A 57522-nucleotide genomic window follows, 5' to 3' on the forward strand; every position below is an offset into this window, starting at 1 on the left:
ACGGACCGTCACCCGCAGCCGGACCTTGGTTCCGACCTCGACCGGCTTGACCACCTTGGTGCCGATCCGCGCCACGACCTTGTCGACCGCCGCCTGGGTCGGCGTCGGTGTGGACGTCGGTGTCGGGGTCGCGGGAGCGGGGGTGGCCGAGGCCTGGTTGGCGTCGACGACAACCTCGTCGTCGTAGGGCGTGAGGGTGACCGGCCCGCGTAGGCCGTAGTTCTGCAAGTCAGTGCCGTGCGCGGCGTTGTTCAGGTTGGATGCCACGACGATCTCGACTGTGTTGGGCCCGGGACGCAGCGCCCGACCGAGGTCGGCGGTCGTGTCCTGGAGGTCGAGGGGCACGTGTCGCCCGTTCACCAGGATCCGAGCTGCACCATGGACCTCCCCCAGGCCGAGGTAGGCGCCGTCCCAGCCGCTGGCCGGCACATCGACGGTGGTGACGTATCGGCCGATGCCCGAGGTCATGTCCAGGGAGCCGTCACCGCGGAGCGTGTTCCACCACGGGAGGAGGCCGTCCTCGGCCGCCGTCACATCGAATCTGCCCACGTTGACCTTTGCGATCGCTGCGGCGTCTCCGGGTGCTGACGGGTCAGGCTTCCATGACTCGAGTGCAAGGTTCCAGGAGTCGATGGAGCGTTTGGCGGATGCGGGCGCCAGCTCGACGGTCCGCGTGGCGCCACTCGCCAGCACGACGGTGACCGGACCGGTGTCCTTCGAGCGGACCGCGACGGCTCCGTCCTCGCTGACAACGACGTCGGCGCCGTTGCTGTCGACGACGTGGTCATCTGGCACCTGCTGGCCGAGTCCGTCCGCGGTCAGGGCCACGACTGCGACGGACTGGGCGGGTACGGTCGTGCTGAGGGTGATGCCCTTCGCCGTGTCGACATACTTCCCGATAGGCGTGATGCTCCCGTTCCACGGGTCGAGCGTGACGGGAACCCCGCTGCCGGTGAGCGTCCATTCGTCGGTGACGGCTTCGTCGCCGTCGTTGTAGATGAAGTAGTACGTCGCGTCGCCGCTGTGGCGTCGAACCGTCAGTGTCGGGCTTGAGCTTGCCTTGCTGGCAGCCGGCACGACGCCGAGGCGGGCCAGGGCGGCTGGCGCCGCTGCCTCGTCGGCGACTCGAGCCACGCGGGCGCTGGCGTCGTCTGCAAGGTCGACCAGCGCCTGTGTCGCACGCTGGACGGTGCGGTCCTTCGAACCGGAGGGGTCGTGACCGGGCGAACGGGCGGGCAGCCGGCCCACCAGGAGCACCGGAGCCCCGCGGCGAGCGAGCTCGACGATCTTGCGCATGGCCTGAGGGGACGCCGCGACCTGGTCGTTGAGCACCAGGGCCCGGTAGGCGGAGTGGTCGGGGAACCACGCGTCGCCGTCCCAGAGGCGCCGAGCGTCGGACTCCAGGTACGTCGGGCTCAGGAACTCGGTGGTGTAGCCGCTTCGCGCCAGCGGCCCGTTGGAGGTGATGCTCGGCGCCTCGGGCCCCAGGTAGGTGCCGCGACCGAAGACCTGGTTGTAGACGGCGAGGTCGTATCGCGGCGCACCTTGCCGCAGCACGAGGCTGAGCCGGCCGATTGCGTCGTTCATGTCGCGAACCGAGCCCGACCCCCACGCTGGCATGCGGGGACCCCAGGCCTCCGAGAAGGCGGCGCCCCCGGACTCCGGGCTCCATGCGTGGTAGCCGGGCCACTTCGCCGCTTGGGCGTCCGCGTAGTCGAAGCCGTGCCAAATCTGTTGGTTCACGCCTCCCGCGAAGCCCTGGAAGACCTGCGTGAGCGGCGACCCAACGCCGGCGAGCTCCGCTCGGTAGGGCTTCCCGCTGCGCGCACAGCACTCGTTGGAGACGATGTCGGCACCGGACATGTGGGCTCCGGAGGCGACGATCGAATAGGTGTTGATGTCGTCGTCGAAGCCCAGCGCCTCACCCTCGGGCACCGAGACCAGCGAGGAGGCGGCCGAGGTGTCGATGGGGAAGCTGCCGTAGAGCTGGAAGCGTCCGCCAAGCCCCTGCTGTCGCGCCCAAGCCTCGATGGGCGCCACGAAACGCTGGGTGAACAGGTCGCTCCACGTCTGCCGGTAGTCGGCGCGCACGCGGTCGACGTCGACGCCTTCGAAGGCGAACAGCTGCCCGGCATCGGACCCGGGCTTGGCCTGCTGGTCGGTGCCGGCGAGAGCGGGCAGCAGCAGGGTGAGGTCGTATCCGCGTCGGTCCTCCCACTCGTCGAGGAAGTCACCGGTCCACTTCGGGGTGAACTCCATCTCGAGGGAGTCCTCGAACAGCGTCTGCAGTCCCGCGCTGTTCTCGGCGATCGCTGCCCGAACCGCGGGCGTCATCACGGCCGCGTCCCAGTAGTCGATGAACGCGCGCGCCCCGCGAGTCGAGAGGTGGTCGACCGCGTAGTCGATGCCGACGAACGAGAACGGGCCACCGAACGGCGCGTCGTTCACCATCTGGTGGGCATAGACGACCCACGTGCCGTCGTCGCGCCAGGATCGGTCGTCGACCGTCCCATCAGCCGCGTCCGCGGTGAGGTCCACCACCGAGTCGGGGTCCAGCAGCCGGGGGCGCTCGGCGCACTCGACCGCGCACCGGTAGGCCAGCACAGCGACTGTCGTCTTGCGTGCGTTGGCTGCGACGCGCTCGGTGAGCGCGTGAGGGCGAGCCAGCGGCTCCTCGAGGATGAGGCCGGTGCCGGAGGGGGCGTCGGTGATCACGTCGCTCTTCGCGGCGTGCGCGTTTGCCACTGGCGTGATGCTGAAGCCGGTGCCGATGCCCTGCACGGTGGCGAAGGGCGCCTGCGCTCGGGCGGCGGGTGCGGCGAAGCGGATGCGGTTGGGGTTCCCGCCCACGCCCACCTCGGCGATGGTGACGGTCTCTGCCGTGGCGCCCGAGCCGATCACGGCTCGGTCGCCCGCCGCGAGCCCGTAGGTGAAGGTGAGGTCGACCTGGTCGTCTCCAGGGGAGATGGCACCCGTGGTGTTCTGGGTGAAGGCCAACGGCGCGCGCTCGACGCTCTTGACCTCGACGGTCTCCGCACCGGACCCGGAGCCGATGACGATGCGCTGGCCGATGTTGAACTGCGTCAAGTACTGGTTGTAGTCCGCGGCTTTGCCCGAGGACTGCGCGCTGACGAAGAGCCTGTCGTCACCCGGCTGCAAGGCAGTGAGCGACACGCCGCATCCCCACGACCCGTCGCCGACCTCGGCGACCGTCGCGATCTCTGCAAGCGCCCCGGCTCCGACGGTGACACGGTCGCCGGGACTGAACGCTCCGGTCGCCGCGGGCAGGACCTGCGTGTCGCCGGCTTCGGCCGCTGCGCACAGGGAGGTGGACGTGGACACCTCCGGGGTTGCCGGCACGCGTCCGTCGTAGGTTGCAGCCGGCGCAAGCATGGTGAACCCGGTGACGTAGCGCTTGCTGCTCGCGGGCGCGTTCAGACCCCCACGCGTCGGCACGCTGATGGCGTCGGAGCCCCGGCCGGACATGGTGGCGTCGATGAGGAAGTCGAGGTCCGCCGCGTCCTCATAGATGTGGCGCTGCCTGTCCAGCCAGAGGTCCGTGCCCCATCCCGTGGCGGCCAAGCCTTGACCAGTCTGATTTCCTGCACCCGGATTGGGGAACGAGGCGATCTCTGCGCCACCTGCGCCGGCGGCCTTCATCTGTCGCATCTCCGCTGACAGCTCCTGCTCAGAGGTCGCCGCCGCGGGAAGCCACCAGCGGTACTTCGGACGCGCCTCCGCGGGCGGGTCGCTGAAGAGAGCCGGGGTGAGTGCGGGCGTCTCGCTGCTGTCGAGGCCGGGTGTCGCGCCCGGCGTGGGTGCCGTCGAAGTTGCCGGGGACGGCGCAATGGTCGCGCTTGCGGCGACAGCCACGGTCAGCGCCATGACGACGTTGCGCGAGCAGGAGCGAGGGTTCATTGGGGCACGACCGATCCGGTTCGATGTTGAAAGGTTTCATCTGACGCCTGTCAGAAGTATGGACTCTGCATGTGACGAGCGCAACAGTGGCCCTCCGGTTCGAGACGCAGGCACGGGAGGCGGAGCAGTGGGCCTGCCACAATGTCGGCGTGCCTGGTGGATACCGGTTGCCTCACCAAGGGAGTGCCAAGGGCGACGATCGACGAGCTCGGTTGCTTGCCGCACTCGAGAACGTGCTGCGCGAGAACGGTGGGGATCTGGATCGTGTCCAGGTCTCGGACGTGGCGAGCCGCGCAGGCGTCTCGCGCTCGGCGTTCTACTTCTACTTCGACGACAAGGCGGAGGCCGCCGCAGACGCCTTCGACTGGTACGTCACGATCCGACCCGTGACAGCCGTGACCGAGGTGACGGACCCGCGAGCACGGATTGAAACGATGATCGCCAATCTCCTGGCGGACTGGCGCCCACACCAGCACCTGTTCAGGGCCGTGCTTCAGGCACGCCACACCTCGAAGGTCGTCCGGGACCGAACCGAAGCGGCGAGAGCGAGTTACACAGCCGTCGTCGCAGACTGGATCCGTCAGGAGCAGCACCGGGCGACAGGCAGCGCTGGTCCGGATGCGGAAGCGCTGGCTGTAGCGCTGAACGACATGAGCGAGCGAATGCTCGAACGGATGACCCTCGATCAGGCCAGTGACGCAACGGCCCTCGCGGCTGCCGTGACCGAGGTCTGGGTGCGGACGATCTACACGGCCTCATCTATCGGTTGAAGGGCTCCGCTGCTGCGCAGCACCTGCCAGCTCAGGTGCGGATGCACGACCTCCCTTCTACGCCTCCGGGCTGATGGCCTCCCGCTGTGACTGGGACGTCGGCCCGTCCTGTGCCGCTCTCAGCACGCGGCACCAACGACAGACGTCCATCGGTTGTGCCGGTATGTGGCTGACCACCGAAGCGTCGAGTACGCCGCGGCGCAGTTGTTCGACGAGTGCGCCTCGTTCCGGTGGGGCATCGTCAGGGCAGACAGGGCCTACGCGCTGGTGGATCTCTTCTGACCTGCCCAACAGTGAGCCGTCAGACGTTGAAGCGGAACTCCACCACGTCGCCGTCGGCCATGACGTAGTCCTTGCCCTCCATGCGGACCTTGCCGAGCTCGCGCGCCTTGAGCATGGACCCGGCGGCCATCAGGTCGTCGAAGGAGACGATCTCGGCCTTGATGAAGCCCTTCTGGAAGTCGGTGTGGATGACTCCGGCGGCCTCGGGGGCGGTGGCGCCCTTCCTGATCGTCCAGGCCCGGGTCTCCTTGGGGCCCGCCGTCAGGTAGGTCTGGAGGCCGAGGGTGTCGAACCCGACGCGGGCGAGCTGGTCGAGGCCGGGCTCGTCGATGCCCATCTCGGCGAGCATCTCGCGGGCCTCGTCCTCGTCGCCGAGCTCGACGAGCTCGGCCTCGAACTTGGCGTCGAGGAAGATCGCCTCGGCCGGCGCGACGATCTCACGCATCCGGGCCTTGAGGTCCTCGTCGGCGAGCTCGTCGGCGTCGCAGTTGAAGACGAAGATGAACGGCTTGGCCGTCAGCAGGGACAGCTCTCGCAGCAGCGAGACGTCGACGCCCGAGTCGATGACCCGGGTGCCGGACTCCAGCACCGACAGGGCCTCCTTGGCGGCGTCGACGGTGGCGGCGAGCGACTTGTTCCCGCGCGCCTCCTTCTCCAGCCGCGGAATCGCCTTCTCGACCGTCTGCAGGTCGGCGAGGATCAGCTCGGTGGAGATCGTCGAGATGTCGGACGCCGGGTCGACCTTCCCGTCGACGTGGGTGACGTCCTCGTCGCGGAAGACGCGGGTCACCTGGCAGATCGCGGCCGACTCACGGATGTGGGAGAGGAACTTGTTGCCCAGTCCCTCGCCCTGCGACGCCCCGGCGACGATGCCCGCGATGTCGACGAACTCGACCGTGGCCGGCAGCACCTTCGCCGAGGAGAACAGCTCGGCGAGCCGGGGCAGCCGCTCGTCCGGGACGCCGACGACACCGACGTTGGGCTCGATCGTGGCGAACGGGTAGTTCGCCGCGAGGACGTCGTTCTTGGTCAGGGCGTTGAAGAGGGTCGACTTGCCCGCGTTGGGGAGTCCGACGATGCCGATGGTGAGAGCCACGGGCGGGAAGTCTACGGCGGTGCGCACCACCGGCACGAAACGCGAGCCGGGCACGGCAGAGGGCCCGGCCGAGCGGCCGGGCCCTCCCTCCTGCGGGACGTCTGAGTGCCGTCAGGAGCCGTAGACCGATCGCACCCCCGCGCGGTCGGTCGCGGTCATGGCGAGGTTGCTCGACGAGCCGTTGCACTGGGGGTAGTGCATGATCGACGCCGAGTCGTACGGCGTCAGCGCGCGCCAGTTGTTGTCCTCGAAGCAGGTGCCCGCCTCCGGCCGGGTGTGCTCGTGACGGAAGCCGAGCGCGTGGCCCAGCTCGTGGGCCATGATGTTGCTCGGGGTCCACGAGCCGCTGTTCATCAGCGACGTCGCGTTGACCAGCACGTTGCGCTGGTAGTCGGGGCTGCTGGGGAAGAACGCCCTCGCGATGTACTGGGTGGTGGTGGTCGGCTCCACCGAGAACACCACCGCGTTGTTGGAGGTGCGGCAGTTGCTGTCGGCCGAGGGCACGTAGATGAAGTTCACCCCGCTGGACGCGGCCTCCCACTGGGCGGCACCGCTGGCCATGGCGTTGACGATGTTCGCCTTCTGCGTGCCGAAGTTGTTGCTGACGCAGTAGGTCAGGTTGCGGGCCGCGGTGGCCGACCACTTGTCGTCACGGCTGTAGACGCGGTTGATGATGAGCTCGCTGGACGGGCCGTCGCCGGCGTGGTGGTCGGCGAGCATCTCGTCGTAGTAGTCCTGGAGCTGCTTGGTGCCGGCGACCGTCTCGTCGCCGTTGACGACGTACTGGCGGGCGACGTCACGGAAGGTGGAGGCCTGGAACTCCCCGAAGGTGGGGACCCGCTCCGTGGCCGGCACCGCGGTGGCGGCGGGGCTCAGGGAGAGGGCGAGTGCGGCTGCAGCGAAGGTCGCGGTGGCGGCCTTGGCGATCCTGTTCGACATGCGCAATGTCCTTGCTGGGGTGGTGGACGGAAGTCGTGCATGCACACCACACCCGGTCCGGACCGGTGCTGGAAAGGACCGCGGAGCCTCAGGTCCGTGCAGTGCACGAAGTTGCAGAAGTCCGTCCGCAGACCGGACGCGTGCCGGTGCCGCGTGGCGCCCGGCCGGAGACCCACCTGCAAGACTCGCTCGCATGAGTGACGAGGGGGGTACGCCGGTGCTGCGCGCGCCGGCCCACCGGGTCTCGCCGCGCGCGGTCCCGTACTGGACGGTGACGGCACTCGTCGGCGACGCCGTCCTGGTGGGCGCGGCCGTCGTCGCGTGGCTGGTGGTGCCGGGGGTCCCGGACTGGGCGGGGCTCCTCGTCCTGCTGGTCGGGCTGGCCGCCGTGGCGCACGTCGCGCTGATGCCGCGGATCCGGTTCCGGGTGCACCGCTGGGAGGTCACCGACACGGCGGTGCACACGCGGGAGGGCTGGATCGGGCGCCAGTCCCGGATCGCGCCGATCAGCCGCGTGCAGACCGTCGACTCCCGGCAGGGCGCCGTGATGCGCCTGTTCGGGCTGGCGTCGATCACGGTCACCACCGCGTCCGCGGCGGGCCCCATCACCGTCGACTGCCTCGACGACGAGACCGCGCGGCGGGTCGTGGCACGGCTGACCGCCATCACCGCGGCCACCGAGGACGACGCGACGTGATCCCGGCCCCCGGCGACGGCTGGACCCGGCTCAGCCCGCGCAAGCTGCTGCTCGACCCGGTGAAGGCCGTCGGTCAGGCGATCATCCCGGTGGTGGTCGCGCTGGTCGGCATCAGTCGCAGCGACACGAGGTTCTGGCCGCTGGTGCTGCCGCTCGTCGTGCTCGGTCCCCTGCTCCTCGGTGCGCTCCCCTGGCTCACCACCCACTACCGCCTGACCGCCACCCAGATCCAGGTGCGCAGCGGCCTGCTCACCAAGAGGACCTCGACCGCGCCCCTCGACCGGGTCCGCAGCGTCGACCTCGAGGCCTCGCTCCTCCACCGGCTCCTCGGGCTGCAGAAGGTGCAGGTCGGCACCGGCGTCGACGACGACCGCATCACCCTCGACGCGCTGGCGGTCGCGGACGCCCACGCGCTGCGCACGACCCTGCTGCGCCGTCGCGAGGCGCCGCCGGCCGCGCTGCCGGAGGGCGCCGGCGTCGCGGAAGAGGTGTCGGTGCCCGCCCCGCCACCGCCTCCCGCGCCTCCCCTGGCGCGGATCGACTGGTCCTGGCTGCGGTTCGCCCCGTTCAGCCTCGGCCGCCTGGTGCTGCTCGCCGGCGCCGTCGGCGTCTTCTCGCAGGTCGCCGACGAGCTGCCGATCTGGAACGAGGAGACGGCGACCAGCGCCTGGGAGTGGGTCACCCAGTTCGCGATCGCGGCCGTCGTGGTGGTGCTGGCCGTCGGCGGCCTGGCGCTGTGGGTCGCGGTCTCGGTGGCCGGCTACGTCCTCCAGTGGTGGGGGTTCCGCCTCGTCCGCGAGCACGGGGCCCTGCACCTGACGTCCGGCCTGGTCACGACACGGTCGATCACGGTGGAGGAGGCCAAGGTCCGGGGCGTCGCGATGACCGAGCCCGTGCTGATGCGCCTCGTCGGCGGCGCCGAGCTCGCCACCCTCGCCACCGGCGTCGAGGCCGGCGTGACGCAGGTGCTGCCGCCGTGCCCGCGGGACGTCGCGGTCGGCGTCGGCGAGTCGGTGCTGGAGGTGGCCGGCCCGCTCACGGGACCCCTCGTCGAGCACGGCCCCAGGGCCCGTCGACGGTCGTGGTTCCGCCAGCTCCGCAACGCCCTCGACGTCGTCGCGCTGCTCGCCGTGGCGTGGTGGTTCCTCGACCTCTCCTGGTGGTGGCTCGGCGCGGTCGCGGCCGCCCTGCTGGTGCTGGGGGCAGCGGTGGGCGAGGCGTCGTACCGCCACCTCGGCCACGCCCTCGGCGAGCAGCACCTGGTCGCCGGCAGCGGCACCCTCGCGCGCATCCGCACGGTCCTCGAGACCGACGGCATCATCGGGTGGGTCCTGGCACAGTCGTGGTGGCAGCGCCGGATCGGGCTCGCCGACCTCACCGCGACGACTGCGGCGGGCACCGAGCGCGTGGTCGTGCGCGACGTACGACTCGACGTGGCCGTGGCGTTGGCCGACCGCGCGACGCCGGGGTTGCTGGCACCGTTCCTCGAGCGGGCCCGGACATGACGAGCGCCCCTCCGCTCGGGACGGAGGGGCGCTCGCGCTCGGATCGACGCTACCTCGTCAGAGGGCTCAGGCGCCGTAGAGGGCGACAGCGCCCTGGCGGTCGGTCGCGGTCATGCTGAGGTTGTTCGAGGTGCCGTTGCACTGCGGGTAGTGCATGATCGAGGACGAGTCGTAGGGCGTCAGCGGGCGCCAGTTGTTGTCCTCGAAGCAGGTGCCGGCCTCCGGCCGGGTGTGCTCGTGGCGGAACCCCAGGGTGTGGCCGAGCTCGTGCCCGATGATGTTCGTGGGGGTCCAGGAGCCGGAGGTCCAGATCGAGTCGTCGATCAGCACGTTGCGCGAGCGCTTCGGCGAGCTCGGGAAGAACGCGCGGGCGATGTACTGCGAGGTCTGCACCGGCTCGACGGAGAACAGCACGTTGTTGTTGCGCGTGGTGCAGCTGGCGTCCTGCGAGGGGACGTGCACGAAGTTGATCCGCGAGGACGCCGCCTCCCATAGGCCGGCGCCGCCGTTCATCGCCGCGACGATGTCGGCGTGGCGGGAGCCGAACTTGGTGCTCACGCAGTAGGTCAGGTTGCCCACCTGCGAGGCCGACCACTTGTCGTCGACGCCGCCGACGGTGTTGACGACGAGGCCGTTCTCCATGGCCTCCTCGGCCCCGTGGACCATCCGGTCGTAGTAGGCGCGGAGGTCGCCGGCGTTCGAGATCGGCTCGTCGCCGTTGACGATGTACTGCTTGTCCTGGTCCTTGTAGGTGGAGGCGTGGAACTCCGTGAACGTCGGGATCTCCGAGTCCGTGGCGGCCAGTGCCGGTGGGGCGAGGGCCGCGCCGAGGAGTGCCGTTGCGCCGAGGGCGATCGCCCCGAGTCGACTGCGCTGCATGCTGGTTCTTCTCTCGTGAAGGGGGACTGGACACACGTCGTCCCGGAGAGCCCAGCATCAGCAGCACGAGTTCCCGAGACAGGTGCGTGCCGACGAACCTCCCCCGCGGACCCGCGTCCTGTAAAGCCCTCCTTAGGGTGGAGTCGTGCGCATCGCGACCTGGAACGTCAACTCCCTCCGCTCCCGCATCGACCGCGTCGAGGCCTTCGTGCAGCGCCACGACATCGACGTCCTCGCCCTCCAGGAGACCAAGGCGCGCGAGGACCAGCTGCCGCTGATGGGACTGCAGGCGCTCGGCTACGACGTCGCCGTCGCGGGCCTCAACCAGTGGAACGGCGTGGCGCTGGTGTCACGGGTCGGGCTCGACGACGTCGAGGTCGGCTTCGCCGGCATGCCGTCGTACGGCGAGCCGGCCGCGGCGGAGTCCCGGGCGATCGGCGCCACCTGCGGCGGGGTGCGGATCTGGTCGCTCTACGTGCCCAACGGGCGCAAGCCCGACGACCCGCACTACCTCTACAAGCTCGACTGGCTGGCCCGGCTGCGCGCCACCGCGAGCGGCTGGCTCGACGAGCAGACCGCCCTGGTCGGCGACTGGAACATCTGCCCCACCGACGACGACGTGTTCGACCCGAAGCAGTTCGTGAGGTCCACCCACGTCACGCCGCGCGAGCGGGCGGCCTTCCAGGGCTTCCTCGACGACGGGTACGCCGAGGTGACCCGCCCGCACGCACCGGGCTACACCTACTGGGACTACTACCGCCAGCGGTTCGAGCGCGACCGTGGCCTGAAGATCGACTTCGTGCTGGCGTCGCCGGCCCTGGCCTCGCGGGTCACCGGCGCGTTCGTCGACCGCGACGAGCGCGACCCGGCCCAGGGCACCGGCGCGCCGTCGGACCACGCGCCGGTGGTCGTCGACCTGGCGTGACGACCGCTCACATCACCCCGGCCGGCGGCGCCGCCGAGGCCTGCGGCGTGCGGCGGATGGCGTACGACAGCAGCGCGGCGACCGCGCACAGCCCGGCCGCGGCGTAGAAGGCGGGGTCGTAGCCGCCGGTGACGTCGCGGACGACCCCGGCCCCGGTGGCGGCCAGCGCGGCGCCGACCTGGTGGCTGGCGAACACCCAGCCGAAGACGATGGGGCCGGTGGCCGCCCCGAACCGGTCCCGGCACAGGGCGACGGTCGGCGGCACCGTCGCCACCCAGTCGAGGCCGTAGACGACGATGAAGACCCACATGCTCGGCTCGACGTGCGGCGACATCAGCGCCGGCAGCGTCAGCAGTCCCACGCCGCGCAGGGCGTAGTAGCCGACCAGCAGCAGCCTCGGGTCGTACTTGTCGGTCAGCCAGCCGGACGCGACGGTCCCGACCACGTCGAAGACGCCGACGACGGCGAGCAGGCCGGCGGCCGTGGTGGCGGGCATGCCGTGGTCGTGCGCGGCGGGGACGAAGTGGGTGGCGATGAGGCCGTTGGTGGTCATGCCGCAGATCGCGAAGCCGCCGGCGAGCAGCCAGAACGTCCGGCTGCGGGCCGCGTCGCGCAGCACAGCGAGCGCCCGGCCGGCGCTCGAGCCGACCTGCTGGTGCGGCGGCGGGCCCGGGTCGGCGTCGGTGGCGCCGAAGGCCCGGAGCCCCATGTCGGCCGGGTGGTTGCGCAGGAGCAGCAGGACGAGGGGCACGACCGCCAGCGCCGCCGCGGCCGCGAGCACCGCGGCGGTGCGCCAGCCGTGGTGCGTGGCGAGCCAGGCCACGATCGGCAGGAAGACCAGCTGCCCGGTGGCGTTGCCGGCGGTGAGGATGCCGCTGACCAGCCCCCGGCGGGCGACGAACCAGCGGCTGGTGATGGTGGCGACGAACGCCATCGACATGGAGCCGGTGCCGATGCCGACGAGCAGCCCCCAGCACACGACCAGCTGCCAGGGCTCGGACATGAAGACGGTCAGGCCGCTGCCCACGGCGACCATCACCAGCGCGAACGTCACCACCGGGCGGACCCCGAAGCGGTCCATCAGGGCGGCGGCGAACGGCGAGATCAGGCCGAAGAGCATGAGGTTGAGCGAGACCGCCGAGCCGATCAGGCCGTGCGACCAGCCGAACTCCTCGTGCAACGGCTCGATGAGCACGCCCGGCACGGACCGGAAGGCGGCCGCCCCCACCAGGGTGACGAAGGCGACCGCCGCGACGACCCACGCCCAGTGCAGCCGGGCGGCCCCGGCAGAGGGGTCGGGGGTCGCCGCGGGTGGGGTCGGTGAGGGCGGGGTCGACGTCGTCACGAACTGGATTGTGGCCCCGGTCGCCGGACGCCGACGAGTGGCACGAACGCCAACATGTGCAAGGATCCGGCCATGGCACCGTCCCCCACCCCCCACCGCGTCGTCGTGCTGGCGATCCCGCCGGTGATCGGCTACGACCTCACCATCCCGCCGCAGGTGCTCGGGGAGGCGTGCGACCCGGACGGGCACCCCCTCTACGACGTCCAGGTGGTGTCCGTCGACGACGCGCCGGTGGCCACGAGCAAGGGGTACGCCATCGCCCCCTCCGCCGGCGTCGGCGCCCTGGCGAGCGCGCAAACCGTGGTGGTCCCGGGCACGCAGGTCGCCGGACCGCGCCGCGACGGCTCGCTGCCCGACGACCTGCGCGCCGCGCTCGCGACGGTGCCCGCCGACGCGCGCTGGGTGTCGATCTGCACCGGCGCCTTCGTGCTGGCCGCGGCGGGCATCCTCGACGGCCACCGCGCCACGACCCACTGGAAGTACGCCGCCGACTTCCGCCGCCTCCACCCCGACGTCGCGCTGCACGAGGACGTCCTGTTCACCGACGACGGCCGGGTGCTGACGTCCGCCGGGCTCAGCGCCGGCATCGACCTGTGCCTGCACCTCGTGCGCACCGACCACGGCACCGCGGTGGCCAACGCCGTCGCCCGGCACATGGTGGTGCCGCCGTGGCGCGACGGCGGGCAGGCACAGTTCATCGAGCGTCACGTGCCCGACCGTGCCGACGAGGCGACCGGCGACGTGCGCGCCTGGGCGCAGGCCCACCTCGACGAGCGGCTCGACGTCGCCGCGCTGGCGCACCGGGCGTCGATGAGCGTGCGCACCTTCACCCGCCGGTTCCGCGAGGAGACCGGCCAGTCGCCGGGTGCCTGGGTCACCCAGATGCGGGTCCGCCACGCCCAGCACCTGCTGGAGGCGACCGACCTGCCCGTGGAGGAGGTCGCCGCGCGCGCGGGGATGGGGACCGCCGCGTCGCTGCGCCAGCACCTCCGGGCGTCCGTCGGCGTCTCGCCGTCGGCGTACCGGCGCACGTTCCGGGGCACGTCCGCCGAGCTCGTCGACGCCTGACGTCCCACCGGTTGTCGGTGCTCCGGCGCATGCTGGGGCCATGGACACCTTGCCCCTCCTGCTCACCCTGGCGACCGTGCTGGCCGTCGGGCTGGCGCTCGGCGCGCTCATCGGCGTGCTGTGGTCGCGCGGGCGAGCCGCCGACGACCCGGCGATCGCCGCGCTCCAGCAGCGGGTCGCCGACCACGCGGTCGTGCAGGACGGCCTGGACCGCCTGCACGACCAGCTCAGCGACCTGGCGCACGACCGGGTCGCCTGGCAGGCCCAGCTCGCCCAGCAGGTCGCCGACATGCGGCGCTCCACGGAGACGCTGCGACGCGAGACGACCACGCTGGCGACCGCCCTGCGCAAGCCGCAGGTGCGCGGCCAGTGGGGCGAGCTGCACCTGCGGCGGACCGTCGAGCTCGCCGGGCTCGTGGACCACTGCGACTTCGCCGAACAGGTGCGGGTCGACGACGGCCGCCTGCGCCCCGACCTCGTGGTGTCGCTGGTCGGCGGGCGCACGATCGCGGTCGACGCCAAGGCCCCGCTGGCCGCCTTCCTCGACCTGACCGGCACCGACGACCCCGCCGAGCACGAGCAGGCGCTGGCCCGGCTCGGCGAGCACGTGCGCAAGCACGTCGCCGACCTCGGCTCCCGCCGCTACTGGGAGGCGCTGGCCGGGACGCCGGAGTTCGTGGTGCTCTTCCTCCCCGGCGAGGCGATCCTGCAGGCGGCCCTGCAGGCGGTGCCCGACCTCGTCGAGCAGGCCGCCGCGCGCAACGTCGTCCTCGCGACGCCGTCCACCCTCATCGCCCTGCTGCGCACGGTGGCCCAGGGGTGGCAGCACGAGGTGCTCAACGAGCAGGCCCAGGCGGTGCAGCGGCTCGGCCAGGAGCTGCACGCGCGGCTCGCCTCGATGGCCGGCCACCTCGACCGCGTGGGCCGCTCGCTCAACGCCAGCGTCGTGGCCTACAACCAGGCGATGGGCTCGCTCGAGGGTCGCGTGCTGGTGTCGGCGCGGCGCTTCACCGAGCTCGGGGTGACCACCGAGCACCTCGAGGCGCCGCGCCAGGTCGAGACGGTTCCCCGCTCGGCAGCCGCACCCGAGCTGGCCCTGCTCGGCGACGTCCCGGGCGCCTCGGGCGACCCGGCGCTCGACGCCCTGCTCGAGGAGCAGTCCCCGTCACCCCCGGCGCGCCGCGCCGAGGGCGCGTGAGGGCGGTCCTAGGTTGGGTGCCGTGACACGGGCCGACGGGTTCTGGCGGGCGGGGCACGAGCCGGGCCGACAGGTCGCCGCGCTCGGCGTCGCGGTCACGCTCACCGCCGTGAGCATCGACGTCCTCCTCGTCGGCAGGCTCACGCTGTTCTTCGACCTCTGCTTCATGGTGCTGTGCCTGGGCCTGGCGGCACGGGTGCGGCGGCGCGACTTCTACCTGGTGGCGTTGCTGCCGCCCGTGCTGATGACGGCGGTCTTCGGCTTCGTCGCGATCGTCGCCCGCGACGCCGTCGCCGATCCGGCCGACAGCCTGCTGCAGGCCCTGGTCTCCGGCGTCGCCACCCACGGCGTGGCCCTCTTCATCGGCTACGCGCTCTGCCTGGGCTGGCTCGCGTGGCGACTGCACCGCGAGGGCGAGGCGGGTGTCGCCGCCGAGCTCGAGCGCGAGCTCGGTCAGCCCGCCCGCTGACCCGGCCGCTCAGTCCTCGAAGCGGGAGACGTCGCCGGCCCCGCGGCGTACGACCACGGGCTCGGCGTCGGACCAGTCGATCACCGACGTGGGCTCGGCGGTCACCTCGCCCGACTCGACGACCACGTCGACGACGTGGTCGAGGTCCTCCTTGATCTCCCAGCCGTTGGTCCGCGCCTCGGTCTCGCCGGGCAGGATCAGCGTGCTGGTGAGGATCGGCTCGCCGAGCTGCTCGAGCAGGGCGCACACGAGCGCGTGGTCGGGGATGCGCACGCCGACGGTGCGCTTCTTCGGGTGCATCAGCCGCTTCGGCACCTCACCGGTGGCCGGAAGGATGAAGGTGTAGGGGCCCGGTGTCGCCGCCTTGATCGCCCGGAACGCCGAGTTGTCGACGTGGACGAACTGCCCGAGCTGGGCGAAGTCCTTGCACATCAGCGTGAAGTGGTGGCGGTCGTCGAGCTCGCGGATCCGCAGGATCCGGTCGCGGCCGTCCCGGTTGCCCAGCTGCGAGCCCAGGGCGTACCCCGAGTCGGTGGGGTAGGCGAGGAGCGCGTCGTCGCGCAGCGCCTCGACGACCTGGGTGACGAGCCGCGGCTGCGGGTTGTCGGGGTGGATGTCGACGTAGCGCGCCACGACCGTCAGGCCCTCTGTGCCGCGCGGAGGTCGCGCCGCAGCTCGGGCGGCAGCGCGAAGATTAGGGACTCCTCGGCGGAGTGGACGGCACGGGCGTCGGGGAAGCCGCGCTCGGAGAGCCATGCCAGCACGCCCTCGACGAGGTCCTCGGGCACCGAGGCACCGGAGGTGACCGAGATGGTCTCGACGCCCTCCAGCCACGCCTCCTCGATCTCGGTGTGGTCGTCGACGAGGTACGACGCCTTCGCCCCGGACTCCAGCGCCACCTCGACCAGCCGCACGGAGTTCGAGGAGTTGCGCGAGCCCACCACGATGACGAGGTCGGCGGCGGCGGAGATCTCCTTGATCGCGAGCTGGCGGTTCTGGGTGGCGTAGCAGATGTCGTCGCTCGGCGGGTCGATCAGCAACGGGAACCGCTCGCGGATCGCGGCGACGGTCTCCAGGGTCTCGTCGACGCTCAGCGTGGTCTGCGACAGCCAGGCGACCCGCGCCGGGTCGCGCACGACGATGCGCTCGACGTCGGCGGGGCCCTCGACCAGCTGGATGTGGTCGGGCGCCTCGCCCGAGGTGCCCTCGACCTCCTCGTGCCCGGCGTGGCCGATCAGGAGGATGTCGTAGTCGTCGGCCGCGAAGCGCTTGGCCTCGTGGTGGACCTTGGTGACCAGCGGGCAGGTCGCGTCGATGGTCTTGAGGCCGCGCTGGGCCGCCTGCGCGTGCACCGCCGGGGAGACGCCGTGCGCGGAGAACACCACCGTCTGGCCCTCGGGGACCTCGTCGAGCTCCTCGACGAACACCGCACCGCGGGCCTCGAGGTTGGCCACCACGTGCTTGTTGTGCACGATCTGCTTGCGGACGTAGACCGGCGAGCCATAGAGCTCGAGCGCCTTCTCGACGGTGATGACGGCCCGGTCCACGCCGGCGCAGTAGCCGCGGGGGGCCGCCAGCAGGACGTTCTTGGCGGTCTCGGGGTCGAGCACCGGGGGCAGGCCGAGGTCTGTCATGGGCTCCAGTCTACGGGCCGGGCCCGGCCTCCCGGGGCGGCTGTGTCGCTCCTCTCCCCTATCCTCGCGGCGTGCCCTCACTCCGCGACGCCACGGCCGAGTCGCCGGCTCCGGTGCGGGCCGTCGCCAACGCCGTGGCGCAGTGGATCGACAAGCTCGGCGGCGTCTGGGTCGAGGGCCAGATCGCCCAGGTCAACCGCCGTCCGGGGGTCAACACGGTCTTCATGACCCTGCGCGACACCGTCGCCGACATCTCCGTCACCCTGACCTGTGCGCGCTCGCTCGTCGACTCGATGAACCCGCCCCTCGTCGAGGGCGCGAGCGTCGTGGTGCACGCCCGCCCCAGCTTCTACGCCAACCGCGGCTCCTTCTCGCTCGCCGCCCGCGAGATCCGCATGATCGGCCTCGGCGAGCTGCTCGCCCGCCTCGAGCGCCGGCGCCAGCTGCTCGCCGCCGAGGGGCTGTTCGCCCCCGAGCTCAAGCGCGACCTGCCGTTCCTGCCCGGCCGCGTCGGACTGGTGACCGCGCCCAACAGCGCCGCGGAGCGCGACGTGCTCGACAACGCGCGTCGCCGCTGGCCGGCGGTGCAGTTCGAGGTGGCCTACGCCGCCATGCAGGGCACGCGCTCGGCCGCCGAGGTGATCGAGGCGCTCGACCGGCTCGAGCGCAACGCCGACGTCGACGTCGTCGTGGTCGCGCGCGGCGGTGGCTCCATCGAGGACCTGCTGCCCTTCTCCGACGAGGCGCTGGTCCGGGCGGTGCACCGGATGCGCACGCCCGTGGTGTCCGCGATCGGCCACGAGCCCGACCAGCCGCTGCTCGACCTCGTCGCCGACGTCCGTGCCTCCACCCCCACCGACGCCGCCAAGCTCGTGGTGCCCGACATGGCCGAGGAGCTCAACGGCGTGACGTGGGCTCGCGACCGGCTCCGCCAGGTGATCACCCAGCGGATCGCCCGGGAGCAGGAGTGGCTGGCCCAGGTCCGCTCGCGACCGGCGATGGCCGACCCGCGCAACCTGCTCGCCGTCCGGTCCGACGAGGTGGGCGACCTGCTCGCCCGCGCGCGGCGTACGCTCGCCCACCGCCTCGACCGCGCCGCCGACGACATCGGCCACCAGCGCGCCCGCGCGCAGGCGCTCTCGCCGCTCGCCACCCTGCGCCGCGGCTACGCCGTGCTCCAGGACGCCGACGGCCACGTCGTGACGTCGGTCGCCCAGGCCTCGCCCGGCGCGCCGGTCTCGGTGCGCGTCGCCGACGGCCGGATCCACGCGACCACCGACCGCACCGAAGCAGCCACCCCCCTCGGGGTCGGCACCGACGAGGAGGACCCCGATGAGTGACGCCCCCAGCTACGAAGAGGCTCGCGAGGAGCTCATCGAGGTCGTCCGCACCCTCGAGGCCGGCGGCACGACCCTCGAGGAGTCGCTCACCCTCTGGGAGCGCGGCGAGGCGCTGGCGAAGCTGTGCCAGGAGTGGCTCGACGGCGCGCGCAAGCGGCTCGACGAGGCGATGGGTGCCGAGTCCGAGGACTGACCTCGACGCCGACCGCCCGGCCCCCCGTACGAACCCCCGAGCGGTGAGTGAGGCAACTTTCCCGCGCCCAGAACCTGCCCCACGCACCGCCACCGACCGTACGGACCCCCGAGCGGTGAGTGGCGCAGCTTTCCCGCGCCCAGAACCTGCCCCACGCACCGCCACCGACGCGCGGACCCCCGAGCGGTGGGTGAGGCAGCTTTTGGGCGCCCAGAACCTGCCCCACGCACCGCCACCCGACCGCCCGGCCCCCGAGCGGTGAGTGAGGCAGTTGTCCCGCCCCCAGAACCTGCCCCACGCACCGCCACCCGACCGCCCGGCCCCCCCGAGCGGTGAGTGACGCAGCTTTCCCGGGCCCAGGACATGCCCCACGCACCGCCACCGCCACCCGACCGCGCGGACCCGAGCGGTGGGTGAGGCAGCTTTCCCGCGCCCAAAACCTGCCCCACGCACCGCCACCGACAGCGCGCACCCCCGAGCGGTGAGTGACGCAGCTTTCCCGCGCCCAGAACCTGCCCCACGCACCGCCACCCGACCGCCCGGCCCCCCGAGCGACGAGCGCCGCGTCAGCGGGTGAGCAGCCCGAGGTACGCCTCGATCTCCTCGGCGGTGGCCGAGCCGTAGACCAGCAGCGCCTCGTCGCCGAGCTCGGTGGAGTAGCCGGTGTCGCCGCCGTCGTCGGTCCACGTCTGCCAGGTCCGCGCGACCTCGGAGTCGACGCTGACCTCATCGCCGCCTTCCGCCTCCTCGTCGACGTACAGCTCGACCAGGTCGGCGACGGAGCTGTCCTGCTGGCGGATCCCGATGAAGTCGCCGTCGTCGGTCAGCACGCCCAGGCCCCACCGCGGGTCGGCGCCGGCGCGCAGCTCGACGCTCGAGGCCTCCCACCCGTCGGGGAGCTGGCGGGGATGTGCGACGGAGAGGTCGGCGTCCTGGGCGAGCCGCACGCTCTCCTGCCAGTCCACCGGCTGGGTCGGCTCCTCGGCCTCGCCGCGGAACAGCGAGCGCCACAGCGCGAACGCCAGGACGAAGACCACGGTCACCACGAGGGCGCCCGTCATGCCGCCGAACGAGCGGTTGTAACGACTGGGCTGCGCACTCACGCCCCCATTCTCCCAGCCTGCCCGGAGGCGCCCGGCCGGCGGGTCGCCGGTGCCGCACCTGCGGCGTCCACGGCGACAACGAGACGCACCTGCGGCATACTCCTCGCGTGACTACCTACCGGATCGCGGAGGCGGCGGAGATCCTCGCCGTCAGCGACGACACCGTACGCCGCTGGGTGGAGGCAGGACGCATCCCCTCGCAGCGCACCGATGGCCGCACCACCGTCCTGGGCGCGGACCTCGCGCACCTCGCGGAGCACCTCGCCGAGTCGGGCGAGGTCGCCGAGCGCGACCGCACGCGCGCCGGCACCGTCAGCGCCCGCAACCGCATGAGCGGGATCGTCACGCGGGTCAAGCGCGACCACGTGATGGCGCAGGTCGAGATGATCTGCGGTCCCTACCGCGTGGTGTCGCTGATGAGCAGCGACGCCGCCGACGAGCTCGGTCTCGAGCCCGGCGTACGCGCCATCGCCAGCGTGAAGTCCACCAACGTGGTCGTCGAGGTCCCCCGGTGAGGCGGCTCCTGGCGATCGTCCTCCTCGTCCCCCTCGCGGCCTGCGGCGGCGAGGGTGGCGCCGGCGCTCACGGGGAGCTCACCGTCCTCGCCGCGGCGTCCCTGACCGACGTCTTCGAGGAGCTCGCGACGCCCTTCGAGAGCGAGCACGGCGTCGACGTCCGGTTCTCCTTCGGCTCGAGCACCGACCTCGCCGAGCAGGTCGCCGACGGCGCCCCGGGCGACGTGCTGGCCACCGCCGACGAGGCGTCGATGAGCCTCGCCGAGGATGCCGGCGCCGCCCGAGAGGCTGTGACGTTCGCGACCAACGTGCTCACCATCGTCGTGCCGGAGGGCAACCCGGCCGGGATCGCGTCGCTCGCCGACCTGGCCGACGCCACCTGGGTGCGCTGTGCCGACGAGGCGCCGTGCGGCAAGGTCGCGCAGGCGGTGCTGGAGGCGGAGGGCGTCACCGCGGAACCGGTCAGCCTCGAGGAGGACGTGCGCGCCACCCTCGACAAGGTGCTCTCCGGGGAGGCCGACGCCGGGCTCGTGTACGCCACCGACGCCGTCGCCGCGGCCGACGACGTCGACGCCGTCGAGATCCCGGGCGCCGACGAGGTGCCGACCTCGTACCTCGCCGCGACGCTGGAGCAGTCCGAGCACCCCGAGCTGGCCGCGGACTGGCTCGCGTGGGTGACCTCGGAGGAGGGCCGGACGATCCTCCACGACGCCGGCTTCGGCACCCCGTGAGGGACCGCCTGGGCCGCCCGCCCGCGCTGCTCGTGCTGCCGGCGGTCCTCGCCACGCTGCTGCTGCTCGTCCCGCTGGTGGCGATGGTCGCCAGCACCAGCTGGCAGGACCTCCCCGGCCACCTCACCTCGCGCACGGCCCTCGACGCGCTGCGCATCTCCCTGGTCACCTCGACGGTCGCGATCGCCGCCTGCCTGCTGCTCGGGCTGCCGCTCGCCTGGCTGCTGGCCCGGGTCGACTTCCGCGGCCGCGGAGCCTTACGCGCGCTCGTCACGGTGCCGCTGGTCCTGCCCCCCGTCGTCGCGGGCGTCGCGCTCCGCAGCGCCTTCGGGCGGACGGGGCTCGTCGGCGAGCCACTCCTGGCGTGGACCGGCTTCGCCTTCCCCTTCACCACCTGGGGCGTCGTGCTGGCCCACGTGTTCGTGTCGATGCCGTTCGTCGTCATCGCGATCGAGGGGGCCCTGCGCTCGGCGGACCCGAGGTACGACGCGGCTGCCGCGACGCTGGGCGCGACCCGCTGGACGACGTTCCGGCGGGTCACGGTCCCGCTCGCGCTGCCCGGCGTGGTCGCCGGAACGGTCCTGGGGTGGGCCCGCTCGCTGGGCGAGTTCGGCGCCACCATCACCTTCAACGGCAACTACCCCGGCACCACGCAGACGATGCCGACCCTCATCTACGTCACCCGTCAGTCCGACCAGGACGCCGCGCTGTCGCTGAGCCTGCTGATGCTGCTCGTCTCGATCGGCGTCCTGATCGCGCTGCGCGACCACTGGCTGGGGACCCCGTGAGGGCCGGGCGGCTGGTGGCCGACCTCCAGGTCGCGGGCCGGGTGGAGGCCGGCTTCACCGCCGAGCCGGGCGAGGTGCTCGCCGTCATCGGCCCCAACGGCGCGGGCAAGAGCTCCCTGCTCCACGCGATCGCCGGTCTCGTGGACGCCACCGGCCGGGCGCGCCTCGGCGACACCGACCTGCTCGCCCTGCCCGTCCGCGAGCGCCGGGTGGGGCTGGTCTTCCAGGGTCAGCTGCTCTTCCCGCACCTCACCGCCCTCGACAACGTCGCGTTCGGCCTCCGCGCCCGCGGCGCGAGCCGGGCCGAGTCCGAGGCGGTCGCCCGCGACTGGCTCGAGCGCTTCGGGATCGCCGACCTCGCCGGCCGGCGTCCCCGCGAGCTCTCGGGCGGCCAGGCCCAGCGGGTCGCGATCGCGCGGGCGCTGGCGACCGGACCCGACGTCCTGCTGCTCGACGAGCCCTTCACCGGGCTCGACGTCTCGGTGCAGATGGCGCTGCGGATGGAGCTCGGCCGGCACCTGCGCGACTTCCCGGGGGTGGCTCTGCTGGTGACTCACGACGCGATCGACGCGCTGACCCTGGCCGACCGGGTGCTCGTCCTCGACGGCGGCCGGGTCGCCCAGGTGGGTCCGCCGGCGGAGGTCGCCGCGGAGCCCCGCACGTCCCACGTCGCCAGGCTCGTCGGCCTCAACCTCGTCGCGGACGGCGACACGCTCCTCGCCTTCCCGCCCGACGCGGTGGTGGTCTCCCTGCAGGAGCCCGAGGGCTCCACCCGGCTGCGGTGGCGGGGCCCCATCGCGACCCTCGCCCCGCACGGCGACGCCGTACGCCTGATGGTGCACGCGTCGCCCGACCTGCTCGCCGACCTGACCCCCGCGGCCGCCACCGAGCTCGGGCTCGTCCCGGGCCGCGAGGTGTGGCTGTCGACCAAGGCGACCGCGGTGAGCAGGTACCCGGCGCGCCGATAGCATGCGCGCCATGAGCGCCAGCGTCCCGAAGCCCGAACGCAACCTCGCCCTCGAGCTCGTGCGCGTCACCGAGGCGGCCGCCATGGCCGCCGGGCGCTGGGTGGGCCGCGGCGACAAGAACGACGCCGACCGCGTCGCCGTCGAGGCGATGCGCGTGATGATCTCCACCGTCGAGATGCGGGGCACGGTCGTCATCGGCGAGGGCGAGAAGGACAACGCCCCGATGCTCTACAACGGCGAGGAGGTCGGCGACGGCACCGGCGCCGAGTGCGACGTCGCGGTCGACCCCATCGACGGCACCACGCTCACCGCGAAGGGCATGAGCAACGCGATCTCGGTGCTCGCGGTGTCGCCGCGCGGCTCGATGTACGACCCGAGCGCCGTGTTCTACATGGAGAAGCTGGTAACCGGCCCCGAGGCCGCCGACGTCGTCGACATCCGGCTGCCGGTGCGGGAGAACATCGCCCGTGTCGCGAAGGCCAAGGGCCTCTCCGCCCACGACGTCACGGTGGTGCTGCTCGACCGACCGCGGCACGCCAAGCTGGTGGAGGACATCCGCGAGACCGGCGCCCGGATCAAGTACATCACCGACGGCGACGTGGCCGGCGCGATCATGGCGGCGCGGCCCGACACCGGCGTGGACCTCCTGCTCGGCGTGGGCGGCACGCCGGAGGGGATCATCGCGGCCTGCGCGATGAAGTGCCTCGGCGGCACGATCCAGGGCCGGCTGTGGCCCCAGGACGACGACGAGCGCCAGAAGGCCCTCGACGCGGGCCACGACCTCGACCCCGACAACGTGCTCCACACCGACGACCTGGTGACCGGCGACGACGCCTTCTTCGTGGCGACCGGCATCACCGACGGCGAGCTGATGCGCGGGGTGCGCTACCGCGGCGACGGCGTCACGACGCACTCGCTCGTGATGCGCTCGCGCAGCGGCACGGTCCGCTCGATCACCGCCGACCACCGCCTCTCGAAGCTGCGCGCCCTCTCCTCGATCGACTTCGACAACTGAGGCGACTCCCGGCGGGCGGCACACTGCTCTGGCTCACGGGACGCGCGGGAGGGCCCGCGTCGTGTTCACTGGAGCCATGTCCTCCCGCCGCCCCACCACCGAGGCGCCCGCCGTGTCCGAGGAGCTCTTCGCGCCCGTCGCCGAGCAGGTCGAGCTCTGCTACCAGACCTTCGGCGACCCCGACGCGGAGCCGCTGCTGCTGGTGATGGGGCTGAGCGGACCGATGACCTGGTGGGACGAGGCGTTCTGCGAGCAGCTGGCGTCCGCCGGCTTCTACGCCGTGCGCTATGACAACCGCGACACCGGACGCTCCTCCCGCTACCGCTCGAGCGTCCGCGGGGACCAGCTGGTGCGCGCCTTCCTCACCGGCCGCGCCGACGCGCCGTACTCCATGTCGGACCTCGCCGGCGACGCCGTCGCGCTGCTGGACCACCTCGGCATCGACTCGGCGCACGTCGTCGGGGTGTCGATGGGCGGGATGATCGCCCAGACCGTGGCGCTCGAGCACCCGTCCCGGGTGCGGTCGCTGACCAGCATCAGCTCGACGACGGGCCGCCGCACGGTCGGCTGGCAGCACCCCTCCCTGCTGCCGCGGCTCATCGCGCCCCGCAAGGCCGGCCGGGACGCGTACGTCCAGAGCAGCCTCGCGATGTGGTCCCTGATCGGGTCGGCGGGCTTCCCGAGCGACCCCGACTCGCTGCGCACGCGCGCCCGCGACACCTTCGACCGCGGGATCAGCGCGAGCGGCGTGGTGCGGCAGATGCTCGCCATCCTCACCCAGCCCGACCGCACCGCGCGCCTGCGCAGCCTCCGGATGCCGGCCCTGGTCATCCACGGCACCGCCGACAAGATGGTGCACGTCAGCGGCGGCCGCTCGACCGCGGCCGCGATCCCCGGCGCCGAGCTCCTCCTCATCGACGGGATGGGCCACGACCTGCCCGCCAAGCTCTTCGACACCTTCGTGGACGCGATCGCCCGGACCGCCGACCGCGCGGGCGGGTAGGGGTCGCCCTGTTTCCAATCCCCCGCTTAAGCGGGGGATTGCGAACATCACGGGGCATGCAGACCCCCAGAAGTTCGCGACACGCTCAGGAAGTCCCGGCGGCTTCCGCGCTATCGCCCGGACCGCCGCCCGCGCGGGCGCGTAAGGTCTCCTATTTCGAATCCCCCGCTTAAGCGGGGGATTGCGAACATCCCGGGGCATGCAAACCCCGAGAAGTTCGCGACACGCTCAGGAAGTCCCGGCGCCTCGCGCTTCCCCAGCCCGACTCCCCCGCTCGCCCTCGCCGCGGGATGAGCGCCCGCCGACGCGCGCCCGCCTCCAGCCCGAGTCCCGGTTCCAGCGCACCCCGCGCGCCCGCCTCGGCGCCCGCCCCGATCCCCCAGCCCTACGCCGGGCGCGCGCCGGCCTCGGCAGCCGCGGTGAAGACGTCGGGCTCGCCGAAGCCGGCGTCGGCGAAGGCGGCTCGTACGGCGTCGCCCGCCGCGCCGGCGTCCCGCTCGGGCACCAGGCCGATGACGCAGCCGCCGAAGCCGCCGCCGGTCATCCGGGCACCGAGCGCGCCCGCGTCGAGCAGGGCCTCGACCGCCGTGTCGACCTCGGGCACGGTGATGCGGAAGTCGTCGCGCATCGACGCGTGCGAGGCGGTGAGGGCGGGGCCGACGTCGGGCAGCCGCCCCTCGTCGAGCAGCCGCACCACCGACAGCACCCGGTCGTCCTCGGTGACGACGTGCCGGACGTAGCGGCGCAGCTCCTCGTCGTCGAGGCGGGCCAGCGCGTCGTCCAGGTCGTCCGTGGTGACGTCGCGCAGCGCCCGGACGCCCAGCAGGCCGGCGGCCCGCTCGCACCCGCTGCGCCGCGCGCCGTACTCCCCGTCGGAGTGCCGGTGCGGCGCCCGGGTGTCGGCGACCAGCAGGACCAGCCCGGACGAGGCTGGGTCGAACGGGACCGGGCGCGAGGTCAGGTCGCGCATGTCGCAGAACAGCGCGTGGCCGGCCTCGCCGCGCAGGCTGGCGAGCTGGTCCATCCCGCCGGTCGGCGCGCCGACCGCGTCGTTCTCGACCCGCCGGCTGAGGTCGAGCAGCCCGTCCGGGCCGAGACCGAGCCCGAGGTGGTCGTCGAGCGCGCCCGCCACCGAGCAGACCAGCGCGGCTGAGGACGACAGGCCCGCGCCCGTCGGCACGTCGGAGTCGATCTCGATCCGCAGGGGCGGCACGTCGACGCCGTCGTCGTGCAGCAGCCAGAGCGCACCGAGGACGTACGACGCCCAGCCGGGGACGTCGGCGCGGTCGGCCAGGCCGGTCGCCTCCACGGTCACCGGGTCGGCCTCCTGCCGGGACACCACCGTCCATCCGGAGCCGGCCGCACGCACCTCGGCCGAGCAGCCCATGGGCAGCGCCATCGGCAGCACGAAGCCGTCGTTGTAGTCGGTGTGCTCGCCGACGAGGTTGATGCGTCCGGGCGCGAACCAACGCGTCACGTCTTGCCTGCTTCCAGCCGTAGGACCGGCCCACCCTCGAAGGTCGGTGATTGGTTGCCAAACCTAGCCCCAGCAGATAGACCAGTGACCGCAGTCACTGAACAGGAGGGCGCATGGCATCACGATCATCGACCCGATCACGCGGTCGCCCGGGAGCAAGACGGATTGCCGGCTCGGTGGCGTCGCTCGCCCTCGCCAGCAGCCTCCTGGCCGCCTGCGGAGGAGACGGCGGCACCCCGACGCTGAACTGGTACGTCAACCCGGACGGCGTCGACACCTTCAAGACCTACGCCGAGGAGTGCAGCACCGACCAGTACGACATCGCGGTGCAGGAGCTGCCCGCCAGCGCCACCGACCAGCGCACCCAGCTGGCCCGGCGCCTGGCGGCCGAGGACTCCTCGACCGACCTGATGAACCTCGACCCGGTGTTCGTGGCGGAGTTCGCCAACGCCGGGTGGCTGCAGGAGATCCCGGAGGAGCTCGCCACCGAGATCACCGACGGCGGCGACTACCTCCAGGGCGCCATCGACACGGTCACCTGGGACGACGGCGTGTACGCCATCCCGCTGTGGGCCAACACGCAGGTCCTGTGGTACCGCAAGTCGCTCGCCGAGGCCGCCGGTCTCGACATGACGCAGCCGGTCACGTGGGACCAGGTCATCGAGGCCGCGTCCTCCCAGGGCGGCACCGTCGGCGTGCAGGCCAACCGCTACGAGGCCTACGTGGTGTGGATCAACGCGATGATGCAGGGCGCCGGTGGCGCGATCGTCAGCGACACCGAAGCCGGCCGCGACGCGACCGTCGAGCTCGACAGCGACGCCGGGCGCAAGGCCGCGGAGATCATCCAGAAGCTGGCTGACAGCGACGCGGCGCAGGCCGACCTCACCGTGTCCAACGAGGGCACCAGCCTCGGGCAGATGTTCCCCGAGGAGGGTCCCGGCGAGTTCATGGTGAATTGGACCTTCGTCTACGCCAACTACAAGGGCCTCATCGGCTCTCCCGGCGGTCCCGCCGACGAGCAGGAGTTCGAGGACCTCGGCTGGGCGCGCTACCCCGCCACCGTCGAGGGCGAGCCCTCCAAGCCCCCGATCGGCGGCATCGACATCGGGCTCGGCGCCTACTCCGAGCACCCGGACTGGGCGCTGGAGGCGGCGCAGTGCATCACCTCCACGGAGGCGCAGGTCGACCTGGCCGTCAACGACGGCCTCATGCCCTCGACCAACTCGGCCTACGACGAGGTCGCGGCCACGGGTGAGTTCCCCGAGGACCTCCTCGACCTCTACCGCACCAGCGTCGACGAGGGCGGCCCGCGACCGAAGAGCCCCTTCTACAGCCAGATCTCGAGCGCCGTGCAGTCGTCGTGGCACTCGCCGACGTCGGTGACGCCGGACTCGACACCCCAGCAGTCGGCCGACTTCCTCACCGAGGTCCTCGCCGGAAGGAGCTTGCTGTGACGCACACGACCGTGGCTCCCGACGACAAGCGCGACGTGCGCCGGGCCGACAAGGCAGCCGCCAGCGACCGGTCGAAGGCCGAGAACCGCCTCGGCATGCGGCTGGTCGCCCCCGCGATCTTCCTGATGCTGCTGGTGACGGCGTTCCCGATGCTGAGGGCGATCTACCTCAGCGTCTTCAACTACAGCCTGACCGCACCCGACGACCGCGAGTTCGTGGGCCTGTCCAACTACCTGACCGCCCTGACCGACTCGCTGTTCTGGGAGACGACCCTCAACACCGTCTTCATCATGGTCGTGACGGTGGCGATCGAGCTCGTCATCGGCTTCGCCTTCGCCATGGTGATGCACCGCGTGATCTTCGCCCGGGGCGTCATCCGCACCTCGATCCTCATCCCCTACGGCATCATCACGGTGGTGTCGGGCTTCGCCTGGCAGTTCGCGTTCAGCAACAACAACGGCTTCGTGAACGCCTGGCTGCCCTTCGTCGAGGACAACTTCAACTGGTTCGGCGAGTACGGCTCGGCGATGGCGGCGATCATGGTCTCGGAGATCTGGAAGACCACGCCGTTCATGTCCCTCCTGCTGCTCGCCGGGCTCGCGCAGGTCTCCGAGGACATGCTCGAGGCGGCGAAGGTCGACGGCGCGACGTGGTGGCAGCGGCTGTGGAAGGTCATCCTGCCCAACATGCGCTCGGCGATCATGGTGGCGGTGCTGTTCCGCGCGCTCGACGCCTACCGCATCTTCGACAACATCTTCGTGATGACCGCCGGCGCGCAGGGCACCGAGTCCATCTCGTTCCTGACCTATCGGCAGGTCATCGAGCAGTTCCAGCTCGGCATCGGCTCAGCGCTGTCGGTGCTGCTGTTCCTCTCGGTGCTGCTCATCGCGTTCCTGATCGTCAAGATCTTCCGCGTCGACCTGGCCGCCGCGCGGCAGGAGGGCTGAGACATGTCCACGAAGAACAAGATCGGCATCGTCATCGGAGCGGCCCTGATCCTCCTGTGGTGCCTGCTGCCGGTGGCGTGGATCATCTCGCTGTCCTTCAAGAGCCAGGAGGCGATCACCAACGGCAGCCCGGGCTTCCTGCCCTCCGAGGGCGGCGGCGCCGGCTGGCAGAACTACCGCGACGTCCTCGCCGACGACCAGTTCCTGCGCTCCATCCTCAACTCGATCGGCATCTCGCTGATCGCGACCTTCCTCTCGGTCGTCATCGCCACGCTCGCGGCGTACGCCATCGCGCGCCTGGAGTTCACCGGCAAGAAGTTCGTGCTGACGCTGGCGCTGGTGATCGCGATGTTCCCGGTGGTCTCGCTGGTCGGCCCGCTGTTCGACATGTGGCGCACGTTCGGGATCTACGACACCTGGCCCGGCCTGATCATCCCCTACATGTCCTTCACGCTGCCGCTGGCGATCTGGACGCTGTCCGCGTTCTTCCGCGAGATCCCGTGGGAGATGGAGCAGGCGGCCCAGGTGGACGGCGCCACGTCGTGGCAGGCGTTCCGCAAGGTGATCGTCCCGCTCGCGGCCCCCGGTGTGTTCACCGCGGCGATCCTGACGTTCTTCTTCGCCTGGAACGACTTCGTCTTCGGGATCTCGCTCACCTCGACCGAGAACGCACGACCCATCCCGGCGGCGCTGTCCTTCTTCGTGGGGTCGGACCCGTTCAACCGGCCGGCGTCGCTGCTGGCCGCTGGAGCCGTCGTCTCGACGATTCCGATCATCGTCATTGTCCTGCTGTTCCAGCGCAAGATCGTCGCCGGCCTCACCTCCGGCGCAGTGAAGGGGTGATCAGCTCATGGCTGGCATCGAGATGAAGAACATCGTCAAGAAGTACGGCGACGGCTTCCCGGCCGTCAACGACGTGAGCATCGACGTGGAGGAGGGCGAGTTCCTCATCCTCGTCGGCCCCTCGGGCTGCGGGAAGTCGACCCTGCTGCGCATGATCGTGGGCCTGGAGGACATCACCGACGGCGACATGATCATCGGCGGCAAGCGGGTGAACGACCTCGCGCCCCGCGAGCGCAACCTGTCGATGGTGTTCCAGAACTACGCCCTCTACCCCCACCTCACCGTCTACGAGAACATCGCGTTCCCGCTCCGCCTCGCCGGGAAGTCCGACTCCGAGGTGGACCAGAAGGTGCGCGAGGCGTCGAAGACGCTCGAGCTCGACGAGCACCTCGAGCGCAAGCCCGGCAACCTCTCGGGTGGTCAGCGCCAGCGCGTCGCGATGGGGCGAGCGATCGTCCGCGACGCCGAGGCGTTCCTCTTCGACGAGCCGCTGTCGAACCTCGACGCCAAGCTGCGCGGGCAGATGCGCACCGAGATCGCCCGGCTGCAGAAGCGCCTGGGGATCACCACGGTCTACGTCACCCACGACCAGACCGAGGCGATGACGCTGGGCGACCGCGTCGCGGTGCTCAAGCGCGGCGTGCTCCAGCAGCACGCCACTCCGCGCGAGCTCTACGAGAACCCGGCGAACCTGTTCGTGGCCGGCTTCATCGGCTCGCCGCCGATGAACTTCCTGCCCGCCAAGGTCAACGGGGACTCGGTGGAGCTGCCGTTCGGCACGGTCAAGATCCCGGCCGACAAGGCGCAGAAGGCCCAGGGCAAGGACCTGCTCATCGCGGGCATTCGACCCGAGCACTTCGAGGACGCGAGCGTCGTCGACCCGGACAGGGTCACCGACGAGTCGACCTTCACCGCGAAGGTCGACGTGGTGGAGTGGCTCGGCAACGAGGCCTACGCCTACGTTCCCTTCGAGGCGCCGCCGGAGGTGCAGCAGCAGCTCCAGCAGCTCGAGCGCGACCTCGACGGCGAGTCGTTGCGTACGCAGCTGGTGGTGTCGCTCGACGGCGCCAGCCGGATCAGGGAGGGCGACGAGGCCACCATCTGGGTCGACGTCCGCAAGATGCACCTCTTCGACCCCGCCACGGGCGACAACCTCACCATGGACGCGGCCAACGCCGGCATCGTCCCGGGCGGGAACACCATGGCGAGGGCCGAGCAGGTCGGGCAGCAGCAGGACGGCGTCCAGCCGGGCGGGAGCCAGGCCACCGCCTGAGCCGAGCACCGCCACCACGGTTCTCCGGCCCCGCAGGTCGGCGACGGAACGAGGCCCCGGGAGCACCCGCTCCCGGGGCCTCGCTCACGTCGGGCGGCTCAGGCGGAGAGCCGCTCGCCGCTCTCGGTGTCGAACACGTGGACGTGCTGCGGGTCCGTCGTGACGTAGAGCGTCTCGCTCTTCTGCGGCTCGTGGCGGCCGCTCATCCGGATGATGACCGTGGACGGGACCCCCTCGACGTCGCTCGTGCCGTAGACGTAGCTGTCCGCGCCGAGCTGCTCGACCACGGTCACCTGGACGGGGAGCCCGCCCTCCTCGGCCGACACGATGCGCCAGTTCTCCGGTCGTACGCCGACGGTGACGCGGCCCTGCATCGTGCGCTCGGCGGTGGGGTCCACCGGCACCGTGTAGCCGCCGATCCTCACCTCGCCGTCGGCAGCGAGCCCTTCGAGCAGGTTCATCTGCGGGGAGCCGATGAAGCCGGCGACGAAGAGGTTGGCGGGCTTGTCGTAGAGGCGCAGCGGCGTGTCGACCTGCTGCAGGACGCCCAGCTTCATCACCGCGACCCGGTCGCCCATCGTCATCGCCTCGACCTGGTCGTGGGTGACGTAGACGGTGGTGATGCCGAGGTCCTGCTGGAGGCGGGCGATGTCGGTGCGGGTCTGCACGCGCATCTTGGCGTCGAGGTTCGACAGAGGCTCGTCCATGCAGAAGACCTGGGGCTGGCGCACGATCGCGCGGCCCATCGCCACCCGCTGCCGCTGCCCGCCCGAGAGCGCCTTGGGCTTGCGGCCGAGGAACTCGGTGAGGCCGAGCATCTCCGCCGCCTGGGCGACGCGCTTCTTGCGCTCGTCGGACGACACCTTGGCCATCTTGAGCGAGAAGCCCATGTTCTCCTCCACCGACATGTGCGGGTAGAGGGCGTAGTTCTGGAAGACCATCGCGATGTCGCGGTCCTTGGGCGGGACGTTGGTGACGTCCCGGTCGCCGATGAGGACCCGGCCCTCGTTGATCTCCTCGAGCCCCGCGAGCATGCGCAGGGTGGTGGACTTTCCGCACCCGGAGGGACCGACGAGGACCATGAACTCGCCGTCCTCGATCTCCAGGTCGATGCCCGGGACCGCCGGTTCATCCGCCCCCGGATACCACCGCTGGGCGCCTTCGAACGTCACTGATGCCATTGTCTGCTCCTTCACCGGCAGGTACGTGCCGGACGATCCGTCGTGAAGTGACGCAGGCCACAGTAGCGGCACCCGGCCCGCCGCAAGTGGGCGTCCGAGCGGGCGCCCGGGTGGGTGTCCGGGTGCCTGGGCTCAGAAGGTGCCGAGGTACTTGCGCGGGGTGCCCGGTGCGGGCAGGCGCTGCACCTGCACCGAGCCCATCAGCGCCAATCCCCGCACCCGTACGACGGGCGAGTCCGGGCCGATCTCGGCGGGCACCTTGTCGCGGGCCTGCCCGTAGTCGCCCATGATCGGGGTGCCGTCGACCACGACGTGCACGTGGGCCGGGACGAGGATCTTGACGTCGCCCATGATGGCGCTGGCGTTGATCTGGGTCTCGTGACTGGTCAGGATCGCCTCGCGGAGGTCCAGCGTGACGCTGCCCATGAGCGAGAACGCCGAGTGGTGCTCGGGCACCTGCCACACGCCCCGACGCCGGCAGTCGCCCATGATGGCGGTCGAGGAGTTGTGCCCGACAGCCGGGACCGAGGGCTGCGGGCGGCGCACCGGCGCCGCGGCCGGGGGCGTCACGGGGCCCGCCGGCTGGAGGTCGACGGTGATCGGCACGAGCTCGCCGTAGGTCTTGGCCTGCCAGGTCAGCTCCAGGCGCTCCTCGAGCTCGTCGAGGTCGAGCCGGCCCTCGGCCGCGGCGTCGCGCAGCACGTCGGCGACGCGCTGGCGGTCGGCGTCGGAGACGCGCATCTGCGACGGGTCGTACGGGTGCTCGATCTCCCCCATGGTCCAAGACTAGCGAGGTCCGCGGCCCGCGACCCGTGACGTGCGTCAGGCAGGCACCGGCAGGCGGGCAGCCTCAGGCGGGCGGTCGGGGCGCGGCGAAGTGCTGGTAGTCCTTCGAGGACAGCCAGTCGCCTCCCCACTCCCAGCCGATGCGCGCGAAGGCCCTGACGACGAGGTCGCCGGCCCGGACGACGCCGGGCGAAACCGGTGCGGAGCGGCCGCGGTCGATCGCGACGAAGCGCCGCCCCGCCGGCGGGTCGACCGAGCCGGGGCGCACGTAGGGATTCTGCACCGGGTTGAGGTCGATCGCGGCACCGAAGGCGTGCTGCGACCAGCTCGACTGCCCCGCGACCCGGCGGCAGTTGAAGCCGGAGGTGTTGTTGGCCGCCATCGAGGCGTCGTCGTCGGCGCCGTAGTCGTCGACCAGCCGCATCCGCGCGATCGGCCACCCGGCGTCGTACAGCCGCCCGAAGACCCCGGTCACCGCGCGCGCCCACCGGCGGTGCACCACCATCTCGCCGGTGCGGGCACGGCCGTCGAGGTCGCGGTGCGTCATCCGGAGGTGGCGGAGGTCGCGCAGCGGAACCGGGCAGCCGGGGCGGTGGCTGCGGCGCATCCGCTGCGCGAGGTCGGCGTCGATGCGACTCACGGAGGCGGCGTACGCCGGGTCCGCAGCCTGCCCGGCCCCGGGCTCGGCGCCCAGCCCGGTGCACCGGCGGCGCGCGCGCCAGTCGGCGACCGCGCGGGTGCGGGCGGCGCCGGCCAGAGGCACCGGACGGCCGTCCGTGGCGGAGATCCGGGCCGGGGTCCACGACTTCCCGACGACCCCGTCGGCGTCCAGGGTGACCGAGAGGACGCCCGTCGCGGACTGGCGGTCGTGGTACCAGACGAAGTTGCCCAGCCCGTAGCCGACGAAGGTGTCCCCCGCCCAACCGGCGCCGCCGAGGACGTGCGAGTGGCTGCCCACGACGACGTCGGCGCCGGCGGCGGCCAGGTCGCGGACCAGCAGGCGCTGCGACTGCGTGGGGCACGACTCGTACTCCTTGCCCCAGTGGAGGTAGACCACCACGAGCTGGTCCCTCGCAGCGGCCGCCTCGACCGCGTCGAGCAGGGCACCCGGTCGCCGGCCGCGCGCCGACGCCGTGCCGGGGTTCGACGGCCCGGCCCTCCAGACGCCGCTCGACCCCTCGCGCTGCACGCCGTCCGCGGCGAGGAAGGCCACCTCCAGGCCGCCCGCGCGCACGACGTGCGGGGTGAGCGCCTCGGTCTCGTCACGACCCGCACCGACCATCGCGAGCCCGCGGGTCCGCCCCGCCGCCAGCGTGTCGGCGAGCCCGACGGCGCCGTAGTCGCCCACGTGGTTGTTGGCGACGCTCACCACGTCGATCCCCGACGCGAGCAGCACGTCGACCGCACGGGGGCCGGCGCGGAAGTGGTAGCGGTCCTGGGGGCGCTCGAGCTCCTTGGGGTCCGGGCGGCCGCGGGTGGTGAGGGCCGTCTCGAGGTTCACCATCGCCACGTCCGCGGCGCGCAGGGTGCGGGCGACCGGGCCGAGCGAGGCGTCACGGCGCTCGAGCAGCCGGCCGGCGTCCCCCTCGAAGTGCACGTCGCCCCCGAATGCGAGGGTGACCCGGCCGGTGCTCGCCGGCTCGGTCGTCGCGGTCACCGGCGACGGGGGCGGGGGCGCCTCCGCCGGCGCCGAGGACGTGCAGCCCGAGGCGACGAGCACGCAGGCGAGGACCACCACCAGCCGGCGACCGCGTCCGTCCACGCCTCGATTGTGCCGTGGCACAGGTAGCCAACGAGTAGAGCGGGATTGAGCGGGAGGTGGGCGGGCAGGTGGGCGGTGGGTCAGGCGGCGGCCGTGGCCAGCTGTCGCGCGACTGCCAGGGCGGCCTGCCGGCCCGCCCGGGAGGCGCCGATGGTGCTCGCCGACGGGCCGTAGCCCACCAGCTGCACCCGCGGGTCGCGCACCGCCGTGGTCGCGCCCTGGACGTTGCCGCGCACCGGCACGAGTGCGATGCCGCCCTCCGGGGACCGCAGGCCGAGCGGCGCCAGGTGGTCGACGGCCGGGCGGAAGCCCGTGGCCCAGAGGATCGCCCCGGCCGGCTCGAAGCGACCGTCCGCCCACCGCACGCCGTCCGCCTCGATGCGCTCGAACATCGGGAGCCGCTCGTACGCCCCGAGCCGGGCGGCCTCCTGCTCCTGCGGGCGCAGGGCCAGACCGGTCACGCTCACCACGCTCGCCGGCGGCAGCCCGCGGCGTACGCGCTCCTCGACCGCCGTCACCGCCGCGAGGCCGGCCGCGCCGTCGAGCTCCTCGCGCCAGACCGGCGGACGGCGGGTCACCCACAGCGTGCCGGTGACGGGCGCGAGCTCGCCGAGGAGCTGGACCGCCGACGCCCCGCCACCGACGACCACCACGCGGCGCCCACGGAAGTGCTCGGCGCCCGGGTAGTGCGCGGTGTGCAGCTGCTCCCCGGCGAACGACGCGATGCCGGGGTAGAAGGGCACGAAGGGGCGCGTCCAGGTGCCGGTCGCGTTGACGAGGGTCCGCGTCCGCCACACGCGGTCGCCCGCGCGGACGACCAGCAGGTCGTCCTCGCTCTCGACCCGGTCGACGTGCACGGGGCGCACGACGGGCAGGTGGTGCCAGCGCTCGTAGCCGTCGAAGTAGTCGGGCACGACGAGGTTCGCCGCCTCGTCCGAGCCGTCCGGGGCGGTGGATCCGGGCAGGTCGGCGACGCCGTGCACGTCCCGCATGCTGAGCGAGGCCCACCGGTGCTGCCAGGCGCCGCCCGGCTGCGGGTTGGCGTCGAGGACGAGGTGGTCGATGCCGCGCTGGCGCAGGAAGTACGACGCCGCGAGGCCGGCCTGGCCGGCGCCGACCACCAGGGAGTCGAGGGGCTGCACGTCGGTGCAACGCCGCCCCGTGCCCCCCTATGCCCGCCCTGCGCCCGTGCCCGCCCGTGCCCCGGCGGGCCTGTCGTCGCGGGGCGTGGCGTGGCAGCCTCGGGGCATGGACACCGCCACCCCCTCCCTCGCCGCCCTCGCCACCCGGCTCCTCGACCTGCACCACGCCGGCACGACGCTCGTCCTGCCCAACGTCTGGGACGCCTGGTCGGCAACGGTCGTCGCGGGCGCCGGCTTCGGCGCCCTGAGCATCGGCAGCCACCCGCTGGCCGACTCGCGCGGCCAGGGCGACAAGGAGGACATGACGATCGACGACGCCCTCGACGGCGTACGCCGGATCTGCGCGGCCGTCCCGGACGTGCCGGTCACCGCCGACATGGAGTCCGGCTACGGCGTCGCCCCGGCGGAGCTGGTCGAGCGGCTGCTCGAGGCCGGCGCCGTCGGCCTGAACGTCGAGGACACCGTCCACTCCGAGAGCGGGCGGATGCGGTCGGCGTCGGAGCACGCGGACTACGTCGGCGCGATCCGGCAGGCCGCCGACGCCGCCGGGGTCGACCTCGTCGTCAACGCCCGGACCGACGTGTTCTTGAAGCGGGACCAGTTCGAGGACCCGGTCGCGGAGGCCATCACCCGGCTGCGCGCGTGCGAGGAGGCCGGGGCGCGGTGCGTCTACCCCGTCGGCGTGCCCGACGCTGCCTCCCTGCAGGCCCTGCTCGAGGCGCTCGACGGCCCCGTGAACGTCATCGCCAACCCTCGCACCGGATCCGCGGCCGGCTCGCTCGAGGACCTTCGGGTCATGGGCGTGCACCGGGTGACCTTCGGCCCGAAGCTGATGCAGGAGCTGGCGCCCGACCTCGTCGCTCTGGTGGCCCCCTGGAAGTAGCCCCACGCGGGCCGGGGCCGCGCTAGCCTGCCGCCACGCCGGGCCGCCGGCGTCCGTGCGGCCCCGGACGGGCCGGCTACCGGGGGTGTCGTCGTGCGGATCGTGCTGTTCCTGGTCCCGTTCGTCCTGGCCGTCTACTGCGTCGTCGAGGCGATCTCCAGCCGTGACGGCGACGTGCGGAACCTGCCCAAGCTCTGGTGGATCCTGCTCATCCTGTTCTTCCCCGTCGTGGGGTCGATCGCGTGGCTCGTCGCCGGACGGCCCCAGCGGGCCCGCCGCCACGGCCCGCACGAGCGCAGCGCCAGCGCGTTCCCCGAGTACGACCGACCCGGGCGCTTCGCCGCCGCCGACCCGGCGGCCGACGAGGAGTTCCTCCGGCAGGTGCGCGAGCGCGCGGAGGAGCAGCGCCGCAAGGCCCGCGAGGAGAAGCGGCGCGAGGCCGAGGGCGGATCAGGACCCGAGGCCGACCCGGCGTAGCATCGGCGGCCGTGAGCGCTGCCGCTGGACCCGAGTTCCACTACTCCGACCTCCTCCCCACCGCCGGCTCCAACGGCGCCCCGGAGACCCCCTACCGGCTGGTCACCACCGAGGGCGTCTCGACCGTCGAGGCCGGGGGACGCACCTTCCTCCACGTCGAGCCGGAGGCGATCCGCCGGCTCACGGAGGAGGCGATGCACGACATCAGCCACTACCTGCGACCCGGCCACCTGGCCCAGCTGCGCCGGATCATCGACGACCCGGAGGCCTCGGGCAACGACCGCTTCGTCGCCCTCGACCTGCTCAAGAACGTCAACATCTCCGCCGGCGGCGTCCTCCCGATGTGCCAGGACACCGGCACCGCGATCGTGATGGGCAAGAAGTCCGAGGGCGTGCTCACCGGCGCCGACGACGGCGAGGCGATCAGCCGCGGGGTGTACGACGCCTACACCCGGCTCAACCTCCGCTACTCCCAGCTCGCGCCGCTCACCACGTTCGAGGAGCGGAACACCGGCACCAACCTGCCGGCGCAGATCGAGATCTACTCCACGCCGGCGCAGGACCGGCCGGAGTACAAGTTCCTCTTCATGGCCAAGGGCGGCGGCTCGGCCAACAAGTCGTTCCTGTTCCAGGAGACCAAGGCGGTCCTCAACCCGACGCGGCTCATGGAGTTCCTCGACGAGAAGATCCGCTCGCTCGGCACCGCCGCGTGCCCGCCGTACCACCTGGCGATCGTCATCGGCGGCACCAGCGCCGAGTTCGCGCTGAAGACGGCCAAGTACGCCTCCGCGCGCTACCTCGACGACCTGCCGACCGAGGGCTCGATGAGCGCGCACGGGATCCGCGACGTCGAGCTCGAGGAGAAGGTCTTCGAGCTCACCCAGTCGTTCGGCATCGGCGCGCAGTTCGGCGGCAAGTACTTCTGCCACGACGTCCGCGTCGTCCGGCTCCCCCGGCACGGGGCCTCCTGCCCGGTCGCGATCGCCGTCTCCTGCTCGGCCGACCGCCAGGCGCTCGGCAAGATCACGCCCGACGGCGTCTTCCTCGAGCAGCTCGAGACCGACCCGGCGCAGTACATGCCCGACGCCGGGCTGGCCGAGGACATCGCCGGCGGCGAGGTCGTGCGCATCGACCTCAACCAGCCGATGGCCGATATCCTGGCCGAGCTGTCGAAGCACCCCGTCAAGACGCGGCTCTCGCTCACCGGGCCGCTCGTGGTCGCCCGCGACATCGCGCACGCCAAGATCAAGGAGCGGCTCGACGCCGGCGAGGAGATGCCGGCGTACCTCAAGGACCACCCGGTCTACTACGCCGGCCCGGCCAAGACCCCCGAGGGCATGCCGTCGGGCTCCTTCGGCCCGACGACCGCCGGACGGATGGACTCCTACGTCGAGCAGTTCCAGGCCGCCGGCGGGTCGATGGTCATGCTCGCCAAGGGCAACCGCTCCAAGCAGGTGACCGAGGCGTGCGGACGCCACGGCGGGTTCTACCTCGGGTCCATCGGCGGTCCGGCTGCCCGGCTGGCGCAGGACTGCATCACCTCAGTCGAGGTGGTGGAGTACGAGGAGCTCGGCATGGAGGCGGTGTGGCGGATCGAGGTCGAGGACTTCCCGGCCTTCATCGTCGTCGACGACAAGGGCAACGACTTCTTCACCGACCCCTCGGGCGCCGTGACCGTCCCGCTGAGCTCGCTGACCGGCTCCGGCATCCGGGTCCGCTCGGCCCAGTAGCGGCCCAGTAGCGGAGGCGGGGCTCAGCGGCGGTCGGTGACCCGCGCGGCGAGGGTGGCCGCCGCCTCCCCGATCCGGTGACCGAGCGGCTCGCCTCCCTGCACGCGGCCCTGCTGGGCGCCGCCGAGGAGGACGGGCGCGTGGGCCGAGATCGCCTCGACCGCCTCGCGGACCGCCGGGAGGTCCTCGACGGTCGGCACGCTGAGCACCACGGCCGCGGGCTGCAGCGTGCGCACGGTCTCCACCCAGGACTCCACGGGCAGGTCCGCCCCGAGGTAGGTGACGTTCACGCCACGGCTGCGCAGCACGAGCGCGAAGGCCAGCACGCCCAGCTCGTGGCGCGACCCCCGCGCGAGGCCCACCACGACCCGCGGGGCGTCCGGCGGGGCGTGCGGCAGCTGGTGGAACGCCTGGGCCAGACGGCGCAGGACGGCCGCGCTGACGAAGTGCTCCCCCGCCACGCTGACGGCACCGCGCTGCCAGGCGTCGCCGAGCCGGACGAGGGACGGCAGCAGCCACTCGTCGACCGTCACGGCGAGGTCGCCCTCGGCGAAGGCCTTGTCGAGCAGGCCCTCGACCCGGGCGACGTCGAAGTCGGCGGCGGAGGTGGTGAGGTCGTCGAGCCGCGACAGCGGCGAGCCGCCGGTGCCGGACCGCGGGAACACCCCGGCGACCGGCTCGGCCAGCACCCGTCGTGCGGCCTCCCGCGGCGACCAGCCCGCGTCCACCAGGTCGCGCATCGCCGCCAGGCGGCGCACCGCCTCGTCGTCGTAGAGGCGGTAGTTGCCCTCCGAGCGCGCGGGCGCGACGACGCCGTAGCGCTGCTCCCACTTTCGCAGGGTCTCGCGCGGCACTCCGGTGAGCTGGGCGGTGCGTCCGGCGGTGTACATCTCTCTAGGGTACCCAGCGTTGGACAAAGTGTGTACAAACGCGGGGACGAAGTTGCTTGTCCACCACAGTGGACAAACTGTGGACAGGCGAGCGGCCGGCTCGGGCGCTCCGCCCGGGTCGATGTCCCTCCGTGCCGGCCGGGCCGGGCGGGACCTCCGGTCGCTAGCTGACGGCGCCGAGCCGGGTGGCCACCCTGGCCGCGGCCGCGCCGGCGAGGTGACCCAGGTGCTCGGGCCCCTCCACCATGTCCTGGTGCGCGCCGCCGAGGAGCACGCTGGTCATCGGCATGAGGGCGTCCACGGCCTCGCGGACCGCTGGCAGGTCCTCGACCGTCGGCACGGCGAGGACGGCCGCCTGCGGGTCGATCAGGCGTACGGCGCCCACCCAGGCCTCGAGCGGCAGGTCGCCCCCGAGGTAGGTGACGGCGACCCCGCGGGACCGCAGCACGAGGGCGAAGGCGAGCACGCCCAGCTCGTGGCGCGCGCCCCGGGCGAGCCCCACGACGACGCGCGGGCCGCCGCTCGGCGCCGGCTGCAGGGACTGGAAGGCGTGCGCCAGCCGGCGGTGCACGGTGGCGGTGACGAAGTGCTCCCCGGCAACCGAGACCAGCCCGCGCTGCCACGCCGTCCCCAGGTGCACCATGGAGGGCATCACCCAGTCGTCGACGACCGAGACGACGTCGTTGTCGGCGAAGCCCTCGGCGAGCAGCCGCTCGAGCCGGGGCACGTCGAAGTCCTGCGCACACTCGACCAGGGCCGCGAAGCGCTCCTCGAAGGCCGGCACCTCCGGTCGGCTCAGTCGGGCCTCTGCCGCGGCGACGTCCTCGGTGACGTGCCGGGCGGCCTCCTGGGCGGTCCACCCCGCGTCGACCAGGCTGCGCATGACGCTCAGCCGGCGCACGGCCTCGTCGTCGTACAGGCGGTAGTTGCCCGACGAGCGCTGCGGGACCACGACGCCGTAGCGCTGCTCCCACTTGCGGAGCGTCCCGGTGGGCACGCCGGTGAGCTCCGCCGCCCGACCAACGGTGTACACGCCTTCCAACGTAGACGCCCGTCCCGCCCAGCGGCAGCCATTTCGCGAAGCGTGGCGCGTGGCGGGCGCCGCGCCGCGCCGCTCCGGCGGTGGCGTGCCGGCGTCGCGGGCGCCGTCCTTGGCAGGATGGTGCCGTGGACTACGTGGAGGTGGCGCGGGCGGAGACCGAGCGGGGGGACGTGGTGCTGCGGCGGCGCACGTCCGACACGGCCCCCGACGTCCTCGAGCTGCGGGTGAACGGCGTCTTCGTGATGGACACCCTGGAGACCACCAGCGAGATCGAGCTCGCGGCGCAGGCGCTGGACCTGGTGGAGCAGCCGCGCTCGGTGCTCATCGGTGGGCTCGGCCTCGGTTTCACGCTGCAGCGCGTGCTCGCCGACCCGCGCGTCGAGCGGGCGGTCGTGGTGGAGATCGAGGAGCCGCTGGTCCAGTGGATGCGCGACGGCACGGTGCCCCACGGCCCGGCCGTCCTGGCGGACACCCGCGCGACGGTCGTCAACGCCGACATCGCGATGGCGATCGCCGAGGCGCGCTCGACGTACGACCTGGTGCTGCTCGACGTCGACAACGGCCCCGGCTACCTGGTGCACGAGGCCAACGAGGCGGTCTACGAGGAGGAGTTCCTGCGTCGCTGCCACGACCTGCTGAGCCCCGGCGGCGTGCTGGTGGTGTGGTCGGCGAACCCGGCGCCCGACCTGCTCGAGGCCCTGCGCGCGGTCTTCGGCGCGGCCGAGGAGCAGGCCCACGACGTGCTGCTGCAGGACCGCCCCGAGAAGTACCACCTCTACCTCGCGCGCCGCTGAGGGGTCAGCGGAGGAACTCCTCGAGCACGGGGCCGGCGGTCTGCGAGCCCGAGACGCCCGTCGCGACGAACACGGCGACGGCGAGGTCGCCGCGGGTGGCGATCATCCAGGCGTGCGTCGGCAGGTTCCCCGAGGCGTCCGGCTCGCCGTGCTCCGCCGTCCCGGTCTTGGCGCCGACCTCGCCGGGCACGTCCTGGAGGAAGCGCCCCGACCCGGTGGTCACGACCGCCCGCATCAGCCCGCGCAGGGTGCCCGCCTCGGCCCCGGTCAGCGGCACCCAGGGCGGCACCTGCTCCACTTCGTGCTCCGGCAGGAGCACCGGGAGCACCGCCCGGCCGGCCGCGACCGACGCGGCGACGGTAGCCATCGCGAACGGGCTGGCCAAGACGGTGCCTTGACCGATCATGTCGGCGGCGGCGCCGGTCTCGGTCTCCGGTGGCGGCACCTGGCCGAAGTACACCGGGAACCCGAGGTCGTGGTCGGTGCCGAGGCCGAGCGCCTGCGCCGCGGCCGCGAGGTCGCCCTCGGCGAGCCGGTCGACGTTGTCGATGAGCGCCGTGTTGCACGACTGGGCGATCGTCTGGGTGAACGTGATGTCGCCGACCGCGGACGCCGGGTAGTCGTCGTAGTTCTTGAACGACCGCCCGTCCACGACGGTGGTGGCCGGGCACGAGACCACGTCGTCGACGCGCAGCCCGCTGCGCAGCAGCGCGAGCGCGGTCACGACCTTGAAGGTGGAGCCGGGCGCGTACTGCCCGGTCGAGGCTAAGTCTGCGCCGGCCGCCCCTGCGCCGTTGGCGCTGGCCAGGACGGCGCCGTCGGAGGGCCGGATCGCGACGAGGGCCGCGGCCGGGGCGCCGTCGCCCAGCGTGGCGAGGGCGTCCTCGGCCTTCTGCTGCAGGACGGGGTCGAGCGTGGTCGCCAGGTCGGCGCCGTCGGTCGGCGCGACCTCGAAGAGGGTGCGCAGCCGGTCGTCGGCGTCACGCGCCACCACAGCGGTGCCGGCCGTGCCGCGCAGCTGCTCGTCGTAGCGGGCCTGGAGCCCGGACAGGCCCACCTCGTCGCCCGCGACGACCCGGCCCTCGGACTCCTCGACGACCTCGGCGGTGGCGGGCCCCACCCGCCCGAGCAGGGCGGCGGCGAACTCCCGCGTCGGGGCGAGCGGCAGCGTGTCGCGCACCGCGAGCGCCCCGGGGACGTCCCTGAAGGCCGGCAGCACGTCGAGCGCGTCGTCCTCGCGCAGCACGATCGCCTCGACGAAGGCCTCCGGCCCCATCGCCTCCGCGCGCTCGACGTACGAGGCCGGGTCGACGTCGAGGGCGCGGGCGATCCGGCGGGCACTGCGCGCGACCTGCGCTCCTTCCACCTTTGTCTTGTCGAGCCCGTAGCGCAGGACCGGACGCTCGGTCACCAGGACGGCGCCGTCGGCGCCGGTGATGTCGCCGCGCTGCGGGGCGAGGGTGCGCAGCCCGAGGGTGTCGCCGTCGGCGAGGTCGGGGGCCAGCGCGTCCGGGGCCCAGTCGACCCGCCAGCCGGAGCCGTCGGGTGCCAGCGCCACGGTGGTCTGGTACTCCCACGAGACGTCCGTCGTCACGGCCCAGCGCCACGCCAGCGTCGCGGTCGCGGAGCCGGGCCGGTCGTCGCCGGCCTCGACCTCCTCCACCGACGCGACCTCCACCTCGACCGGCACCTCGTCGAGCGGCGCGACCAGCTCGGCGAACGCGCTGCGGTCGGCCTCCTCGGTGAGCGGCACCTCGCCCAGAGAGTGCTCCGACAGCGCGGCGGCGAGGTCGTCGGCGACCACCGACGGCGGCTCCCCGTCCTCGCCGAGGACGGAGCAGGCGGAGGCCGCCAGCACGACTCCAGCCATGCCGACGCTGGTCCCGAGACGGAGTCGTCGCATGCTCCCCATGCTCCCCAACGAGGGTGCGGCCCTCCAAGGGGCCACGCCGCAGGTGCCGGTCGACGTCGTCACGGCTACCGTCGTCCTCATGAGCGACGCGACACCGAGCCCCGTGACCGAGACCCGCACCGAGCACGACTCCATGGGAGACGTCGAGGTGCCTCGCGACGCCCTGTGGCGGGCGCAGACGCAGCGCGCGATCGAGAACTTCCCGATCAGCGGCCTGACGCTGCAGCCGCGCCACATCCAGGCGCTGGCCCACGTGAAGGCGGCCGCCGCCACCGCCAACGCGGCGCTCGGGGTGGTCAGCCACGAGCGGGCCGCGGCGATCGTGGACGCCGCGGACGCCATCGCCGCGGGCATGCACGACGGCGAGTTCCCCATCGACGTCTTCCAGACCGGCTCGGGCACCAGCTCGAACATGAACGCCAACGAGGTCATCGCGACCCTCGCCGCCCGCGCCGGGGTGGAGGTCCACCCCAACGACCACGTCAACGCCTCGCAGAGCAGCAACGACACCTTCCCCACGAGCATCCACGTCGCCGCGACGCTCGCCGTCGTCGACGACCTCCTGCCGGCCCTCGACCGGCTGGCGACGGCGTTCGAGGGCAAGGCCGAGGAGTTCGCGAGCACCGTGAAGTCCGGTCGCACCCACCTCATGGACGCCACGCCCGTCACGCTCGGGCAGGAGATGGGGGCGTACGCCGCCACGCTGCGCCTCGGCGTCGAGCGACTCGAGTCGGTCCTCCCCCGGGTCCGCGAGCTCCCGCTCGGCGGCACCGCCGTCGGCACCGGGATCAACACCCCGGCCGCCTTCGCCGAGCGGGCGATCGCCGCCCTCTCGGAGCGGACCGGCCAGCCGTTCACCGAGGCGCGCAACCACTTCGAGGCCCAGGGCACCCGCGACTCGCTCGTCGAGCTCTCCGGGGTGCTGCGCACCATCGCCGTCGGTCTCACCAAGATCTGCAACGACCTGCGCTGGATGTCGTCCGGCCCGACCACCGGGCTGGCGGAGATCCACCTGCCCGACCTGCAGCCGGGGTCGAGCATCATGCCGGGCAAGGTCAACCCGGTGCTGCCCGAGGCCACGCTGATGGTCTGCGCGCGCGTCGTCGGCAACGACGCGACCATCGCGTGGGCCGGCGCGGCGGGCAACTTCGAGCTCAACGTGATGATGCCCGTGATGGCGCAGGCGCTGCTCGAGTCGATCCACGTGCTGTCCACCTCGAGCGTGGTGCTCGCCGAGCGCTGCGTGGACGGCATCACCGCCGACGCCGACCGGATGCGCCGCTACGCCGAGTCCTCCCCGTCGGTGGTCACCCCGCTCAACGCCCACATCGGGTACGAGGCGGCCGCCAAGGTCGCGAAGCAGGCGCTCGCCGAGGGGGCGACGATCCGCGAGACCGTCATCGCGATGGGGTTCGTCGAGCGCGGCGAGCTCACCGAGGAGCAGCTCGACGCGGCGCTCGACGTGGACTCGATGACGGGGCGCTGACCGGCACCCGCCTGCGGACCCGGGTCCGGCGACGGATCCGGACGCCGATCGTCCGGTGACCGGCGTACGGTCGCGGCATGGGCACTGGGACGACGTACGACGTGCGGCCGCTGACGGTCGACACCTGGCCGGCCTTCGACGCGCTCGTGCAGCGGCACAACGGGATCTTCGGCGGCTGCTGGTGCATCTGGTTCCACCCCGATGGTCCCGAGCGTGGGCAGGGAGCCGAGGCCAACCGCGCCCTGAAGCGCTCCTACGTGGAGCGGGGAGAGGCCCACGCCGCGTTGGTCCTCGACGGCGACGAGGCCGTCGCCTGGGCGCAGTACGGCACCCCGGTGGAGCTGCCCACCATCCACCACCGCAAGCAGTACGACGCGGAGAAGGTGCGCGACCCCGACTGGCGGATCACCTGCGTGTTCGTCGACAGGCGCCACCGTCGACGTGGGCTCACCGAGGTGGCCATCCGCGGCGCGCTCGAGCTCATCGCGCAGGCCGGTGGCGGCGTGGTCGAGGCCTACCCCCACGACCTGACCCACCAGACGAAGAAGATGTCGTCGTCGTTCCTCTACAACGGCACCCGCCAGCTCTACGAGCGGCTCGGCTTCACCTACGACCGGCCCAAGGGGCTGAAGAACTGCGTGATGGTCACCGAGGTGCCGGCGGCCGGTTGAGCGGGGACGTGTGACCGGCCGTTCAGAGGTCCACGTCTTGGCCAGTGCGCGTCATCGGCGACGCGCACTGGTCAAGGTGACGCGCAACCGCGACCTCGGCTCGAACTGCCGGATCTGCCGATGAGCGGACGTCGGCGTCAGTCATCAGGTCGTGACAACCTTCTGGTCCGCGGCCTAGTCATACTGGTTCGTCAACGATCAAAGGGAAATCATGAGGACCGTCAGTCTGACCGCCGTCGCGCTTCTAGGCGCGGCGCTGCTCGCGCCAGTGGGCACGGCCGCCGCAGCGGGCGAGACATGTCAGGGGCAGGCGGCGACCATCGTCGGGACGCCCGGGGGCGAGATCACCGGAACGGAGGGCGCGGACGTCATCGTCACGAACGACGCGATACGTGTCGATGCGCTCGGCGGCGATGACCTCGTGTGCGCGACCGGCGAGCGCAGCAGCTACGACTCCGCCACCGGCACCTCCACTTTCGTCCCCGCCATCCTCGGCGCGGGGGCCGACACGTTCATCCCCTCCGAGCGCAGCGGATACACGATCTACGCGGGCACCGTCGACGGCACCGACACCGAGGCCGACGTCATCCGCCTCAGCTGGACCGCCGGCCTCGTCATCTCCGGCATGCCAGGCCAGCCGAACGCGGACATCATCGACCCCGGCGGCAGCGGCGACGTCAGGTGGAGCGGCATCCAGACCGCCCCGGGCGCGGTGTCCGCGGACACGGGCGGCATCGGCATCTTGAGCGTTCGATCCGCTCACGGCGACGTCACCATGGACGCCAGCGGCACGGTGACGGGGGTCGACACGAAACTCACCTGGACGGGCCGGTTCGCCCGGCTCGGTTTCACTACGTCGGCCAAGTACGGACGGTTCACGTTCCGCGGAACCGACCGCATTGAGCACATCAAGGTCAACGCGCCGACGACGTATGACCGCGACATCGGGCTCGGCAGCGGCAACGACCTCTACGAGTCGAACAGCCTGGGCGGAAAGGCGACGCGGATCAAGGGCGACATCGGGCGCAACACACTGCTGCTCGACCTCAAGAGCCACGACCGGGTGCGCGCCGACCTGAGCCGTTCCCGAGTGACGGCCACCAAGGCGGGCGTCACGGACTCGATCCGCGTCAGCGACTTCAATGGCCTCATCGTGGCCGCGAAGCGCGCCGTCGTCATCGGCACCGACCGCACGGACCTCATCAGGGTCGCCGCGTGCCGGACGACGCTCAAGGGAAAGAAGGGCGGGGACGAACTCTACGTTGACTACAAGCTCAAAAGTTATCCCGCAGATTCTTTGACCCCGCCTCGGTGCTCCGCCTACGAGGCCACGATCGACGGCGGCCCTGGCAACGACTACATCACCGGGAACTACGGCGATGACCGCCTCATCGGCGGCCCTGGCGACGACACCGTGTGGGGCAAGAAGGGGCGCGACGTGTGCCAGGGCGAGGCGATTCGGGGATGTGAGAAGCGCATCTGACCCAGCGATAGCGCGTCTCGTGTGCCCCGCAGCGGGTTAGGTAGCTGCCGGGCCGTACCCCTCCCCGGGACGGCCCGGCGTCCCGTCCGCGGTCTGACCGCGCAGAGCAAGCAGCGACCTCGATGGGAAGCGGAGGACGGCTTCTCCAAAGCGTCCGCTCATGCCGCGATGAGCTCGGGCGGATCGCGACCGATCTGAGCGAGCGTTGCCGCTCGACAAGCGGTAGATGCGGCTGCTGCCAAGGCGCGAGGCGAGGCATGGGGGCGCGACCCTGCGGGAGAGCCGGGAAGTGTTGACGGAATGTCAGGGGCTCGAGCACGAGCTCCTCGGGCGGTGTCATCGTGGCAGTGGGTTCGGGCCGGTCGCTGTGACCACTCGCTGGGGCACCCAGTCGTCGACGTGCTGGAATCCGTCGAGCCGGCCGCCTTGGTGCTCGATCCCGGTACGCAGCGAGTACCGATAGAACTTCACATGGGTGAAGTCCTCGAAGAGGACATAGACCGGGTCGACCGTCTCGCTCTGGAACTGCTGGCCGGTGAGGGCCGAGCGATGCTCGCGGGCGAACGCGTCGAAGCCATCGCCGACGACGACTCCGAGGTGTTCGAGACCCATCTTGTACACGCGTTGGTGTACTGGGGGGATGAGCTCGATGTCCCGCACCACCTTCCCGTCGAGGACCTCGAGCGGCCCCGTGAGCGCGAGGAAGGAGATCGGCCGGCCGTTCCAGACGTTCTCGGCGTTCGCGCTCGCGTGGCGCTCCAGCAGCGTCCGGACATGGACGTACTGATCCCACTCGGGCACACGGAAGGCGAGGTGGCTGAGCGGGTACGGGGCGACGTCGATGTCCCGAGCCAGGAGGCGGTCGCGCTGCTGCGCGGCGAACGCCCGATAGTCGCCGATGATGTCTGCGATCGGGTCGGTCATGTCGACTCCTTCTCCGCCGGTGCCCTTCAACCGCCGTGATCGAGTCCGCCCAGCATGACGCACGAGGCGGCGACCTCGCATCCGCCGCCCTTACAGTCATCGGCAGATCCGCGCGATCCACGCGGCGAGGCGTGGGCTTGGGAGCCCGGACGGGACGCCGGGCCGCCCTGGGGAAGGGGACGGCCCGGCTCCCACCTGACCCACTGCAGGGCACGCGAGACGCGCTCGACGCGCAGTCAGATGCGCTTCTCGCAGTTCCGGACCCTCTCGCCCTGGCACACGTCGCGCCCGGCCCACCCCCCGCTCACGCTGTCCTTGCCCGGGCCGCCGATGAGACGGTCGTCGCCGATGCCGCTCCCAGCGAGGCCGTCGTTGCCAGGGCCGCCGTAGATCGTGGACGTGTAGTTGGCGCACCGCGGCGTGACCCACGAGCCGAGGCCGCTGTACTTAGAGTCGACGTAGAGGTAGTCCCGGCCCTTCTTGCCGTTGACCGACGTCCGGCACGCGATGACGCCGATCTCGTTCGCGCGGTCGGTGCCGATGACGTCGGCGCGCTTCGCGGTCACGATGAGGTCATCAAAGCCGCGCACGCGGATCGCATCCGTGACGCCCGCCTTGGTGGCCGTCACCCGGGAACGGCTCAGGTCGGCGCGCACCCGGCTTTGGCTGCCGAGCTCGAGCAGCAGTTGGTTGCGCCCGCCGTCGCCCTTGATCCGCGTCGACTTCCCTCCCAGGCTGTTCGACTCATAGGAGTCCTTCCCGCCGCCGAGCGCGATGTCGCGGTCGAACGTCATCGGCGCGTCGACCTTGACGCGCTCGGTGCCACCGGTGCCGCGGAACGTGAACCGCCCACGCTCGGCCGACGTGGTGAACACCAACCTGTCGAACCGGCCCGTCCAGGTGAGCGCCGTGTCCGCGCCGATCACGGTGCCGCTGGCGTCCATGGTGACATCGCCGTTGGCGGATCGAACGCCCAAGATGCCGCCCGTGCCCACGGACACCGCGCCTGGCGCCGTCTGGATGCCGCTCCAACTGACTTCGCCGGAGGCGAGGTCGATGATGTCGGCGTTCGGCTGGCCGGCCATGCCGGATCTGACGAGGCTGTAACCGCTGGAGCGGATGACGTCGGCCCCGGTGTCGGTGCTGTCAGGCGCGACCACGTTGTCGGGGCCGTCATTGGTGCCCGCGTAGATCACGTGCTGTCCGCCGCGGGGGTCGATGAACGTGTCGGCCCCCGCCCCGAGGATGGCGAAGACGCTCCTGCCGAACGTGGGGTCCTCGCCGGTCGCGCACACCCTGTCATCGCCGCCGAGCGCGTCAACACGCATCGCGCCGTTCGTGACGATGACGTCCGCGCCCTCCGTTCCGGTGATCTGACCCCCGGGCGTCCCGACGATGGTCGCCGCCTGCCCCTGACATGTCTCGGCCGCTGCGGTGGCCGTGCCCACCGGCGCGAGCAACGCTGCGGACAGCAACGCGGTGGCGGTCAGACTGACGTTCCTCATGGTTCCCCTTGACGTCGACGAACCCATATGACGAGGCGTCGGCCAGAAAGGTTGTCAGTACCAGTTGTTGGCCTGCTTGAAGCTCCACGCGCTGCAGGGGCTGCCGTAGGTGTCGCGGATGTACTCCAGGCCCCAGCGGATCTGCGACTCGGCCGAGGTCATGTAGTCCGCCGGGAGGTCGTGCAGCTGGGTCAGCGCCTGCGGGATGCCGTACGCCGACGAGGTCGGGTTGTCCGCGTCGACGCGCCAGTCGGACTCGCTGACGTACAGCGAGTCGAGGCAGGAGAACTGGTCGGACGAGAAGCCGTAGAGCGGCAGCAGCGCGCGGGCGATGTCGCGGGGGTCGCCCTCGGACAGCCGCTCCGACCGGGTCACCGCCGACCCGCCCGACATCTCGAGCGCAGTCGCCTTGACGGCGTCGGTGCGCCGCGCCGAGCGGGACGCGACCTGGCGGCCGGCGCGCCGCTCGAGCCCGGTCGCGCTCGTGGCGCCCTGCTGCGAGGACCGGTCGGTGCCCTCCGTCGCCGCACCGGGGCCGACCTCGCCGCTCGTCCCGGACGCGGCTGTCGCCACGTCGGCCGAGGCGGTGGACATCACGTCGGGGTCGCTCCCGAGGACGCCTCCGGTGACGCTCACACCTGTCACGGCGGCCGCCAGGCCGGTGAGGGCGACACCCGTGCGCAGGGCTCGGCGACGGGCACGGACCGCCTTGTGCTTGCCGGGGGCGCGGTGCTTCGGGACGTACTGGGGCTTCGACACAGTGCTCGCGAGGGGGTCGGGGGCGGGGGTGGGCGCGCCGTGCGTGCACGGGCGCGCGACCGCGGAGGTCCACGGCCGGGCTGGACGGGCGAGGAAGGGCCCGGGTCCTGCCGGCGACCGAGGTCACGAAACGGTCACGAGCCACCATGCCCGAGCCGACCGGGGCCTGCAAACCGAACGCGACGATTGCCGCCATCCCTTTCGTCACATCGGCCTCATCAGTCCCGTTGGCTCCGCACACCCCAGCACGCCGAGACATGGTGCCGAGGATCACCGCAGTGACTCGGGAGTCCCTTCCCGGTGCGACGGCACGTCGCACCGCCGCTGCAGTGCAGCAGGACCCGGCGCCTCAGAGCGTGACGTCCTCCAGCATCTCGGTCACCAGGGCCGCGATCGGCGAGCGCTCCGAACGGGTCAGCGTGACGTGGGCGAAGAGCGGGTGGCCCTTGAGCTTCTCGACGACGGCGACGATGCCGTCGTGCCGGCCGACCCGGAGGTTGTCGCGCTGGGCGACGTCGTGGGTGAGCACCACCTTGGAGTTCGCGCCGATGCGGGACAGCACCGTGAGCAGCACGTTGCGCTCCAGCGACTGGGCCTCGTCGACGATCACGAAGGCATCGTGCAGCGAGCGTCCGCGGATGTGGGTCAGCGGCAGCACCTCGAGCATGCCGCGGTCCATCACCTCGTCGACGACGTCGCGGGAGACCAGGGCACCGAGGGTGTCGAAGACGGCCTGCGCCCAGGGCGACATCTTCTCGTTCTCCGAGCCGGGCAGGTAGCCGAGCTCCTGGCCGCCGACGGCGAAGAGCGGGCGGAACACCACGACCTTCTTGTGCTGTCGGCGCTCCATGACGGCCTCGAGGCCGGCGCACAGCGCCATGGCGGACTTGCCGGTGCCGGCGCGGCCCCCGAGCGAGACGATGCCGACCTCGGGGTCGAGCAGCATCTCCAGCGCCACCCGCTGCTCGGCCGATCGGCCGTGGATGCCGAAGGCGTCACGGTCGCCGCGGACCAGGTGGACCCGCTTGTCCGCGCCCACGCGACCCAGGGCGGTGCCGCGGTCGGAGAGCAGCACGAGTCCGTTGTGGCAGGGCAGGTCGCGGGCGTCGGCGAGGTCGATGACGCCGTCCTCGTAGAGCTCGTCGAGGTCGGTGGCCGGCACCTCCAGCTCCGTCATCCCGGTGTAGCCGGTGTCGGAGCTGCTGACCGCCTCGGCGCGGTACTCCTCCGCGTCGAGGCCGACGGCCGAGGCCTTGATCCGCAGCGGCAGGTCCTTGCTGACGAGGGTGACGGCGAACCCCTCGTCGGCGAGGTTGCGGGCCACGGCGAGGATGCGGGTGTCGTTGTCGCCGAGGCGGAAGCCCGACGGCAGCGACTCGGCGTCGGTGTGGTTGAGCTCGACGCGGAGGGTGCCGCCATCCGTGCCCACGGCGACCGGCTCGTCGAGACGGCCGTGGACGACCCGCAGCTCGTCGAGCGCGCGCAGCGCCGAGCGCGCGAAGAAGCCGAGCTCCGGATGGTTGCGCTTGCCCTCGAGCTCGGTGATCACCACGACGGGGAGCACGACCTCGTGCTCGGCGAAGCGCTTGATCGCGCCGGGGTCGGCGAGGAGGACGCTGGTGTCGAGGACGTACGTCCTGCGACCCGCGTCGGGCTCGGCGGTGCCGGCGGGAGTGACGGAGGCGGAGCTGGGCGATGAGGTCTTGCTGGCCACGACTAACCCCTAGCTGCGGGTCGGCGCGCGCACTCCTCGCCCGGCCCGATGTCATTCAACGGACCGGAGAGCTCCCATCTGAGTGCCCAAGGTGTGCCTCCCGGTTCGGCTGGCTTCCCCACCGGCCGATGTCGCGAACGTACGCCCGTCCGAGGCACGTGCACCCGCGACACGCCCGAACGCGAGGTGACGAGGAGGTGACGTCCTGCGCGACCGATCCCGGGGCGCGGGGTCAGCCGCCGAAGCGGCGCTCGCGCGCGGCGTACGCCCGGATCGCGCGCAGGAAGTCCACGCGCCGGAAGTCGGGCCAGAGCGCCTCGCAGAAGTAGAACTCCGAGTTGGCCGACTGCCACAGCAGGAAGCCGCCGAGACGCTGCTCCCCCGACGTGCGGATCACCAGGTCGGGGTCGGGCTGGCCCTTGGTGTAGAGATGCTCGGCGATGTGCTCGACGTCGATGAGGTCGGCGAGCTCCTCCAGCGAGGTGCCCTTCCCGGCGTGGTCGGCGAGCAGCGCGCGCACCGCGTCGGCGATCTCGCGCCGCCCGCCGTAGCCGACGGCCACGTTGACCAGCAGGCCGTCGATGTCGCGGGTCGCCTCGGCCGCCGCCTTGAGCCGCTCGGCGGTCTCGGTGGGCAGCAGGTCGAGCGCGCCGACGGGGTGGATGCGCCAGCGACCGGCCTCGGCCAGGGACTCGACGGCGCCCTCGATGATCTTCAGCAGCCCGGTGAGCTGCTCGGGCGGGCGGTTCGTGAGGTTGTCGCTGGACAGCAGCCACAGCGTGACGACCTCGACCCCGACCTCCTCGCACCAGCCGAGCAGGGGGCGGATGTTGTCGGCGCCGGCCTGGTAGCCGCCGGCGGTGTCGAGGCCGACGGCCTTGGCCCAGCGCCGGTTGCCATCGAGCATCACGCCGACGTGCTGCGGGATGCGGTCGTGCGGCAGGAACTTCACGACCCGTGACTCGTAGGCCGGGTAGAGCACCCGTCGCACCGCGTCCTTGAGCCTCACCACCCGGCGATCGTAACGCCGTGCGAGCCGAGCGCTCGCCCGAACGGGGGGCGGGGCGTGCGGGCGTCACCTGCCGTTGGCTATTTTCGGACCATGGAGACCAGGGCATGACCTCTCGCGACCGCGTCGAGGACGCCGTCGAGCGTGCCGGGGGCCTGATGGCCGACAAGATGGCCGACAAGATGGCCGAGGTGAAGCCCAGGCTGCGCGGCTGGCTGCACGCCGGCACCGCACCGGTCGCCGCCGTCGCGGGCGTCGTGCTCGTCGCCCTCTCCCCGACCGCCTCCACGCGCATCGGCTCGACCGCCTTCGCCCTCTCCGCCCTGCTCGTCTTCACCGTGTCCGCCATCTACCACCGCGGCACCTGGTCGCCGCGCACGTGGGCGTTCCTCCGGCGCTTCGACCACGCCAACATCTTCGTGCTCATCGCCGGCACCTACACGCCGTACGCCCTGCTCTTCCTGGAGGGCACGGCACGCACGACGCTGCTCGTGGTGGTGTGGGGGGCGGCCGTCGCCGGGGTGGTGTTCCGCGTCTTCTGGACCGACGCACCGCGCTGGCTCTACACGCCGATGTACCTCGCGCTCGGCTGGGCCGCGGTGTTCTTCATCCCGCACTTCATGGAGGGCGCCGACCGCTTCAGCACGGGCATCGCCATCGCCACGCTGGTGCTCGTCGCGGTGGGGGGCGTGCTCTACACCGTCGGCGGCGTGATCTACGGCCTCAAGCGTCCCAACCCCTCACCCCTGTGGTTCGGCTTCCACGAGGTGTTCCACTCCCTCACCGTGCTGGCGTTCGCCGCCCACTACGTCGGCGTCTCGCTGGCGACCTACTCGCTGCGCTGAGCCCGCTCAGCCGAGGCTCAGCCGCGCGAAGCCGGCGAGCGCTCCCGCGACGACCACGGCGGCCAGGGACCAGGCGAGCCCGGGCGAGCGGCGCGCCAGCGCCTCGAGCGCCAGGTAGGCCGCGGCGACGACCGCCAGCCCGAGGGTGACGTGCAGCAGCACGGCGAGCGCCACGCCCGCGATCGCGCCCGCCATCCGCAGCCGCCCCCACAGCAGGCTGAGCGCCAGGGGCACCACGACGGCCCCGCAGAGCCCGCCGAGCAGCTCGGCCCACCAGGGCCGGTCCCCCATCCACGGCAGCTGCGCCGCAGCGGCCCACGACCGGTCGACGAGGTCGCTCGTCGCGCTGTAGCCGAGGTAGACGATCGACGCGATGGTCGCGGCGGCCGCCACGCGGTAGGACCAGTGCCTGGCCCGCGACCACGGCACCGCACGCCCGACGAAGATCGTCGCGACCGTGACCGCGGTCCACACGATCCAGCGCCGGACCACCCCGGTGCCGGTGTCGGCCATGGCGTCGCGGAAGACGCGGTCCGCCTCGACCCGGTCGACGTCGTGGCCGTCGGTGGAGACGTACGCCGGCGGGTCGTGGCGACCGGCCACGAGCGCGTCGTGCAGGAGTGCCGCGGGCAGGTGGGCACCGGTCTTGGGCACCAGCCAGGTGAAGAGCGCCGGCACCGAGGTCAGGTCGGTGCGGAAGTCGGCGCGCGACGGGACGAGCAGCTCGCCCAGGTGGCGGTCGAGGTAGGCCAGACGCCGCGCCAGCGCGAACGTCTCGACGCCCTCCTCCGAGTGCCGCTCGAGCACGATGCGCGGGTCGGCGCCCGGGTCGGGCGGCTCACCGGGACCGTCGGACGTCGCGAGCGTGCCGCCGTCGTAGAAACGGCGGGGCTCCTGCACCACCCGTCTCCGGGCCACCGTCGTGACCGCCCGGCCGCGCTCCCGAGTCCGCATGCGCCCAGTCTGGCGACGCGGACCGACAGACGTCCCTACGGCACGCTGGGTGACGGCTCGCCGTCGCCGCTCACCAGGTCGAGCAGCGGCCGCAGGTCCTCGACGACCTCGACCGCGCCGGCCGCCTCGAGCTGGTCGGCGGGGTGCGTCGTCGCGACGCCCACCACCCGGCGTACGCCGGCGCCGAGCGCCGCCCGCACGCCCGCGGGTGAGTCCTCGGCCGCCACCGCGGCCGCCGGGTCGACGCCGAGCCGCTCGCAGGCGAGGGCGTAGCCGGCCGGGTGCGGCTTGCCGTCGGCCACGTCGCGGGCGGTGACCACGAGGTCGACGCTCTCGAGGGTGAGCGACATGGCCTCCAGCGAGCGCTCGACCCACGGAGGACCGGCGGACGTGACGATCGCCAGCGGTACGCCGGCGGCGCGGGCGCCCACCAGCAGGTCGTGGGCGCCGGCCACGGGCGTCGGCGGGTCGTCGGGGATGAAGGGGATCACCTCGCGCGCGAGCTCGAGGGGGTCGAGGCCCGACCAGGGGCCCGGCTCGACGGCGAAGACGTCCTCGGCGCGCCGACCGGTGAAGATCGCGAGGTCGGGGAGCTCCCAGCCGCGGTGGGCGAACCACGCCTCGTAGGCCGCCCGGTGCAGCGGCTCGGAGTCGACGAGCGTGCCGTCGAGGTCGAGCAGGAAGGCCGAGACGTCCGGCTGGCGACCCGTCATGGAGTCGCGAACAGCAGGTCGCCCGCGGCCACCTGCTCGCCCAGGGCGTCGCTGGCGACCGACCCCTTCTCGGCGTCCATCAGCACGACGGGCACCACGGGCGACACGTCGAGGCCGGCGGCCGTCGAGGGGAGGGTGGACGGGTCCCACGTGATCATCGGGTCGCCCGCGGCGACCTCGCTCCCCTGGGTGGCGAGCACCTCGAAGCCCTCGCCGTCGAGGCGGACGGTGTTGATGCCGAGGTGCACCAGCACCCCGACGCCTTCGCCCAGGACGACGAACGCGTGCGGGAGGACCTTGAGGACCGTGCCGGCGATCGGCGCGACGACGGTCGTGGGTCCCGGGTCGGGGTCGATGGCGACCCCGGGGCCGACCATCCCCTCGGCGAAGACCGGGTCGGGCACGTCGGTCATCGCCATGACGCGACCCGGGCAGGGGGCGAGCACCTCGAGCGAGGTCACATCAGGTCCTCGATGTCGTCGGCCAGGTTGTCGGCCTCGGGGCCGACGACGACCTGCACGACCGTGCCGCTCGCCATCACGCCGTGGGCGCCGGCGGCCTTGAGGGCGGCCTGGTCCACGAGGGACCCGTCCTTGACCTCGGTGCGGAGCCGGGTGATGCACGCCTCGATCTCGACGACGTTGTCGGCGCCGCCGAGGCCGGCGAGGATCTGCGCTGCCTTGCTGCTCATGTCGGTGACCTTTCAGTGGGCGTCAGCGGGCGGTGTCGGTCTGGGTGACCTTGTTGAGCCCGCGGGGGTTGTCGGGGTCGAGGGCCAGGCGTCGGGCCATCTGCTCGATCATCATCTGCGACGGGACGATGGACGCAAGCGGCTCGACCGTCTCGGGCAGGTCGGGACCGGCGATGTGGAGGTCGCACAGGCCGGCGAACGTCGTCGTGCCGCCGATGCCCAGCACCCGCGCCCCGCGGCCCTGCAGGTCGCGGACGAGGTCGGCCATCGGCTCGGCGAGAGGGCCGTGCGCGGAGCCGACGAGCACCGCGAGCAGGCCCTCGCTCACGACCGAGATCGGACCGTGGCGCAGGTCGGCGTAGGAGTATCCGCGCACCGGGCGCAGGCACGTCTCCTCCATCTTCAGCGCGGTCTCCAGCGCGGTGCCGAGCAGGAGGCCGCGCCCGGACACGACGACCCGGTCGGCCCCGGCGAGCGCCTCGGCGGCGGCGGAGACGTCGGCGTCGAGGAGGCCGGCGACGGCGTCCGGCACCCGCTCGAGGTCCCGCGCCAGCGACGGTCGCGCTCCCAGCGCGTCCGCGAGGACGGCGAGCGCCACGAGCTGGGCCAGGTAGGTCTTGGTCGCCGGCACGGCGACCTCCGGACCGGCCTGCGTGACCAGGGCGACGTCCGCGGCCTCGGCGAGCGGCGAGCCCGCCACGTTGGTCACCGCGACCGTGGCGGCGCCGCACTCCCGCGCCCACTCCTGGGTCTCCACGATCTCCGCGGTGGCCCCCGACTGGGACACCGACACGACCACCGTGTCGGACAGGTCGAGCCGCGCGCGGTAGTGGGTGGCGACGCTCGGCGCGGCGAGCGCGGCGGGGACACCGGCCGCGACCTCGAGCAGGTAGCGGCCGTAGATCGCGGCGTTGTCGCTCGACCCCCGCGCGACCAGCAGCACGCGGCGCCGCCCCCCGGCGAGCTCGCGCAGGCGCGGCTGCTCGGGCACGAGGTGCTCGATCGTGCGCCGCGCCGCGGCCGGCTGCTCGGCGATCTCCGACGCCATCCGGGTGGGGCTGCCGGCGGCGGTGCGGTCCGGGTCGGTCATGAGGTCGTCCTTGACAAGGTCGAGGGGCGGGAGCCATGCTCCCCACTGGTACGTACCAGACCGTACCAATGGATCCCGCAGACGTCGAGAGGACGACATGGCCCGCCGGATCGACGACGGCCCTCGGCCCAAGCACGCGCAGCTGAGCGACGCGCTGGCCGAGCTCGCGACCCACGAGCTCGGACCCGACACGGCCATCCCGTCCGAGCGCGAGCTGATGACGACGTACGACGTCTCCCGGGCGACCGTCCGCAAGGCCATCGACAGCCTCGTCGCCGGAGGCCTCCTGCACCGCATCCAGGGGAAGGGCACCTTCGTCGCCCGGCCGCGGGTGGAGAGCCGCCTGCACCTGGCGTCGTTCTCCGAGGACATGCGCCGGCGCGGGCTGACCCCGTCGACCCGGCTGATGCTGGTCGACGAGGAGCGGCCGCCGGCCGAGGTCGTGCGCGCCCTCCACCTCGGCGCGCGCGGCACCGCGTGGCGCATCGACCGGGTCCGGCTCGCCGACGGGCAGCCGATGGCGATCGAGCAGGGGTGGTATCCGCGCGCACTGCTCCCCGACCTCGACACCGAGGACCTGACGGGGTCGCTCTACACGCTGTTCGCGAACCGCTACGGCCTCGCCATCGACGCCGCCGAGCAGACCCTCTGGGGCGAGGCCGCCGAGGGCGCGACGGCGCGACGGCTCGAGGCGCCGGTGCACA

The 57522-nt window shown here is 72.4% G+C and carries 54 protein-coding genes (1 of these 54 only partly in view); 28 read left to right on the top strand and 26 right to left on the bottom strand.

Features of this window, described 5'->3' with window-relative positions; genetic code table 11:
- The coding region (locus J3P38_RS04095; protein ID WP_210502746.1) for a glycosyl hydrolase at positions 1-3885 on the bottom strand (3885 nt) is incomplete at its 3' end.
- A gap of 119 nt (positions 3886-4004) precedes the next feature.
- On the opposite strand from J3P38_RS04095, the gene J3P38_RS04100 reads away from it, so the two are divergent.
- On the top strand, positions 4005-4688 hold the full coding sequence (locus J3P38_RS04100) for a TetR/AcrR family transcriptional regulator (RefSeq protein ID WP_210502747.1): 684 nt from the start codon (positions 4005-4007) through the stop codon (positions 4686-4688).
- 301 nt (positions 4689-4989) lie between these two features.
- Here J3P38_RS04100 and ychF read toward each other — a convergent pair whose 3' ends face one another.
- Both ychF and J3P38_RS04110 read right to left on the bottom strand, forming a co-directional pair.
- A complete protein-coding gene (gene ychF, locus J3P38_RS04105) occupies positions 4990-6066 on the bottom strand; it encodes a redox-regulated ATPase YchF (RefSeq protein WP_210502748.1) in 1077 nt (358 codons plus the stop codon).
- A gap of 111 nt (positions 6067-6177) precedes the next feature.
- Complete coding sequence (locus J3P38_RS04110; protein WP_210438586.1) at positions 6178-7005, bottom strand: M57 family metalloprotease; 828 nt, start codon at positions 7003-7005, stop codon at positions 6178-6180.
- A gap of 193 nt (positions 7006-7198) precedes the next feature.
- Between J3P38_RS04110 and J3P38_RS04115 the strand changes: the two genes are divergently transcribed.
- Both J3P38_RS04115 and J3P38_RS04120 read left to right on the top strand, forming a co-directional pair.
- Positions 7199-7702 (top strand): PH domain-containing protein, encoded by a 504-nt coding sequence (locus J3P38_RS04115; RefSeq protein WP_210502749.1) that lies wholly within the window; start codon positions 7199-7201, stop codon positions 7700-7702.
- Entirely contained in the window at positions 7699-9207 is a 1509-nt protein-coding gene (locus J3P38_RS04120) for a PH domain-containing protein (RefSeq protein WP_210502750.1), read from the top strand. The genes J3P38_RS04115 and J3P38_RS04120 overlap by 4 nt, the downstream gene beginning before the upstream one ends.
- A gap of 66 nt (positions 9208-9273) precedes the next feature.
- Here the strand turns inward: J3P38_RS04120 and J3P38_RS04125 are convergent, their stop codons facing one another.
- Complete coding sequence (locus J3P38_RS04125) at positions 9274-10086, bottom strand: M57 family metalloprotease (RefSeq protein WP_210502751.1); 813 nt, start codon at positions 10084-10086, stop codon at positions 9274-9276.
- 145 nt (positions 10087-10231) lie between these two features.
- Between J3P38_RS04125 and J3P38_RS04130 the strand changes: the two genes are divergently transcribed.
- A complete protein-coding gene (locus J3P38_RS04130) occupies positions 10232-11011 on the top strand; it encodes an exodeoxyribonuclease III (protein WP_210502752.1) in 780 nt (259 codons plus the stop codon).
- Positions 11012-11018: 7 nt separating this feature from the next.
- Here J3P38_RS04130 and J3P38_RS04135 read toward each other — a convergent pair whose 3' ends face one another.
- Positions 11019-12356, bottom strand: coding sequence for an MFS transporter (locus J3P38_RS04135; RefSeq protein WP_210438591.1), 1338 nt, complete (start codon positions 12354-12356; stop codon positions 11019-11021).
- Between the two features lie 72 nt (positions 12357-12428).
- Between J3P38_RS04135 and J3P38_RS04140 the strand changes: the two genes are divergently transcribed.
- From J3P38_RS04140 to J3P38_RS04150, 3 genes are read left to right on the top strand one after another with little or no spacing between them, the layout of a single operon-like run.
- A complete protein-coding gene (locus J3P38_RS04140; protein WP_210438592.1) occupies positions 12429-13424 on the top strand; it encodes a GlxA family transcriptional regulator in 996 nt (331 codons plus the stop codon).
- Positions 13425-13464: 40 nt separating this feature from the next.
- Positions 13465-14622: a DNA recombination protein RmuC gene (locus J3P38_RS04145; RefSeq protein WP_210438593.1), complete on the top strand. Its 1158-nt coding sequence runs from the start codon at positions 13465-13467 to the stop codon at positions 14620-14622.
- Positions 14623-14644: 22 nt separating this feature from the next.
- A complete protein-coding gene (locus J3P38_RS04150; RefSeq protein WP_210438594.1) occupies positions 14645-15091 on the top strand; it encodes a DUF6542 domain-containing protein in 447 nt (148 codons plus the stop codon).
- A 9-nt stretch (positions 15092-15100) separates the two neighbouring features.
- On the opposite strand, the gene J3P38_RS04155 is transcribed toward J3P38_RS04150, so the two are convergent.
- Together J3P38_RS04155 and J3P38_RS04160 are read right to left on the bottom strand one after the other, a co-directional pair.
- Complete coding sequence (locus J3P38_RS04155) at positions 15101-15724, bottom strand: L-threonylcarbamoyladenylate synthase (protein WP_210438595.1); 624 nt, start codon at positions 15722-15724, stop codon at positions 15101-15103.
- A gap of 5 nt (positions 15725-15729) precedes the next feature.
- On the bottom strand, positions 15730-16725 hold the full coding sequence (locus J3P38_RS04160) for a 4-hydroxy-3-methylbut-2-enyl diphosphate reductase (protein WP_210438596.1): 996 nt from the start codon (positions 16723-16725) through the stop codon (positions 15730-15732).
- 71 nt (positions 16726-16796) lie between these two features.
- On the opposite strand from J3P38_RS04160, the gene xseA reads away from it, so the two are divergent.
- Entirely contained in the window at positions 16797-18065 is a 1269-nt protein-coding gene (gene xseA, locus J3P38_RS04165) for an exodeoxyribonuclease VII large subunit (RefSeq protein WP_210438597.1), read from the top strand.
- Entirely contained in the window at positions 18058-18258 is a 201-nt protein-coding gene (locus tag J3P38_RS04170; protein ID WP_210438598.1) for an exodeoxyribonuclease VII small subunit, read from the top strand. The genes xseA and J3P38_RS04170 overlap by 8 nt, the downstream gene beginning before the upstream one ends.
- 566 nt (positions 18259-18824) lie before the next feature.
- Here the strand turns inward: J3P38_RS04170 and J3P38_RS04175 are convergent.
- Positions 18825-19361, bottom strand: coding sequence for a DUF4245 domain-containing protein (locus J3P38_RS04175; RefSeq protein WP_210438599.1), 537 nt, complete (start codon positions 19359-19361; stop codon positions 18825-18827).
- Between the two features lie 107 nt (positions 19362-19468).
- On the opposite strand from J3P38_RS04175, the gene J3P38_RS04180 reads away from it, so the two are divergent.
- From J3P38_RS04180 to J3P38_RS04205, 6 genes are all read left to right on the top strand, one after another.
- The gene (locus J3P38_RS04180; protein ID WP_210438600.1) at positions 19469-19876 is read left to right on the top strand and encodes a TOBE domain-containing protein; all 408 of its coding nucleotides are present in this window, start codon (positions 19469-19471) and stop codon (positions 19874-19876) included.
- Positions 19873-20607: a molybdate ABC transporter substrate-binding protein gene (modA, locus tag J3P38_RS04185; RefSeq protein ID WP_210438601.1), complete on the top strand. Its 735-nt coding sequence runs from the start codon at positions 19873-19875 to the stop codon at positions 20605-20607. The genes J3P38_RS04180 and modA overlap by 4 nt, the downstream gene beginning before the upstream one ends.
- The gene (locus J3P38_RS04190; RefSeq protein WP_307807698.1) at positions 20604-21395 is read left to right on the top strand and encodes an ABC transporter permease; all 792 of its coding nucleotides are present in this window, start codon (positions 20604-20606) and stop codon (positions 21393-21395) included. The genes modA and J3P38_RS04190 overlap by 4 nt, the downstream gene beginning before the upstream one ends.
- 14 nt (positions 21396-21409) lie before the next feature.
- Complete coding sequence (locus J3P38_RS04195; protein ID WP_307807700.1) at positions 21410-22363, top strand: sulfate/molybdate ABC transporter ATP-binding protein; 954 nt, start codon at positions 21410-21412, stop codon at positions 22361-22363.
- Between the two features lies 1 nt (position 22364).
- Positions 22365-23378 carry a class II fructose-bisphosphatase gene (gene glpX / locus J3P38_RS04200; RefSeq protein WP_282593960.1) on the top strand — a complete coding sequence of 338 codons (1014 nt, stop codon included), beginning with the start codon at positions 22365-22367 and terminating at the stop codon, positions 23376-23378.
- A 76-nt stretch (positions 23379-23454) separates the two neighbouring features.
- Positions 23455-24381, top strand: coding sequence for an alpha/beta fold hydrolase (locus J3P38_RS04205; protein ID WP_210438603.1), 927 nt, complete (start codon positions 23455-23457; stop codon positions 24379-24381).
- A gap of 385 nt (positions 24382-24766) precedes the next feature.
- Here the strand turns inward: J3P38_RS04205 and galK are convergent, their stop codons facing one another.
- Entirely contained in the window at positions 24767-25858 is a 1092-nt protein-coding gene (gene galK, locus J3P38_RS04210; protein ID WP_210502753.1) for a galactokinase, read from the bottom strand.
- 176 nt (positions 25859-26034) lie between these two features.
- On the opposite strand from galK, the gene J3P38_RS04215 reads away from it, so the two are divergent.
- The 4 genes from J3P38_RS04215 to J3P38_RS04230 are packed head-to-tail and all read left to right on the top strand — an operon-like array spanning position 26035 to position 30375.
- Entirely contained in the window at positions 26035-27312 is a 1278-nt protein-coding gene (locus tag J3P38_RS04215; protein WP_210438605.1) for an extracellular solute-binding protein, read from the top strand.
- Entirely contained in the window at positions 27309-28259 is a 951-nt protein-coding gene (locus J3P38_RS04220; protein ID WP_307807701.1) for a carbohydrate ABC transporter permease, read from the top strand. The genes J3P38_RS04215 and J3P38_RS04220 overlap by 4 nt, the downstream gene beginning before the upstream one ends.
- A 3-nt stretch (positions 28260-28262) precedes the next feature.
- A complete protein-coding gene (locus tag J3P38_RS04225) occupies positions 28263-29102 on the top strand; it encodes a carbohydrate ABC transporter permease (protein ID WP_210438606.1) in 840 nt (279 codons plus the stop codon).
- A gap of 7 nt (positions 29103-29109) precedes the next feature.
- The gene (locus tag J3P38_RS04230; protein WP_210502754.1) at positions 29110-30375 is read left to right on the top strand and encodes an ABC transporter ATP-binding protein; all 1266 of its coding nucleotides are present in this window, start codon (positions 29110-29112) and stop codon (positions 30373-30375) included.
- Positions 30376-30473: 98 nt separating this feature from the next.
- Here the strand turns inward: J3P38_RS04230 and J3P38_RS04235 are convergent, their stop codons facing one another.
- The 4 genes from J3P38_RS04235 to J3P38_RS04250 form a co-directional block, all read right to left on the bottom strand.
- A complete protein-coding gene (locus J3P38_RS04235) occupies positions 30474-31556 on the bottom strand; it encodes an ABC transporter ATP-binding protein (RefSeq protein WP_210502755.1) in 1083 nt (360 codons plus the stop codon).
- A 132-nt stretch (positions 31557-31688) separates the two neighbouring features.
- Positions 31689-32333, bottom strand: a complete 645-nt coding sequence (locus J3P38_RS04240) for a DUF1707 SHOCT-like domain-containing protein (RefSeq protein ID WP_210502756.1) — start codon at positions 32331-32333, stop codon at positions 31689-31691.
- Positions 32334-32406: 73 nt separating this feature from the next.
- Positions 32407-34104, bottom strand: a complete 1698-nt coding sequence (locus J3P38_RS04245) for a CapA family protein (protein ID WP_210502757.1) — start codon at positions 34102-34104, stop codon at positions 32407-32409.
- 80 nt (positions 34105-34184) lie between these two features.
- Positions 34185-35246, bottom strand: a complete 1062-nt coding sequence (locus tag J3P38_RS04250) for an NAD(P)-binding domain-containing protein (RefSeq protein WP_210502758.1) — start codon at positions 35244-35246, stop codon at positions 34185-34187.
- Positions 35247-35352: 106 nt separating this feature from the next.
- Between J3P38_RS04250 and J3P38_RS04255 the strand changes: the two genes are divergently transcribed.
- The 3 genes from J3P38_RS04255 to J3P38_RS04265 all read left to right on the top strand — a co-directional run bounded on the left by J3P38_RS04255 (position 35353) and on the right by J3P38_RS04265 (position 38336).
- Positions 35353-36129 carry an isocitrate lyase/PEP mutase family protein gene (locus J3P38_RS04255; RefSeq protein WP_210502759.1) on the top strand — a complete coding sequence of 259 codons (777 nt, stop codon included), beginning with the start codon at positions 35353-35355 and terminating at the stop codon, positions 36127-36129.
- A 93-nt stretch (positions 36130-36222) separates the two neighbouring features.
- Positions 36223-36606: a PLDc N-terminal domain-containing protein gene (locus tag J3P38_RS04260; RefSeq protein WP_307807702.1), complete on the top strand. Its 384-nt coding sequence runs from the start codon at positions 36223-36225 to the stop codon at positions 36604-36606.
- An 11-nt stretch (positions 36607-36617) separates the two neighbouring features.
- Positions 36618-38336 carry a fumarate hydratase gene (locus tag J3P38_RS04265; RefSeq protein WP_210502760.1) on the top strand — a complete coding sequence of 573 codons (1719 nt, stop codon included), beginning with the start codon at positions 36618-36620 and terminating at the stop codon, positions 38334-38336.
- A 23-nt stretch (positions 38337-38359) separates the two neighbouring features.
- Here the strand turns inward: J3P38_RS04265 and J3P38_RS04270 are convergent, their stop codons facing one another.
- Positions 38360-39226 (bottom strand): MerR family transcriptional regulator, encoded by an 867-nt coding sequence (locus tag J3P38_RS04270; protein WP_210438614.1) that lies wholly within the window; start codon positions 39224-39226, stop codon positions 38360-38362.
- Positions 39227-39389: 163 nt separating this feature from the next.
- Positions 39390-40259 (bottom strand): MerR family transcriptional regulator, encoded by an 870-nt coding sequence (locus J3P38_RS04275; RefSeq protein WP_210502761.1) that lies wholly within the window; start codon positions 40257-40259, stop codon positions 39390-39392.
- Positions 40260-40393: 134 nt separating this feature from the next.
- On the opposite strand from J3P38_RS04275, the gene J3P38_RS04280 reads away from it, so the two are divergent.
- On the top strand, positions 40394-41062 hold the full coding sequence (locus tag J3P38_RS04280) for a spermidine synthase (protein WP_210502762.1): 669 nt from the start codon (positions 40394-40396) through the stop codon (positions 41060-41062).
- A gap of 4 nt (positions 41063-41066) precedes the next feature.
- On the opposite strand, the gene J3P38_RS04285 is transcribed toward J3P38_RS04280, so the two are convergent.
- Positions 41067-42965 (bottom strand): penicillin-binding transpeptidase domain-containing protein, encoded by a 1899-nt coding sequence (locus J3P38_RS04285; RefSeq protein WP_210502763.1) that lies wholly within the window; start codon positions 42963-42965, stop codon positions 41067-41069.
- Positions 42966-43053: 88 nt separating this feature from the next.
- On the opposite strand from J3P38_RS04285, the gene J3P38_RS04290 reads away from it, so the two are divergent.
- From J3P38_RS04290 to J3P38_RS18270, 3 genes are all read left to right on the top strand, one after another.
- Complete coding sequence (locus tag J3P38_RS04290) at positions 43054-44460, top strand: class II fumarate hydratase (protein WP_210503613.1); 1407 nt, start codon at positions 43054-43056, stop codon at positions 44458-44460.
- Between the two features lie 77 nt (positions 44461-44537).
- The gene (locus J3P38_RS04295; protein WP_210502764.1) at positions 44538-45131 is read left to right on the top strand and encodes a GNAT family N-acetyltransferase; all 594 of its coding nucleotides are present in this window, start codon (positions 44538-44540) and stop codon (positions 45129-45131) included.
- Between the two features lie 268 nt (positions 45132-45399).
- The gene (locus J3P38_RS18270) at positions 45400-46614 is read left to right on the top strand and encodes a hypothetical protein (RefSeq protein ID WP_210502765.1); all 1215 of its coding nucleotides are present in this window, start codon (positions 45400-45402) and stop codon (positions 46612-46614) included.
- A gap of 336 nt (positions 46615-46950) precedes the next feature.
- On the opposite strand, the gene J3P38_RS04305 is transcribed toward J3P38_RS18270, so the two are convergent.
- The 5 genes from J3P38_RS04305 to J3P38_RS04325 form a co-directional block, all read right to left on the bottom strand.
- Positions 46951-47538, bottom strand: a complete 588-nt coding sequence (locus tag J3P38_RS04305; protein WP_210502766.1) for a VOC family protein — start codon at positions 47536-47538, stop codon at positions 46951-46953.
- Positions 47539-47774: 236 nt separating this feature from the next.
- A complete protein-coding gene (locus J3P38_RS04310) occupies positions 47775-49070 on the bottom strand; it encodes a hypothetical protein (protein WP_210502767.1) in 1296 nt (431 codons plus the stop codon).
- Between the two features lie 27 nt (positions 49071-49097).
- Positions 49098-49802, bottom strand: a complete 705-nt coding sequence (locus J3P38_RS04315) for an aggregation-promoting factor C-terminal-like domain-containing protein (RefSeq protein ID WP_210502768.1) — start codon at positions 49800-49802, stop codon at positions 49098-49100.
- A gap of 349 nt (positions 49803-50151) precedes the next feature.
- On the bottom strand, positions 50152-51516 hold the full coding sequence (locus tag J3P38_RS04320; RefSeq protein WP_210502769.1) for a PhoH family protein: 1365 nt from the start codon (positions 51514-51516) through the stop codon (positions 50152-50154).
- A gap of 232 nt (positions 51517-51748) precedes the next feature.
- A complete protein-coding gene (locus J3P38_RS04325) occupies positions 51749-52528 on the bottom strand; it encodes an isoprenyl transferase (RefSeq protein ID WP_210438625.1) in 780 nt (259 codons plus the stop codon).
- A gap of 104 nt (positions 52529-52632) precedes the next feature.
- Between J3P38_RS04325 and trhA the strand changes: the two genes are divergently transcribed.
- Positions 52633-53370, top strand: coding sequence for a PAQR family membrane homeostasis protein TrhA (gene trhA, locus J3P38_RS04330; protein WP_210502770.1), 738 nt, complete (start codon positions 52633-52635; stop codon positions 53368-53370).
- Positions 53371-53376: 6 nt separating this feature from the next.
- On the opposite strand, the gene J3P38_RS04335 is transcribed toward trhA, so the two are convergent.
- The 5 genes from J3P38_RS04335 to J3P38_RS04355 are packed head-to-tail and all read right to left on the bottom strand — an operon-like array spanning position 53377 to position 56818.
- Complete coding sequence (locus J3P38_RS04335) at positions 53377-54324, bottom strand: DUF1353 domain-containing protein (RefSeq protein WP_210502771.1); 948 nt, start codon at positions 54322-54324, stop codon at positions 53377-53379.
- A 35-nt stretch (positions 54325-54359) separates the two neighbouring features.
- Entirely contained in the window at positions 54360-55037 is a 678-nt protein-coding gene (locus tag J3P38_RS04340) for an HAD family hydrolase (RefSeq protein WP_210502772.1), read from the bottom strand.
- Positions 55034-55498, bottom strand: a complete 465-nt coding sequence (locus J3P38_RS04345) for a PTS sugar transporter subunit IIA (protein WP_307807704.1) — start codon at positions 55496-55498, stop codon at positions 55034-55036. The genes J3P38_RS04340 and J3P38_RS04345 overlap by 4 nt, the downstream gene beginning before the upstream one ends.
- Positions 55495-55728 carry a glucose PTS transporter subunit EIIB gene (locus J3P38_RS04350; protein WP_210438629.1) on the bottom strand — a complete coding sequence of 78 codons (234 nt, stop codon included), beginning with the start codon at positions 55726-55728 and terminating at the stop codon, positions 55495-55497. The genes J3P38_RS04345 and J3P38_RS04350 overlap by 4 nt, the downstream gene beginning before the upstream one ends.
- A gap of 22 nt (positions 55729-55750) precedes the next feature.
- Positions 55751-56818 (bottom strand): SIS domain-containing protein, encoded by a 1068-nt coding sequence (locus J3P38_RS04355; RefSeq protein ID WP_246855623.1) that lies wholly within the window; start codon positions 56816-56818, stop codon positions 55751-55753.
- 97 nt (positions 56819-56915) lie between these two features.
- Between J3P38_RS04355 and J3P38_RS04360 the strand changes: the two genes are divergently transcribed.
- A protein-coding gene (locus J3P38_RS04360) for a GntR family transcriptional regulator (protein WP_210502773.1) crosses the window boundary here: on the top strand, positions 56916-57522 show its 5' portion. 164 nt of this gene lie beyond the right edge of the window; the window shows 607 of its 771 coding nt (coding positions 1-607); the start codon lies at positions 56916-56918; its stop codon lies beyond the right edge, outside the window.

Origin of the sequence: Nocardioides xinjiangensis (genome assembly GCF_017916455.1) — a bacterium.
GTDB lineage: Bacteria > Actinomycetota > Actinomycetes > Propionibacteriales > Nocardioidaceae > Nocardioides > Nocardioides xinjiangensis.

Coding starts and splice junctions, on each gene's coding strand:
- J3P38_RS04110 (WP_210438586.1), bottom strand. CDS start 7,005: ATGTCGAACAGGATCGCCAAGGCCGCCACCGCGACCTTCGCTGCAGCC.
- J3P38_RS04350 (WP_210438629.1), bottom strand. CDS start 55,728: ATGAGCAGCAAGGCAGCGCAGATCCTCGCCGGCCTCGGCGGCGCCGAC.
- J3P38_RS04170 (WP_210438598.1), top strand. CDS start 18,058: ATGAGTGACGCCCCCAGCTACGAAGAGGCTCGCGAGGAGCTCATCGAG.
- J3P38_RS04335 (WP_210502771.1), bottom strand. CDS start 54,324: ATGCGGACTCGGGAGCGCGGCCGGGCGGTCACGACGGTGGCCCGGAGA.
- J3P38_RS04240 (WP_210502756.1), bottom strand. CDS start 32,333: ATGGGGGAGATCGAGCACCCGTACGACCCGTCGCAGATGCGCGTCTCC.
- J3P38_RS04205 (WP_210438603.1), top strand. CDS start 23,455: ATGTCCTCCCGCCGCCCCACCACCGAGGCGCCCGCCGTGTCCGAGGAG.
- J3P38_RS04255 (WP_210502759.1), top strand. CDS start 35,353: ATGGACACCGCCACCCCCTCCCTCGCCGCCCTCGCCACCCGGCTCCTC.
- J3P38_RS04125 (WP_210502751.1), bottom strand. CDS start 10,086: ATGCAGCGCAGTCGACTCGGGGCGATCGCCCTCGGCGCAACGGCACTC.
- J3P38_RS04115 (WP_210502749.1), top strand. CDS start 7,199: ATGAGTGACGAGGGGGGTACGCCGGTGCTGCGCGCGCCGGCCCACCGG.
- J3P38_RS04230 (WP_210502754.1), top strand. CDS start 29,110: ATGGCTGGCATCGAGATGAAGAACATCGTCAAGAAGTACGGCGACGGC.
- J3P38_RS04290 (WP_210503613.1), top strand. CDS start 43,054: ATGAGCGACGCGACACCGAGCCCCGTGACCGAGACCCGCACCGAGCAC.
- J3P38_RS04285 (WP_210502763.1), bottom strand. CDS start 42,965: ATGCGACGACTCCGTCTCGGGACCAGCGTCGGCATGGCTGGAGTCGTG.
- J3P38_RS04270 (WP_210438614.1), bottom strand. CDS start 39,226: ATGTACACCGCCGGACGCACCGCCCAGCTCACCGGAGTGCCGCGCGAG.
- glpX (WP_282593960.1), top strand. CDS start 22,365: ATGCGCGCCATGAGCGCCAGCGTCCCGAAGCCCGAACGCAACCTCGCC.
- J3P38_RS04310 (WP_210502767.1), bottom strand. CDS start 49,070: ATGGGTTCGTCGACGTCAAGGGGAACCATGAGGAACGTCAGTCTGACC.
- J3P38_RS04225 (WP_210438606.1), top strand. CDS start 28,263: ATGTCCACGAAGAACAAGATCGGCATCGTCATCGGAGCGGCCCTGATC.
- J3P38_RS04160 (WP_210438596.1), bottom strand. CDS start 16,725: ATGACAGACCTCGGCCTGCCCCCGGTGCTCGACCCCGAGACCGCCAAG.
- J3P38_RS04355 (WP_246855623.1), bottom strand. CDS start 56,818: ATGACCGACCCGGACCGCACCGCCGCCGGCAGCCCCACCCGGATGGCG.
- J3P38_RS04145 (WP_210438593.1), top strand. CDS start 13,465: ATGGACACCTTGCCCCTCCTGCTCACCCTGGCGACCGTGCTGGCCGTC.
- trhA (WP_210502770.1), top strand. CDS start 52,633: ATGACCTCTCGCGACCGCGTCGAGGACGCCGTCGAGCGTGCCGGGGGC.
- J3P38_RS04305 (WP_210502766.1), bottom strand. CDS start 47,538: ATGACCGACCCGATCGCAGACATCATCGGCGACTATCGGGCGTTCGCC.
- J3P38_RS04140 (WP_210438592.1), top strand. CDS start 12,429: ATGGCACCGTCCCCCACCCCCCACCGCGTCGTCGTGCTGGCGATCCCG.
- J3P38_RS04295 (WP_210502764.1), top strand. CDS start 44,538: ATGGGCACTGGGACGACGTACGACGTGCGGCCGCTGACGGTCGACACC.
- J3P38_RS04235 (WP_210502755.1), bottom strand. CDS start 31,556: ATGGCATCAGTGACGTTCGAAGGCGCCCAGCGGTGGTATCCGGGGGCG.
- J3P38_RS04340 (WP_210502772.1), bottom strand. CDS start 55,037: ATGACGGGTCGCCAGCCGGACGTCTCGGCCTTCCTGCTCGACCTCGAC.